Below are 57,391 nucleotides of genomic sequence, written 5' to 3' on the forward strand. Positions count from 1 at the left end.
CGAGTGCGGTTATTCGCCAGATGAACGAAGCTTGGTGAACGATCTCGACGAGACGGTCGTTACCAAAGACAACTACTTCGACAATCCTTATCCTGCGAATTGCGGCGAATGCGAAGGTTGGCATACAGTCGTATCGCGCGGCGGAAAGAATCTTTGCGTCCTCTGCCTGGATGTTACAGACGAGCTTGAATACTGCGGGTTTTGTAGCGAGGCCAGCACCGGCCCGCTCAAAGATAGTTACGCATTCGGGTGTAGCCAGTGCGAAGGAAGCATTGGTTGGCATGCAAATAAGGACGATTAACGGTCGTGGCCCTAAATGTGCTTTGCATGTCGCACGGCGTCATTAGCCAATTCGCGATTTGCGAGGATGTTTTCGACAACTTCGCCAATGCTAGTGTTGATTTCGTTGCGCGTCTTTAGGTCGCCTGTGCCGCCTTGACCTACCTTGCGAGCCTCGACCAGCGCGTAATTGAGGTTGCTTAACCGCTCCCACACATCACGAACGAGGCTTCGATGATCGTCAGGAAGCGAGCCAAAGAACGGGACAAGGTTGCCAGACTTGTACAGCGCGTCTAGCCCGTTCACATACTTAATGTCCTCATGCCCACCCGCCGCTTCGAAAGATCGCAGGAGCCGTGTGTAGTAGGAGATGACGCGCATGAAGCTGTCTGTCTCAACCACTTCGCGCTGTTGTTCCGCAAGAGCGATCTGAGCACGAGCATCTTCGATCTGTTGCCAGACCGCTCCGGCAGCCCACCATGCGGCGTACAATGCTCCGGCAGCAGCGATCAGGCCACCGGCTAAGTTTTCGTGAGCCGCCATCGCACATCCCAACCACTTCAGCGGAAGTTGCAGCGCGCATTTATCAGTGTGGGCACTGCTCCAGTTGTCAGCAATAAACAGTACGCCAACTATCGCGCCGATAAGCAGCGCAAAGAGCGCAATGCCCTCGTAGGGCTTACGAAGTGTTCCTGTTCTCGTCACGTTCATTGTGTCATTTTGGCTAGTACAGCGATTGCTGTCGAGCGGAATGGGGCCTTCTCCGAAGGTCCAGGGGCTTTCACACGCCGATTTGGTCGCGCAGCTAGTCCGCCAGAAGGGCTGCAACTTCAACTGCTCCCAGATGCTTCTTCTCCATTAGCGCCATCGCAAGGCGCTCAACCTTTACACGGTGCGCCGAGACAAGCTCGAATGCGCGCGCATGGCCTTGGTGGACCATCTTCGTTTGCTCAGCGTCTTCCAGGTCCTCCAGCAACTCCACCATCTTACCGTAGTCACCCCAGCCTGCTCCCTCGTGGGTAGGTGCATCGAAGATGTTTTGGGCCTCCAATCCAGCCGCACAGATGGCGAGTTGATCCAGAAGGCCAAGCGAGGCGTCCTCCGAGATATCCGCAGCGCCCTTGGCGTCGTCACCGTCAATGGCAATCTCAACGCGCCCAACAGCCAATCCCAAGGCCCAGGCAAGGACCGCGTGCCCAGCTTCATGGAATGCCGCGCCACGCTGGTCTCTCTCTGATTTCGACTGCTCAGTCTGCAAGGTTCAATTTCCGGAAGAGGGAACCGCACGTCTCTCTAAGTCAAATCTTCAGCTGGTTGTTCGCTTCGAGATAACTGAGGACTTGCTCCAAGGCTCGCATGATGTGCAGCTGGTTGGCACCAAAGGCATAATAGCCGGTCATGGCAACGTCGAGAGATAGCGGTCGATCGGACTTCACCTTGATCTTGCTCCCATCTTCTCCAAGCACGGTGAGTGGGTAGCGAAACTCTCGTCCTTCTCCCTCAAATCTTCCGCCCGGTCCCCAATTTTGCGTGCTCCCGTTGTAGCACTCATTTCCAATAATGCTTTCGAGCTTCCTTAGAAGGCCCAGTCGTTTCTTGTTCATATTGACGCTCAATGCTGGCAACGAGGCGTATGGTCGGCAGAGTGGACTTATGGCTTCCACTGACCATCGTGCTGGCGAGAGGTCAATGCGTCAAAAGTCCTGCGGAAGGACCATTCACTCGTGCGATGGAGGGAGGGACCCTTAGCTTGTTCAGCGCAGCCCAGGGACCCAGAGCTTTCACACGCCGATTTGGTCGAACAACAACGCGAGCTTTAGATGCCCTTTTTGAAGTCGGTTGGACAAAATCCGTGCCAATTCGCCCAGCCGCCAGGGACCCTAGCGGAGCCGGAGAGGCGGCCAGGGCAGCGAAGGCAGCGAGCGAAGCAAGTGCTGCTTCAGAGCACGAGAGGGCTCATGCTCTCGTTAGTGTTCATTGGAAATCAGGCCATCGCTTTCCGACAATGGGCCGCGCTATACCCATTGCACAGCGAGCGAAAACGCTTGGCATAACGCTGAGATGGCCGCCGATGCCGCAGCGAGCATGTTGAGGCGCGCGACCTTCCTCATGGCCCCGTAGAAAGCATCAAGACCGACCAGCGCTCCAAATCCTGAGCCGATTAGCGGAATATTCACGAACGCCGAAGCGCCCCAGAGGAACGCCGCCAGAAATGCGAAAGCGACACTTGCATTGGCCCAGTTGAGCAACGAAACGCTGTGCATTGTGACTTGTCCCTCTCTTTACCGTGCCAGCATCAGCTTGACTGCCGTGGGCGCATAAGCCGTGCCTGAAGCGGTCAGGTGACCAGCCGCTGCAAGCTCCGCAGATATCTCGCGCAGAGACCTCTTGCCACCCTTGGGTCTTGCCCGTGCCAGCTTGCGGGCCATCTTGACTGTCTCAGGCTTCTGCTCGGCAATCGACTTGCGCCCCTCCACCTTGACGCCTGTGCGGCGTTTACGGTCACGAGCACCCTTCAGCTTCGCCACCAGCATGGCCTTCTCGAACTCCGAGATGGCACCCAGGACTTGCCGGATCAGGCGAGCCGTGGGTGTGTCGTCCAGGAACCCCGTATTCGCAAATGCAAATCTCCAGGGGGCCTCGTTCTTCGGGTCACAAATTCACAGCGGCGACTTTCGTAACGCCGATCTAAGAGGCGCTAACTTCCGGAAGTGCGCGCTACACTCCGGGATGAAGTTCGACGGAGCGCTCGTGGACGAGGCCACTTCGTTTGACGAGGCGAGAGGCCCCCGAGAGTTGAGTAGACTGCCTGCATTCGCAGAACACTCATACGAAGCTGGGATGTTTCGCGCCTCCGTGAAGTCTGAAGGTGGCGCTATTTCAGTGACTGCACATCCCGCGGCTATGACGGCCACGCTACGCGCGGCAGGTGGCGCGTTTAGCATAACTTCGTTTGATTCTGGCGCGTTCCAGTCCAAAGCATTCAGCGATCTTGCTGCCGAAGGTTCTGCGCAGAGGATGGTGTCCAATCCTCGGCTATTCGTAGACTTGGCAAATCAAGCAGCTTCCTCGATCCAAAGCCAATTGCGACAACTGCGGGAAAAGATACCCAACGAGCCAGAGGCACTGAACGGCTATGAGCAAGTGCGCGATACCCTTGAAGGTCTCAAGACGGACTTTCTATCGCTCGTTGAGCAAGCCAGAAGCGTTGAACGAGCGGAAAATGTCTCAGAGAAGCTTAGCTTAGCAAAGACAGCCGTGGGTGCCGCTCAGCGTATGTGTGCGGGCTTCGTCGGTTGGCTTAACGAAAATGGTCCTCAAGCCGGAAGAGTTATTGCGGAACTAGGATTAGCGGGCGTTATCACAGGAGCTTTGACTTATTTCACAGGGGTTCCCCCAACGCTCGCATTCAGCGCCACTGTGGCCGCTTTGAAAGGCGAGAGCATATTGGAAGTCATCAAGTTGTTTGCTCCCGGCAACAAAGGCGAAGGCAAAAAAGAGGTTCGATAGGCGCACTGGCGGCGCGACCAATCCACCACAACAGGCATCAGGAGCGGTCGGCCCTGGAGGCGCGCGCAATCCCGGGTAAGCGCTATTCGTCAAGCGTGCGAGGTTACCTGACGTGGGATGAGTTGGAAGCCGACTTGTCACCTCCTAAGGATCAAGAATGCCTCTTCGTGCCGGTCTTCTCGCTGCTATCTCGCTCGCCCATGGGGCTGGGTGCTCTGTAAGCGCGCCATTGAACACCTTAAGGCGCAGGCATTGCGCCACTACCAACTCCAAGTCGCTGATGGGGTCATCGCCATATTGATCGTAGTATCTCGCATACTTTTTGGAATCGTACACATCCGGCGCTCCCCCGTGGATTACTGACCCTCGTAGTTCCATAAGATGCCTAAGGCGGTCCGCATCAACATGCGCCCCTAAGAGGCTGCGAACGCCAGCAAGTACAGACGCCGTCACATGACTTGCCTCACTGAAAATCGCATCCAGTGACATGCACAGGACCGGAAAGCGCTCGGACGGGTCTAGCGGCCAAGAGCGGTAGAAATATTCAAGTGCTCTCATTTGGCGTCGTGCGTTTCGCTCGTTAGAGACAATCTTGATAGCCAGGATGGCAAGCCAGCCTTCGTCGGCTTTTGTCAGCGCAATATCATAAGCGAGCGGGGGGGATATGCGTCTCGCCGCCTGAGTGTGTTGAACTGCCGCTTTGAGCTATCGTGAACCGGCCGCCGAAAACGGCTCTGCCTGTGAACAAGTGCCGTAAAACGGACGGCATAGTGAGAGCTAATGCTCCCAAGATGGCGCACTTCATCTTGTTGGATGCTTTGAAGGCCGGAGAAGTTATTCCGAGCCAAGCGCCCGGTCTCGGAGGTTGGAAGCGCGCGCTGATGGCATTTGCGAGGGGCGGGAAGATGTCACCCTGTAGTGCGGATGGCCGCGCGCCAGCGGGTATCTGATCCTGTAGTGCCGATGTCAGTGGGGCAACAAAAAAGAATGGCTCGGACCTAAAGCTGGCTTCAATGCGCAGAGGAACGATCGGAAACAGCGTCAGTTCGTTGCGTGGACTAAACAAGTCGGAAGCGGTCAATGCTCGAGCGAGCAAGAGTTTCGTCGCTTGGCTAAGTCGGTCGGCATAGCTCCCAGCAAATGGAGCCAATTCCGCTTCTTGAAAGATGTACCAATAGTTTGCGACTACGAAGCTCTGAAGCATACTTCGGATGTCGCCGATAGCGAGGTATTTTAGGTGCGCAGGGCCGCGCGCGCGGACGTGGAGTGCCGTGCGCACTAGCTTTGGACCATCGTAGTAGACGCGTGCGACTATGCCTGTCGTCAGCGGCGGGCTCGGTACTGTGATGAAGAACGATGCCTCGAAGTCGTACTGCTCAGCCGCCCTTGACATTGAAGCTAAGAGCAACTCCACGGCAGTATCGTGAATTGAGGAGGCCATAGGCCGCTATTCCCACTGATACCCCGTGAAACTGTCTGTGTCTGCGATACGTAGTTGCTGCTTCTCGCGGTGCGTTTGCCAACGTCCCTCGTATACAATTTCGATGTCTATGACCGCCTGATGCTTCCAAAATCCAGTGTCACCGACTTGTGTCGTGCCGAACGAGCACGTGGTCTTATCGTTGTTGAGTAGGACGGGAATAACCGCGTTGAAGCAGGCGAGCCATCTTTTCTTGTTGTCCTCTGTGGCATCCGGGCCGAGGGCCGCGGCCAACGAAGTAGGCTCCGCGATCAGTCTGATATTTTTAGCTGGCATCGCACCAGAATTAAGAAGAACCAAATCATAGCAGATAGCTACATTGCCTCCGGAGTGTGTCCTGACGGCCGCTGCAACCGTAGGCCGAGCGCTGCGCCGCCACACGTCGAGCGAAATAAGCAAGGAGCAGGTGGAAATGAGCAGAGCGATGAGCGGTACCATTCTTGATCTGGCCTCTGGAAAGATTTTCGCCAGATTATCATGGCTGCGGCGATAGCAAAGACGGTTTCTCTACCCTGCGTTGATTGCTGTTACCGATTGACTGCAAAAACCTACATTAGGTGAGGTCAACGACTCGTGCGAGCATGCTCATTGAGCCGTGGTGGTTCAGCAGATATCCGCGCGATGGGGGGAGGCGCATGACGCGGTTTGTCGAGATGCTTACACCCGTGATGACCGTTATGCAGTTCCTTGACGATATTCCGCTTAAGACAGGGAAGGCGGCATTCGGCATCCGAGCATCCTTCCACAGAGAAGGCTTCCTATCCTTCAATGCGCGCCTCCACCACATTCGCTTGCGTTTTGGGCAAAAGCCCCACGCTATCGGAGAAGGGAGGCTCCGCACGCCTCTCGATACGGACCCACTGACCAATGCACGCTGCGCGTGGTTTATCTCGCCTGACATGCCGGTCGTCGTTGACGCTTCCTTGCAGCGCGTGCCGCCTTCGGTGAAGCTCACGCGCGGCTCTCGCGTCCAAATATCGTTGGTCGTCCATATGATCGGACCGAACGCGCTTGGATTTCTTCCGCGCGGAGTGCAAATCCTTCATCTTGAGCCACCATCGGATGACCCAGACCTCCCGTTCAAACGCCATTAGGCTGGATACCGCTACGAGCCAGGGGCCGAGTAGCTTGCCGGTGGTAGCAAGGCATGGTAGCAAGGGCGAAGCAGCCAAGCTGATTTGTGCTGATTTTGCTTGGGCTTATTTCGGTGCGCTTTGCCTCCCCTAGGGAACGCCAGAAAACTCAGGTACTTAGGTCGCCATCAAGCCGCTTTGGTTGATTAAGACGCTGGTGAACAGCGGCGAACGCTTGCGGAATTTACTGCCGACGTTAGCAGATCACCCTCGGCGCGATGCCTCACTGTGGCTGGCGCATTCGCGAAAAGATTTCCTCGTCGCCCTTGGTCTCCGGAAATATTCAAACCGCCGCTGACGTGCGCTGTCGTACGCAAGCGCCCTCGGGTGTCCGCATTGACGTTGCTCGTCGCACAATCGACTCTTGTCCCGTCAAGCTTTGTGCGAATATGAGGGCTATGTGAGATACAAGCGACGGGAGAAAACTGGCGGACAACAGTCACAAGTCAGTCTATCCGCTCCGAAAGCCGCAGAACCGAGCTCGATGCCACTCGCAGCGGGTCACCTGCACGATTGAAGATGCATGCGAAGTAACCGGCTTGGGACGCACGAAGCTTTACGAGTTGATAGGAGCTGGGCGTATCGTCACGACAACGATCGGACGTCGGCGACTAGTAGTGGTGCGCTCACTTCTGGCGCTCCTTGACACCAACAGGTCGAACTAATGAATGTGCGACTTAGGGGGCAGCCCACTTTGAACGCGCCTTTCCTCATCATTATGATGACACGAACCGTGCTCACTTGGCCGGTCGAGCTCGGTCACCCACTATCGCATCATCCGCAGGCGCCCCTGCTAGAATTCGGCGGCATGGATATAGGTGCCATGGATCTCATTCGCCTCCTGATGCGCAAGTAACGTTTGATCGCATCCGCTTGCTACTTCCCGCTTTCGTGCAGGAGCGTTGACGCGATGGATCGCAGCCATGAATGGTCAAATCGATCTGCTCTCGGCGCAGCGACCGGCGGATTCGTGAGAATGATTTCGCCCAATGGGTCTGCGTTATCATCGATGAGTTACCGCCTCTGTTCTGAATGCGCGCGGAAGGCACTCGCACATCGCCGCGCGTTCTGCTCCGATCAGCTCAACCACCCATTTCAACAAAGAGGGCGGGACCCGCATCCGGGCAAGCCGGAGCGCGTTGAAGACCGCATCGGCGGTGGCGCCCTTACCCAATGCCGCCAGCACAGCAGGGTGGGTGAGTAAATCAAAAGAATTCCCAACGGTCAGGCGCGGATACCGTTCACCGCAGATTCGCGTTGCCTTCCGCTCGTCGATCAGGGTGATCGCTCCCTTCTCGACGCCATAAGCGATTGTCGCGGCTTCGCCGTCGTCGAGGGTTGCGTCGCCCCGCCCGATCACCAGATCCTCGAAATGGGACTCGGTGAGATCGTCAAGTTTCGCAACGGAGATAAGACCTGGCGCAACAAGCTCGGCGACCAGTTGCCCGTCGTTGCGACCATTGCGGCGGTCTTCGAGGAGTTCTCCCTGCACGACATCCGTAATGATAAAGGGATTCGGAATGGCTCTTAGAATGCGCGGCCCGCAGGCCGTTGCATTCAGATTGATCACGGTACTCGCATCGATCACAACCGGCGCCGTGGGGTCAATCAGGCATGAGAGCCCCATCGGCTTCGCTCCCTTCTATTTCCAGGCCATCAAACATGCGCCGCAGCTCGACACGGTTCAGATGGAGCATGCGCGCGAGTTGGCCTTCGCTGAGCATCCCACGGCGCCAGGCTTCGCCGGCGAGGAGCCCGAGCCGAAGCGTCGTCGGCCTGTCCGCATCCGCTTTATGAAGGTCGGGCCCCGAAAGATCGCCCAGCACCTGGACAGCCTGCTGATCGCTAATGCCGCCGTTCGCCTGAAACCAATCCCACGTTCCAGACTTCGCCAGCTTAAGTTCCTCCAACCGCCTGACGATCGCTTCACGTGACACGCCGAAGAAATGGGCGAGCACGATGACATGCCGCCGGGTCAGCTTTTCCGATCCGACAGTAATTTCCTTGAATTTTTGCATGACCGCGCGGGCGGGAGTCATGAAGGCTCTACCGAACGTGTTGGCGTAACGCTCCTCGCGGGAGTTTTCAGTGACGCCCTCTTCCAGCACCTCCGGCTCACGCCGCGTCGAAACCAGATGACCGAGCTCGTGGGCTGCCGTTTGAGCGCGGCGATCGCGCGGGTGATTGCCGTTAAGGAGGATGCAGGCGCCGAGCGCCTCGTCGTACGCGAATACGCCGGAGATTCCGCCATCGATCCGCCGGATGTAGACGCGCACACCAAGCTCAAGCTCCAGCAGCGTTACAATGTCGGAGATCGGGCTCAGGCCTAGTCCGAGCCGCTGCCGCAATTCGAGCGCGTCCTGCTCCGCCTGCGCTCGAACATCGCCGGGAAGAATGGGGCGTTCCGGCGGATAGTTGTGCAGTGGCTGAACGCCGAGGAGCTGTTCCAGCTCCGCCTCGGCACGAGCTAAATCCTCCAACTGCTTCACAGCGAGCTCGACCGCATCATCCTCCTGTTGGAACAATTTACGGAATTTGGGCGTGAGTTCCGCGTGGATCGCCTCCTGCCGCATCAGCTCGTTGATGGACGTTCGGTAAAGATTCGCGAGTTTGCGGAGCTCGTCGATGCGGACGCGTCGTTGCCCTTGCTCGATCGCAATCAGAGTGGTCCGCGACAGCCCGACGGATTCCGCTGCTTCCGCTTGCTTGAGCTTCACACGGTCGCGCGCTCCGCGGAGGCGCTCTCCGACTTCCACCGGCGGCATGGTATCAAGCAGACTGGTCATTGTCGGCCCACTGAGCAACGAATGACTGTGGTCCCAGAGAACTCATATAAGTCTTCCATTCTTTTTGGTGTTGGGAAAGCAGTCGGTCCAGCTTTGGCCGGATGACCGCTTCCGTCTCTCCAAGCGCGCGTGCCAGCTGAAAGGCGGCGAGACTGAGCGGCCGCTCTGCCGCGCGCGACTGCTTTAGATACGCGAGGTGATCGAGATGCAACGTGCCTGCGATTGCATATTGTTTTTGCGCGCGGGTCCTTTTGTTGAAACCTTCGGCGGCGCCCGCATCAAAAGTTGGCGCAGAGAGATTTTCCCAGACATAGGTATCTGCAGGTTCCGTGAGATCCGCCGCATGAACGCTTAGTCGCCGCAGCATGCAGGCCGCGCAAATGCCGCACTGGCGACGGTGATTGTCGACCGACACATGGCGGTTATCCTGCCAGCATGATCTCGTCTCCCACCACTCGGTATCCTTTCCGTTGCTCAGCGCCATGTACGCCTTGAGGGTTTCACCTTTGGTGAACCACAGGCGCGGGAATACGAAAGCAATGTCAACGCCGAGAAGGGCTTTGAAGAACGCCGTCATGTGTTTCATGAATCGGGGATGGTTGCGATAATCCTCATACGCTTGACCGACCGGAACAAGCGTTGGACCAAGCGCACCTTGTCCGCTCTCCGGCACGATGACCTTGCCCGCTTTGGCAAAATACGCGGCCGATCCGCTCAACACGGCAAATTTGAATCCGCGAGACCGGGCGCTTGATTCGACAAAGTGGGATGCGCCGGGCTTCACTTGGTATGGCAGCGCCATGAAAGGCTGCTTTCGGCCGAACGAATCTTTCGGTTGATCTTTCTTCTTTGATCCGAGCCGAACACGGATCAGCCGGCTGCCGTATTCCTCTGCCATCAACGCGCCAACCGCGCGGGAGTCGAGTCCGTCGCTAAAAGGAATGACCGCCTCGGCACCCGTTTCCAGATAGAAAAGTTCCTGTTCCGGTTCAGCGGCAGGCTTCTTACGCTTTATGAGGGTGACTTTCCATTGATCACCCGTCAGGAGCTCCAGTGCTTCATGCAAGGCGTCAGACACAGCCTTCTGATTCCAGACGTCTGGATCATGCACCGGCAAGCGCAGGTCAAAGGCACGGCCCCATCCCAAGGCTGGGCGACGTTGTATGCGATCACAGAATTCAACGGATGCAGCGAGCAGCATTAGATCGAATACGACCGGCTCCCATTTCGCAAAGAAATACGCCGCAAGATTATGCGTCTTGAAGATGAGGTTGGTATCGATCTCGCAAGAGATCCGGCCTGCGCGGGCGCGTCCGCCGGCTTCGTGCACATCGACCAAGAGTCCGGGCAGTTCATCGTCGTTCATGGCAGCCTCACGCCGTCTTCAAGCCCTTGCTGCTTGACGGATTGGGGTTGGGTAGCAGCGTCCAGACCCGACAGACGACGAGCGAGACCCGCAATCGGTGCACTCGCGACAGCGTCCTCCATCCGGTTTCTGACACGGGTCGCCATCGCTTCGGGGCTCTGCTTGCGCAGGTAATGTTCTTCCACTTGCCGGGGCCCCCGCGCGGCGCGATCGCGTAGGGCATTTTCAACACCGTCGCAAACCGCGTCGATGCCGAGCTTTCCACTCGCCGCAGATTGGATGACGTGATCGACGATCAGGCGCCGCATCGGGTATCCGGCAGAAAGATGCCGCCGCGCGGCTTCCAGTTCCACTGACTTATCTTGTCCGAACATATCGGTCTGCCGGGCGTCGCCCAGGATCGTTCGGATGGCGCGGACGACTTCGCCGCAGCCTTCGTCACGCCACGTCTCTTCCAGTGCAGGGACGACACGTCCGGCAACTTCGTCAGGCTCAAATGCAGCCTTGTGTGCCCACTCAGCAAACTTCTTCCAGGCGGGCGTCATGTTCAAACTTTTATACGGACCATCACTCATGGCGATCCTCCATGTCAAAAAAATATCATAAAAAATCTGACAATGTCAAATGCGGAGTTTAGGCCCGTTATGCACCGCAGATTCTGCGGGGAATAATCTTGCAGATGCGGCGAATAGCTCCCATAATCACCGCAAGAGGTGCGGAGAGTGCCGAAATACATCTACGAACAACCAGACTGGCCCGATTTCCGATGGAGTTCCGAGGCTCTGCCTCAACAACTTGCTGCAGTACGTCATCGGCAGGGACGGCTCATCGGCCGCATGCAGGCGCTTGGCTTTCCTTTGCGGGAAGAGGCGGTCTTAAAAACTCTGACCGAGGACGTTCTTAAATCCAGTGAGATTGAAGGCGAGATTCTAGACAAGGATCAAGTCCGGTCTTCCATCGCCCGGCGCTTGGGCATGGATGTCGGCGCGCTTCCGGCCACCGACCGCGACGTCGACGGCGTCGTCGAGATGATGCTCGACGCCACGCAGCGTTTCAAAGAGCCGCTCACGGACGAGCGGTTATTCGGCTGGCATGGCGCGCTCTTTCCGACCGGACGCAGCGGCTTGAGCAAGATCAAAGTCGGCGCATGGCGGGACGCGGCATCCGGTCCCATGCAGGTTCTCTCCGGTCCATATGGTCGCGAAAAGGTCCATTACGAAGCGCCCGGCGCCGATCGGCTCGATCACGACATGAAGGCCTTTCTCGCCTGGTACAACGCGGACGATAAACTTGATCCCGTTATCAAAGCTGCGCTCGCGCATTTGTGGTTCGTGACCATCCATCCCTTCGATGATGGCAACGGACGCATTGCACGCGCGATTGCCGACATGTCGCTTGCGAGATCAGAAGACAGCCCGCAACGTTTCTACAGCATGTCGGCACAGATACGGCTGGAACGAAACGCCTATTACGACATGCTTGAAGCAACGCAGAAGGGAGACCTCGATGTCACCTCATGGCTTGAATGGTTTCTCGCATGCCTCGATCGGGCGTTTGACGGCGCTGAAGCGGTTCTGGCGAATGTCTTCCACAAAGCAGAGTTCTGGAAGAACTACGCACAGGCGCCGCTCAACAAGCGTCAGCGCGATATTCTCAACCGTCTCCTCGACGGATTCGAGGGCAAGCTGACATCGTCCAAATACGCGAAGATCGAAAAATGCTCGGCCGATACGGCGCTACGCGACATCAGCGAACTGGTCGAACAAGGCATGCTGGTGAAGGACGAGGGGGGTGGCCGCAATACAAGCTACTCGCTCACGGAGATCAAGACTAATGACTGATCCGCGCACAACTGAGCCTTTTGAAGGCTGGGACAGTTTTTGGCATTTCCGGTCTGAATCCTCGCGCCACTCCTGCTCCGAGAAGAGTGAGCGTTTCCTTCGAGCTGTTTCCGATATTCTAATTGACCGGAACGTTTTAATTTGACTACGCCGAGGAATTTTCCTTGCTCATCGCTGAACATAATTCAAGTCGCGTCTCTGCTGATACGGCCCTTAAGGGCCCGGAGTACCTTTGTCCGAAATGCAAGAAGATCGTTATTCTGAAACGCGGGCGAATTGTCATCGCCCATTTCTCGCATAAACCACCGACCAATTGCAGTTGGGCACGCGGTGAAACCAAGGTGCATCTTGAAGCAAAGCAGATCGTATTCGATGGATTGCAGACCCGCGGCGTGACAGCGATGCTGGAATACGTCGTTGACACACTGCCCGGCGACAGACGCGCGGATGTAATGGCATGGTCGACGACAAACGTGCTCGCAATCGAGCTACAACATACATCGATTGGTATTCCAGAAATCGAAGCTCGCGCCAGCGCCTATTCGCGGGCGGGGATCGCGCAGATTTGGTTGCCATTTCTCGCAAGCACCGCCCTCTCAGCTTCGGAGCCAAGCTCGGGCGGGACGCGCTTCATAGAGCGGTACTCACCTCGACCATTTGAAAAATGGGTTCACGGCTTCGGCGGAGGCGATGGCATGTGGATGTATGTTCCGGACGAAAAAGCTTTTCGGCATGCCAAGATGAAGGGCCATCAGACTTATGTGGAATCGAGCAGCTGGTTTGGTGAAGGCGGCGAAGAAATGTCGGCTGGCGGGTTTAACAAATGGTCCAAGCGATACCGAGAGCTTACGCTCTCAAAGCCGTACAAGATTCATGAACTGCTGATATCGATAAAGCAGCGGACTGCCAGAAGCATGGCCGGCTATAATTGGCCTGCGGCGAGCGTCGCGAGCTTCGTGCCTCAATGATTTAATTTCCGTAAGATACATTAATCACTCTGCGAATTATTGCTTAAAGTCAGCTCTTTGACGAATGGTTGTTCCCATCATGAAATTCCAAACGCCGCATCCGGGTGTAGGGTTTGAAATTCCTGACGATTGGTGGCTCATCGCTGGCATGGATGAATTTAAATTATCCGGCGGCGGGTTCTTTCCGCCGAATACTCCGGATTGAGAACTTGTCCCGCTCGATCAGATCGAACCACCGCGACGTAACGCGACCACGCCTTTGTTCAGGAAGTATAAGATGGTGCCGGTCCTGTTTGCATTCATGTCGCCGGAGTGTGCGTTGCCACCTGTCGAACTCAACCCGGTCGAAGGCTCAGGCTGTTATCGATACAAAGTCCATAACGGCTTCCATCGGTACTATGCCTCTGTAGCGCTTCCTTGACCCTCCGACGGGGGTCGTCCCACGCGGACTGGTGGCAAATCGCACTGGCCGGAGCGGTTTGCCCCGCGTGGCGTAGCGTGTCAGCCGCGTTCGCTACTGCCAGCCCTTTGGCGACTGGAAACTGGGATTCAGGCAATACAGCTTTCACCATGCACACCTTACTTTGTGCTCTCCACCGGGTTGCGGCACCCGATTTCGAGACGTTTCCCGACATGCTCTGGTCCCGTTCCTCTTTCGAGGTCTCAGTCGTTTCCGACACCGGTAAGTCGGGCAAGTAAGAGCCAAACCAGTAGGCTCCATTCTTTCGAACACTCCCTTCTTCTTCACGCCACAACGGCGCACGCCATCCGGCTTCGATCCCTAGCGCAAAGACTGCGGAGCTCCTCGCCGGGGGCACTCGGGAAAGGGGCTCGCCTTCGGCGATCGCTATCACTGCCCCTGTCCCGGGTGCCTCTGTTAACCGGTCTCGTCGCTGCACTCGGACCCGCGTGCCCCTTCGGGTCGCTATGCTCACGCTCTCCGGGTGCCATTTCTGTGGGGCGATGCGCCATCGGCGCACGCCGAGTCAGGGCCTGCGGCCCCTACGCAGCCAAGGCCACATCCCATGAAGAAATGGGACGTAAGGTGGGCGTTCCGCAGGTTGTCACATTCTCTCACTCGCGAGCAAGCGGCGGGGCTTCACGCGTCGTCGTTTCCGCGCAAGAGGCTAAGAGTAAGAGAGCTGAATGGGTTTGCCGTGACGGGTTACAGGCTGCGAGAGAGGCTCGCGGCGCCCGTCGCGGAGACCCGCGATGTCCAGACATTATCCTCGGGCGCGTACCGGTGAGGACCGGGCAAACCTTTATGACGAAATCACCAACAAGATCATCGCCGAACTAGAGGCCGGCCGAGTGCCATGGGTGCAGCCCTGGGGCACCGCGGCGAAGGCGTCTTTGGCCATGCCGAAAAGCGCCGCGACCGGCCGTCAATACAGCGGCATCAACATTCTGATCCTCTGGGGTTCTGCCACCGAACGCGCATTCACAGGCCAGAGCTGGCTTACTTTCCGCCAGGCTCTGTCGCTCGGTGGTCACGTCCGCAAGGGCGAGCGCGGGACTACCGTGGTCTATGCCGATCGCTTTGTACCGGTCGACGAAAAGCGGCGCGCGAACGAAACCGGCGACGAAGCACAGGCCATTCCGTTTCTTAAGCGCTTCACAGTGTTTAATACGGATCAGTGCGACGACTTGCCTGCGGAGATCGCAACGACGGCGCCGCCCCCACCGCCAGGCATGATCGAGCCGCAGGTCGAATCCCTTATAAGGGCGACTGGGATCGATTTTCGCATTGGCGGCAACCGCGCGTTCTATGTGCCGGCAGAAGACTATGTGCAGGTGCCGCCACCGCAAGCTTATTTCGAGCCGATCAATTGGCATCGAACGGCCTTGCATGAGCTGGCGCATGCCAGCGGCCATCCGTCACGCCTCAACCGCGATTTGTCGGGCAGTTACGGTACCAAGAAGTATGCTTTTGAGGAGTTGATCGCGGAGATATCAGCGGCGTTCAGCTGCGCTTCGCTCGGTATTGTGCCGACCGTGCGCCATGCCGACTATATCGGCTCCTGGCTCGAGGTGCTGCGCGAGGACAATCGGGCGATTGTGCGAGCTGCCTCACAAGCCAGCAAGATCGCGGATTATCTGCTTGGATTTCTGCCGGAGCCCGCGGTCGACATGACGACCGGGAGAGCCGAGCAGGAGGCAGCCTGAAGATCTCGCCAGTCGCTTCGGAAACGAGAGTGAGAGGGGAGATGCGGTTTTCGCGACGGGTTGGAGGCCGAGAGAGAGGCTCCCGGCCGCCCGTCGTGGAGACTAGACATGACGAAGGCTGTCCAAAAGATCACGCTGTCGCCCTCGCGGGACATTCCGTTCAACAAGCTGGTGCTCAGCCAATCCAACGTCCGGCGCGTGAAAGCGGGCGTCTCGATCGAGCAGCTCGCGGAAAGCATCGCCCAGCGGACGCTCCTGCAAAGTCTCAACGTGCGGGCGGTCGTGGACGCGGAAGGTAATGAGACCGGCATGTTCGAGGTGCCGGCGGGCGGCCGGCGTTATCGCGCGCTGGAACTTCTCGTCAAGCAGAAGCGCATGGCGAAGACGCAGGCCGTTCCGTGCGTGGTGCGCGAGCGGGGCATCGCCGAAGACGACTCGCTTGCGGAGAACGACGAGCGGATAGGGCTTCATCCACTCGATCAGTTCCGAGCCTTCCAGACCTTGAGTGGCTCGGGCATGTCCGAGGAGGAGATCGCGGCCCGGCACTTCGTGGCACCGGCCGTCGTGAAGCAACGCCTCCGGTTAGCCTCAGTGTCGCCAAAGCTGCACGATGTCTATGCCGAAGACGGCATGACGCTCGAGCAGCTCATGGCCTTCTCGGTCACGGCCGATCACACGCGGCAGGAACAGGTCTGGGAGAACGTCAGCCGGTCTGGCTATGACGAGCCCTATCAGATCCGGCGGATGCTCACGGAAAATACCGTGCGGGCGTCCGATCGCCGCGTGCAGTTCATTGGGCTCGATGCTTACGAGCAGGCAGGCGGCGGCGTTTTGCGCGACCTGTTCGAGCATGACGATGGGGGCTGGCTTCAAGACGTGGCTTTGCTCGACCGCCTCGTGACGGAAAAACTCAAGGCCGAAGCCGAGACGATCGCGGCCGAGGGATGGAAATGGATCTTGGTGGGGTCGATTTCCCCTATGGCCACACCAACGGCTTGCGCGAACTCGACGGCAAGCCGGCCGACCTTACCGTCGACGAGCAGGCCGCCATCGACGCTCTCAACGCCGAGCAGGCAAAGCTTGAATCCGAGTATCAGGATGCGGATGAGCTGCCTGAAAAGGTCGACCAGCGTCTCGGCGAAATCGAGGCGGCACTGGCCGCATTCGAAGACCGGCCGGAAACTTACGATCCGGCCGGAATTGCCCGAGCCGGCGTCTTCGTCAGCATTGATTCCGAAGGACGGCTTTGCGCCGATCGAGGCTATGTCCGGCCCGAGGATGATGTGCCTGCGGCCGGTCTCGATGTCCAGCGGGGCACCGATGCCTCGCCGGATGAAGGGCAGGAGGTTGGTGCTTCCGCGCAGCGCACAGCGATCTCGGTCGCCGGCGCATCGACCGAACCGGAAGAGGATGATGAAGATCCGGCAAGGCCATTGCCGGATCGGCTCATCATCGAACTGACGGCGCACCGTACGCTGGCATTGCGGGATGCACTGGCGGAAAATGCTGCGATCGCGTTCCAAGCGGTGCTGCACAACTTCGTGCTGACGGCCTTTTACCGGTTTGGTTCGTCCGGGAGCTGCCTTGAGATCGGGCTGCGCACGCCAACCTTTCCCGCGCAAGCTCCCGGGCTGAGGGAGAGCGTGTCTGCGAAGGCCGTCGAGGCGCGACATGAGTCGTGGAAAGCACGGTTGCCGAAGAGCGAGAACGATCTCTGGGACGCGCTCACGGGCCTCGATGGCGCCGCGCAGGCGTCCCTGTTCGCTCATTGCGCGTCCTTCGCGGTGAACGCCCTCTATGAGACGGCAAACCGCTACAATCAGGGCCGTGTCCCCGCCCACGGAGTTCGCACGCGGCTCGACCAGGCCGATGTCGTGGCGCGCGCCGTCGGGCTCGACATGGTGCAGGCTGGCTGGAGACCGACCGTCGACAACTATCTCGGCCGGGTCACCAAGCCTCGCATTCTGGAGGCGGTGCGGGAAGCCAAGGGCGAGTCTTCCGCGCAACTGATCGACCACCTGAAGAAGGCCGACATGGCCAAGGAGGCCGAGCGCCTTCTCGATGGCTCGGGCTGGTTGCCAGAGCCGCTGCGTCTCGTCGACTCCCGTGCGGCGTCGGTGGAGCAGGAGGGCGAAGCGGGCCCGCTGCCAGAATTCCTGGCCGACGAGGAGGATCCGGATAACGCCAGCCACGACGATCCGCAACAGCTCGACGCGGCTGAATAACGTCGTGGAGCGGGTGGCCCCGGCCGTTCCGCAGTTGCGTGGGGACCGGTGTGCAGCACCGGTCCCCATCTTTTTGGGAACGGTTGAGAGGGAGAGTGGGGCCGGGAAGGGTTTGAATCGCCGCGGTCTTAAGGAGAGCGCCGGGCGGTTCGACCCGTTCCTGCTCTCCGAAAGAAATCCCCCATGACCGAATCTCTCGCCGGCGGCGATGCCGCTGCGCCGCTCTCGATGCGTGCCGCTGCAACTATCACCTCCGCTGCGGTCAGGGCCGCGCGACAGCTTTTGACCGATCTCGAACGCGGCCGCCGTATCGATGCCGCTGCCCTGCGCAGCGCCATGGAGGCTGCCTTCGGCGCCTCGGATGCGGATGGTGCCTGGAATTGGAAGACCGCCTATGACGCCTGCGAGGCGGCCACCGTTCTCTTCCTTCGCAAGTTCGGTCCGGCCATGCGGACCAAGTCCGGTTCGCCGGCCGCGATGCTGCCGATGCTCGCGAAAATCGCGAGCTGTCTGCCGACCCATACACGGCGTTCTGAGGACAGCCAGGCGCTTCAACAATTCTCGACGCCGATCCCGCAGGGACTGGCCGCATGTACCGCAGCCGCGATTACGCCCGCCGACCGCGTTCTGGAGCCTTCTGCTGGGACGGGCTTGCTCGCCATCTTCGCCGAGCTCGCCGGCGGCAGCCTGATATTGAACGAGTTGGCCGAACCCCGTGCGGAGTTGCTCGATCACCTGTTCGCCGACGTTGAGGTCACCCGGCTCGACGCAGCCCAGATCGACGATCATCTCAACGCAGGCGTCGTACCTAGTGTCGTCTTGATGAACCCGCCATTCTCGGCGCTGGCGAATGTTGATCGACGAATGGCGGACGCGGCGCTTCGGCACATTGCTTCGGCCTTGGCGCGCCTTTGCGACGGTGGGCGTCTGGTCGCCATCACCGCTGCAAGCTTCGGGCCGGACAATCCGGCATGGCGAGATGCCTTCGTTCGCCTTCAGGGACGCGGGCGAATTGTTTTCTCTGCCGCGGTCGACGGAGCCATTTACGCGAAACATGGAACACAAATCGACACACGGGTGCTTGTGATCGACAAGCAGCCCGCGGCCGACCCGAACGTCTTGCCGGCCTCGCTCGGCATGGCGGGCGACGTCGCTACCTTGCTCGACTGGGTGACTGAGCATGTGCCTCCGAGGTTGCCTGTTGCCGCCCCTGTCGTGACCGACGTCGCCAGGCGCCCTGCGATGTCACGATCGGTCGAGGCCTCTGCACCACGCCCATCCTCTGCTTCGGGTCGTGCCGCGCCACAAGGCGTAGAACTTCCATACGAGACAGTCGAATGGTCGCCGCCGGAAGGCACCCGACTCACCGATGCGCTTTATGAGGAATACGGATTGCAGTCGATCCGCATTCCGGGCGCCCACGCGCATCCAACCAAACTCGTGCAGTCCGCCGCAATGGCGTCCGTCGCGCCGCCAAGACCATCCTACCGGCCGAACCTTCCGGCCAATCTGGTGACGGATGGCCTCCTGTCGGACGCGCAGCTTGAGAGCGTTATCTACGCCGGTGAAGCGCATTCTGAATTTCTCGCGGGCTCCTGGACGGTCGATGCGACCTTTGACGTCGTGGCATCCGCGCGCGACGATGCGGAAAACGCCGTCAGCTTTCGCCGCGGCTGGTTCTTGGGCGATGGCACTGGTGCGGGCAAGGGGCGGCAAGTCGCTGGCATCCTGCTCGACAACTGGCTCAAGGGTCGTCGCCGGGCAGTCTGGATCAGCAAGTCCGACAAGCTGATCGAGGACGCACAGCGCGACTGGTCCGCGCTCGGCATGGAGCGGCTGATCGTGACGCCGCTGTCGCGCTTCCGTCAGCTCACGCCGATCCGCCTCGCGGAGGGCATCCTATTTACCACCTACGCTACGCTGCGGACCGACGAGCGCGGCGAAAAGCTTTCGCGCGTGCGGCAGATCGTCGAATGGTTGGGCTCGGACTTCGACGGAGTGATCGTCTTCGACGAGAGCCACGCCATGCAAAACGCGGTCGGGGGCAAGGGCGAGCGCGGGGACCAGGCGGCGTCTCAGCAGGGGCGTGCGGGCCTGCGGCTCCAGCACGCCTTGCCGAACGCTCGCGTTATCTATGTGTCGGCAACCGGCGCTACCACGGTGCACAACCTTGCTTATGCACAGCGGCTGGGATTGTGGGGCGGCGATGATTTCCCGTTCGCCACCAGGGCCGAATTCGTCGAGGCGATCGAGCAGGGCGGAGTCGCGGCGATGGAGGTGCTGGCGCGCGACCTCAAGGCGTTCGGTCTCTACGCGGCCCGCTCGCTTTCCTACGAGGGCGTGGAATACGAACTCGTCGAGCACCAACTTTGGCCGGAGCAGGTTCGCATCTACGACGCGTACGCCGTTGCGTTCAGCATCATCCACAACAACCTTGACGCCGCGATGCGCGCCGCCAACATCACCGGAGAGACCGGCACGCTGAACGGCCAAGCCAAATCCGCGGCGCGATCCGCTTTCGAAGGCGCCAAGCAGCGCTTCTTCGGCCATCTCCTGACTTCGATGAAGACCCCGTCGCTGATCCGCTCGATCGAGCGCGATCTCGACGCGGGCCGCGCCGCCGTCATCCAGATCGTTTCGACCGGCGAAGCGCTGATGGAGCGCCGGCTGGCCGAGATTGCGACCGAGGAGTGGGGCGACGTCCGCGTCGACATCACGCCGCGCGAATATGTCCTCGACTATCTCGCCCATTCCTTCCCGGTCCAGCTCTACGAGCCCTTCACCGACCAGGAAGGCACTCTCTGCTCCCGCCCTGTCTATCGTGACGGCCAGCCGGTCGAGAGCCGGGAGGCCGTCGCCCGCCGCGACCGGTTGATCGAGAAGCTTGCCTCGCTCCCTCCGGTCCCCGGCGCGCTGGACCAGGTCGTCCAGCGCTTCGGCACGGACATGGTCGCCGAAGTGACCGGCCGCTCGCGCCGCATCGTTCGCAAGAGCGATCGGCTGGTGGTCGAAAACCGCACCGGTTCAGCCAACCTCGCGGAGACTTCGGCCTTCATGGACGACGTCAAGCGCATCCTCGTGTTCTCCGACGCCGGCGGCACCGGGAGGAGCTACCATGCCGAGCTGTCCGCCCGAAATCGTCGCTTGCGGGTCCATTATCTGCTCGAGCCCGGCTGGAAGGCCGACGCCGCGATCCAGGGTCTCGGCCGCACAAACCGGACCAACCAGGCGCAGCCGCCGCTATTTCGCCCCATCGCGACCGATGTGAAGGCCGAAAAGCGCTTCTTGAGCACAATCGCCCGCCGGCTCGACACGTTGGGCGCCATTACGCGCGGCCAGCGCCAGACCGGAGGGCAGGGCCTGTTCCGACCCGAGGACAACCTCGAAAGCCAGTACGGCCGTGACGCATTGCGTCAACTCTATGTGCTGCTCGCGCGAGGCAAGGTCGACGGCTGCTCGCTCGCGAGGTTCGAGGATGCGACCGGCCTGAAGCTGACCGATACCAATGGGCTCAGGGATGACCTGCCGCCGATCACGACCTTCCTGAACAGGTTATTGGCCCTCACCATCGAGCTACAGAATATCCTGTTCACCGCGTTCGAGCAGCTATTGAGGGCTCGGATCGAGGGGGCGGTCGCCTCTAGCACATATGACGTCGGACTGGAAACGCTCCGCGCCGAGAGCTTTGTCGTCATCGACCGGCGGACGATCTATGCGCATCCAGGCACAAGCGTCGAGACCCGGCTTCTCACGATTACCCAGCGCCTGCGCAACCATCCTGTGGGGCTGGATGAGGCTCTCGCTCGTCTTTCCGATCGTCATGCCGTCCTGCTGATCAATGGGCGCTCGGGACGATCCGCCGTCCAGGTGCCAGCGGCGAGCTTCATGCTCGACGATGGCGAGGTCGAGCGGCGCGTTCGCCTGATCCGGCCGATGGAGCAGCACAGCGTCTCCCTGAACATGATGTCGGAAACCCATTGGATCGAAGCTGATCGTGAACGCTTTGCCGCCGCCTGGCAGGCGGAGCTCGCGGAGGTGCCCGAGTTCACCGACAGCACGATCCATGTCGTTGCGGGCTTGCTGCTGCCGATCTGGAAGCGGCTGCCGAACGAATCGACCCGGGTCTATCGGCTTCAGACCGACGCAGGCGAGCGGATCATCGGTCGCAAGGTCTCGGCGACCTGGGTCGCGAACGTCCTTGCGGCGGACACGCCGGCGTTGACGGCGGACGCCGCCTTTGTCGCGCTGATGGAAGGAGGGACCGTCCTCGATCTTACCGAGGAGCTTCAGCTTCGTCGTGTCCGGGTCATGGGCGCATATCGCATCGAACTGTCGGGATTCAACGACGCGATGCGCGATCGTCTTCGAGCTTACGGCCTTTTTGGGGAGATCATCTCCTGGAAATTGCGCATGTTCGTACCCACGGACGCAAGCGGAGTCGAGATACTCTCAAAGGTGCTCGACCAATATCCGGTGGTGCGCATCAGTGGGCGGGAGGCCGCCTGATGCCCCGCGATGCTTCCGAGCTGTCACGCCGCCTTGCGCGCGAGGCCGAGGCGGTGTGCCGACACTATCTCTCCAATGGCAAGCGGGAGGGCTGGTACTGGCTGGTCGGCGACGTCCACAACACCCCGGGCCGCTCGATGTTCGTGCGGCTCCAGGAATCGCGGAAGGGACCCGCCGGCAAGTGGACCGACGCCGCGACCGGCGAGCATGGCGATCTCCTCGACGTCATTCGCGAAAGCTTGGGCTTGCACGACTTTCGCAAGGTGTCCAAGGAGGCGAGGCGTTTTCTGGGACTGCCTCGTACTGACCCGGAATTCGTCCCGAAACCCGATCGTCTGGCGGCACCAGCCGGATCGCAGGAAGCCGCCCGGCGGCTCTTTGCGATATCCGGCCCGATCGAGGGGACCGTGGTCGAGACCTATCTGCAGCGTCGCGGAATCGCGCATATCCGCCATTGTGACAGCCTGCGCTTTCACCCACGCTGCTACTATCGACCGGACGAGAACTTGCCGACTGAGACCTGGCCCGCAATGATAGCTTGCGTCACGAATCTCGATGGCAGGATCACTGGCGTACACCGCACCTGGCTCGATCCAGAAGGCTTTGATCGGATTCGTCTCGGCAAGGCTCCGATCGAAACGCCACGACGCGCGATGGGTGACCTCCTCGGCAACGCGGTTCACTTCGGCGTGGCAGACGACGTGCTCGCGGCTGGCGAAGGTATCGAGACCATGCTGTCGCTACGCTGCGTGCTACCGACCATGCCGATGGCTGCGGCGCTTTCGGCCAATCACCTCTCAGCCATATTGCTCCCGTCTGGCCTCCGCCGGCTCTACATCGCCCGCGATGCCGATGCCGCCGGGGATGCGGTGCACGCGGTTCTGACCCAACGCGCAGCAGAGGCCGGCATTGAAGCGATCGCGCTGTCGCCCAGGCTGGGCGACTTCAACGAAGATCTGCACGTATTCGGTCTCGAGGTTCTCCGGGCAGCCTTAGGCATTCAGCTCGTACCGGAGGACGTCGCCCGTTTCTTGCATACGTCAACGGTGGCCGCGGAATAAGCCGTCGCCGTTCGATCGATCGTGAAAGGTCGGTCATAGACGAGGCCAATGCCGGAAGAGGGCGCGACCACGGCCTTCTGGAGGGCGATCTGACGGCAAGCGGCCCGGGCCGGCAATGGCTGCGTCCGGCTATTTTCCGCCGCGCGCCGGCGATGAAGACACTTTAGCCACTGACCGGCGCGCTTTGCATCGCGAAGCAAAATAGCCGGCCTCCGCCATCCTCCGCTGCCGCTGCGGCCCTTTCGGGTTCTGTCCCGCTCCGCCCGCCGTCTGAGTGATCGCCACGAAGGCCGCGATGGGCGCGGCCGATCCGGCAAAAGGCCTCTTCCCATGACCGACCATGACGACATCGAACCGCCGCACGCCTCGTCTCCGACCGACCACGTCCTCACCGAATTGCAGCTCTTCGGCTACCGTCCGTTCGACGATCAGCCAGATCCAAGACCGCTTCCCGAGGGCAAGATGATCACCGGTGCGGTTGCGGATGTCTTCGACGCCTTGGTTGCGACCTTGAGCGACACGCGGCTTGAGCCGGACCTTAACGAGCTTCTTTGGTCGACCGTCAACCTCTTTCACCGCGCCGTCGACCGCATCGAACGCCAGCTCGACGACAATGAACAGGCGCAGCACAAGAGCCAGCGCGAGCAGAACGGCTCTGAGGTGCGATCGGTTGAACTCGAGCGCCTGACGGCCGAAGGCATCACGTTCATGGAGCGCCGCAACTGCCTGGAACTCTTCCGCGACCAGGCGGTCGAACGTTTTGAGGCCCATACCGGCTCGTCCTGGCGTCCTCGGTCAGGATCTCTGGTCAACCATCGCACGCTCACGGCAGCGATGATCGACTCCCGCGACTTCATTGCGGCCAAGCGTCGTTCCGAGACCGAGGTCATGTTGCCGCCAGGGCCGAAGATCGCACTGACCGGTGGGCTCGACTTCAATGATCACCACCTCATCTGGGATCGTCTCGACAAGGTTCATGCCAAGCATCCCGACATGGTCCTGCTCCACGGCGGCTCGCCGAAAGGCGCCGAACTGATCGCCTCCAAATGGGCGACCACTCGGAAGGTGCCACAGATTGCCTTCAAGCCGGACTGGACCAAGCACACCAAGGCGGCGCCATTCAAGCGCAACGACGTCATGCTCGAGCTCCTGCCGATCGGTGTGATGCACTTCCCGGGCACGGGAATTCAGGACAACCTCGCCGACAAGGCGAAGCGCCTAGGTATTCCCGTTTGGAAGTTCGGCGGCGCGTGAGCGCCGTCTTGCTCGCTCGAACGCAACCGAGGCGGAGTTGCAAGCGCCGCAACTCCGCCTCGTTTTGACAATATATCAATGGTTGCGCCGTGGTGGTGGTGGAAGGCGCGACCGTTACACCTTTGCACATGGAGCCACCACCATGCTTGCCCTTGGGCTTGTCCTCAACAGCGTGGGCATCGGCTTGTTCTGCTGGCTGGTCTTTGCGCTGGCCGTATATGCCTTGCCGTTTTTCGTCGCACTGAATATCGGATTGATGTCGTTTCATGGCGGCGCCGGCGCCGTCCGCGCGCTGCTCATCGGAATTGCCGGTGGCGCACTGACACTTGCCTTTGGTCAAACCGCCCTCGCTGTTGCTCGATCCGTGGCCTTGCGCGTTGCGATCGCAGCCGCATTTGCTGTTCCAGCCGCCGTCGCCGGCTACAATGTGGTGCTTGCGCTTTCGCAGTTCGGCGAGCCTTCGTCTGCTTGGCGAGAGGTCTTGGCTTGCGTGGGCGCGATTTGCGTCGGCGGCACCGCGTGGATGCGCCTGACCGTGTTTGCGGAGACCCGCTCGTTCGAGCCGGCCAGGCTGATGAAGCAACCGTCTCACCCCGTTCTTACGACCGGCACGCGCGAGGGATGATCCTTCGCCGCCTTCGTCGTCGAACAGGTTCGCGTAGATCGGCATGTTGAACGAGGGGCCGTCGAGCTTGAGCGAGAGGTAATCGCGGCCTACGTCGGCGTGCTTTAGCCAAGCAGCGCCCATTCCCGTCCGGCCCACACGGCCGCGGTGGCGCGGTGATCCGCTTCGCTCTCGATCGTTCCTTCGCCGACGATACCGCCCTTTGTGGCAGATTGTTTCCCTTTCTACGCCTGATCGTTTCGACCTCTTGTGCAGCTCGACCGAGATTCGCCAAGTCTTCCCCCTGAGATTGCGGTTCAGCTCGCGGACGCACGTGGCCTCTTTGATGGCTTGATCTAGCCGAAGACCGGCTTCGCCTCGATCGTCTGAGCCGCAACGCCGTTGATGAGACTTTCTTCCCCTGGGCTTGCGCCCATTCCTCGCGAGGCAAGAAAGTCGCAACAACGGCGTCCTCCGCTGCGCTCCGGCCCCTGGAGCGGGTGCGTCGCCGATCGTCCTCGGCCTTTAGATCGCCATCGAGGCCGCGGTGGTCGCGGGCTCGAAACACAACAGGAGAAGTGACATGGCTAACATCGGTTCTTTCAAGAAGGTGGGCAACGATTTCCAGGGCGAGATCGTCACCCTGAGCCTGCAAGCCAAGGGCGTACGCATCGTCGCCGAGACCAACCGCTCCAACGACAACGCTCCCAGCCACCGCATCTACGTGGGCCGGGCCGAGATCGGCGCAGCCTGGTCGAAGCGCTCCGAAGAGGGCCGCGATTACCTCTCGCTCAAGCTCGACGACCCCTCGTTCAACGCACCGATCTACGCGAACCTGTTCGACGACGAAGGCGGCGAGGGCTACACGCTCCTCTGGTCGCGCCCGCGCAAGAACGGCGAATGAGATCGCTGCACTACACCCCGCCCGGTCCGCCGGGCGGGGCCAGGTTCGGCAGCTATCCTCCGCAGCGTCGATTGGCCCTCGTCTGGCAGGCTCCGCAAAAGCGGAATCCGATGCACGCATCGTGAGGTTGGCAACCTGGCTGGGGCCGTACCCCTTATCGCATTGTCCAAAGCTCCTACGGGCCCCGCGTCTTCGCGGCGGCCCGAGCTTTGGGCGGTGCCGTCTCGGGCATCATCAGCATAGCGCAGAGCCCGGCCGCGGTAGCGAAAAGCATGTACCAAGCGGGCGCCAATGCGTTCCCAGTAACGTGGGTCAGCCAAGCGACGACGAGTTGAGCTGTGCCCCCGAAGATCGCTATCGCAATAGCGTAGATCGTCGCGAAGCCGCCGCCGCGGATGCTCTTGGGCAACCCTTCGGCCATACCGACATAGAAGGCGCTATACGGAATCGTTCCGACGAGGGTGAGCGCGCCGAGACCTGCGAGAAGCGCCATGGGACTGCGACTCTCTACGATCCACAAGAACACCGGATAGGTCATCAGCAGCGCGGCGATCTGCGGCCATATCATGATGGGCCGCCGTCCTGCCCGATCTGCGAGCCAGCCGCCCAGGAGTGCCGCAGCAATGCCTACCGCATTGCTGACGACAGTGGTCGCAAAGGCGAGAGGCGCAGCAACTTGCAGGGTGTTCAGCGCATAAGTCGTCATATATTCCGTGATATAGGTGAAAATCGTGCAGCTGGCCAAAATGACCAATCCCAAGCTCATCATGTGGCGGCTGGCACGCAATTTCCTTGCGGGCTCGACGGCGAGAGCCGGCGCTTCAGGTCGGTGCAGCGTTTCGGGCAGGGCCCTGTGCAACCAAAGTCCGAACGGCAGCGTACAGGCACCGAGCAGAAACGCGATCCGCCATCCGTACGCATCCAGCGACTCGCTTGTCATGGTGAGGGAGAGTACTTCTCCGACCAGCGCGCCGACCGTTGCAGCCATTTGTTGGCTGGCAGGCTGAAACGAGACGGCAAGGCCCCGGCGTCCGGCCGGGGCCGCTTCCATCAGGTAAGCGGTCGTCGGACCGACTTCGCCTCCCAGGGCGAAGCCCTGCACCAAACGCGCGAAAATAACCAATAACGGAGCAGCGATCCCTATCGTGTCATACGAGGGCGTCACAGCCAATACGAGTATCGCGGCGCTCATCATGACAAAACTGGCGGTCATTGCAGGCCGGCGTCCGACTCGATCCGAGTACGAGCCGATCACAATGGCCCCGATGGGTCTGGTCACGAAACCCGCTCCGAAGGTCGCGAGCGACAGCATAAGGCTGGCGAACTGATCCTTCGCCGGGAAGAACGTGTGACCGATCTGGATGGCGAAAAAGCTATACGTCCCGAAATCGTAGAATTCGAGCATATTGCCGATCGTCGCGCCCAACACGGCATGGCTAGTCAAGCCTTCATCTGCCGGAATGAGGGCCGGCTTCGAGCTTTGCCGAGTGAATTGTTTAGCCATGCGCTTGGATCCGTCTCTAATGCGATCCTAAAATATTTCAACAGACTATGTGGCACCTTGCGCTCTGCATGAGCCAGGAGCGGGTTCGCGCGACTCGCTATCTCGAAAAGCTGCATCACTACGGTGCAGCCGTGAGCCTGTACGTGGCCCACTACAATCTTTGCCGCGTCCATGAAAGCCTACGGACAACGCCAGCGATCGCGCTCGGCGTCGCGGGATCGGGTCTGGGCGATGGTAATCTGTGTGGGCGCAGCGCGACCGGATGGCTGCGCTTGGGATAGCCTTGTAGCTCAGAGAATTCCGGCAACACTGTACCGATCCAGCTCGTGAATCGTAGTTCGAATATGCATTAGTGTTGAAATGGCTTGAACCGCACGTAGCGTAAGGTTGTAGAGTTGAAAAAAGCGGCCGCGGGAGAATGGCTCGTTGGCGCAAATGACCAACAGGCAAGTCAGGAGAGGTCCTGCTGATAGCGATTGAGTTGGGACCAATCAACTCGAAGATGAGGATCGTCTCGGTGCAAGGGCCCCGCCGTATTCTCTTGATGTGAGATGTGATGATGTGAAATGGCGGGATGAATGGTGACGGAGTTGGAATAGCGTTTGCTCTGTCGAAGCCGCACTGGAGCCAGGTAACAAGAGGCTGGCAAACACCAGAAACCTCCAACCACTGCTCTCGCGCTGTGGAGGCAACTAATGTCTAGCCTGGTGCCGGATGGCGATGACGACCCTGCGGAGCCGCGCAACGCGCCGGCGGCGCAGCTCAGAACGGATCGTACGTTGCTTAATGCCGCCCTAAACGAGATTGAGCGCACGAGCCACATCAGCGACTTCTCGACCACAGTGGTCCAGCACGGCAAGAAGTTGCAGATAGTAGCGGATCGCGCAATGTTCCTGCAGAAGGCTGCCGCGGATTTCCAGCTTAGATTTGTGGCAAGCTTCGAGGATAACATCCGGGCGGGCAAATCGTGGGGGTACGCCACGACATGCAACGTGGTGAGCCGGGAGGCTGCGGGTCAACCTGGCATCGAAGCCTGTAAAGCAATAGCGGACCGGGTATCGAGGCTTGATGATGATCTGATCGGAAAGGTCCAATGCAAGACCCTTTCGCTGTTGGCGTCATCGTTCGGACGCCACTCCGCGATGGCCGACTGTCGCAATGGAACGATTAGAATCGCCGCGTTTTGTCTGGGCAAGAGCGGAGTAGTTCAGCGGTTGAACAGTCAACATGTGTCATTGCTGGTGAACGCTTTCAGCAAGTGGCCCCAAGAGCCGAGCGTTCGCCAGGCGGCGGTCGCAATCGGGGATGAAGTCGTTCGCCGCGGGGATCGCCGCGCGCGGCTCTCTGAGTTTCTCCGCAAGGACTATCGACGCTGATGAATTGTTTTAGCAAATGGCTCGAAGAGGAGAGCGCTTGCAAGGCCATAGCCGCGATTGTCGGTGAAGTTCGTCAGCGCGCCGGCGCGCCGACATCGGGCTCTCTGAATTTGTTCCGCAAGGACTGGCGATCCTCGTGAACGAGTTCAGCAAATTCCTGGAAATGAGAGACTGTCGTCAAGCCGCAGTCGCGATCGCCGGTGAGGTCTTGAGCCGCGGCGGCCAACTCTCTCGTTTTGTGCCGATAGAACTCGCGAACCTGCTGAATGGTTTCAGCAAATGGCCAGAAGAGGCCCTTTGCCATAAAGTGACGATCGCAATCCTCCGTGAGATTCTTAGCCGTGGGGATCAAATTGTTCGCTTTAATCCGCACGACTTGGCGAAGCTGGTGGACGGCTTCAGCAAGTTGCCAGAAAAGACCGCGTCTCGTCAGGCTATAGGCGCGATTGCGAACGAAATCGTCTGCCGTGTCGCTCGGCTCTCACAGTTTGCCGAGCAGGATCTATCGAACCTGGTGAATGGGTTCAGCAATGGGCTGGCGACATTGCCTGTCGTCAGGCCGCGACCGTGATCGCGGCTGAGCTTGTTCGCTGCGCCGACCGGCACTCTGATCATAAAGCAGGGAGGACTTGCGAATCTCCTGAACGGTTTCAGCAAATGGCCGGAACAGTCTGCGTGTCGGCGGGCCGCAATCGCAATTGGTCCTGAGGTCTTGCGCCGCTGGGATCAAATCGCCAGCTTTATTCCGCAGGACCTGACGAACCTCGTGAACGGCTTTAGCAAATGGCCAGAAAAGGCCACGTCTCGCCACACCACAGTCGCGGTCGCAAATGAGATCCTTGGCCGTGTCACTCAACTTTCTCAGTTTACGGAGCAGGATCTATCGAGCCTAGTGAATGGTTTTAGTAAATGGCCGGAAGAGCCTGCCTGTCGTCAAGCCACAGTCGAAATCGCGAGTGAGGTCGTTCGTTGCGCCGACTATCTCCCTGACTACCCTGCAGGGATTTGCGAATCTGGTGAATGGTTTTAGCAAGTGGCCTCAAGAGACCGCCTGTCGTCAAGCCGGAGTTGCGTTCGCTCGTGAAGTCCTTCGCCGCACCGACCAGGATGGGCGGCTCTCTGATTTCAATCACCAGGACCTGACGAGCCTTGTCGACGGTTTCAGCACATGGCCAGAAGAGGCGGCGTGTCGGGACGCGATAGATCGTATCGCCAGATGGCGACATGGCCAAGGAGTCGAATGACGATAGCGGAAGCCGCCGCAAGGGTTGTGAGGCTAAGCTCGATCAAGGTAAGGCCCGGGAAGAGCAGGGCGCCTCCGAAAGGCTGCAAGAAAATACGTGCCGCCAAGAACGCCTGCGATTTGGAGCGGAAAGGGTATGACCCCTCGGGTAACCGTTGCTTTGGGCTGCGAGCTACCAATCGGACACTATAATCGTCGCCTAAACCTTAAGCCTGGCTTCCCAGTGTGGAATGCCCGAAAGCATGACGTAGCCGGAGCCCCTCGCAAGACTTTTGAGCGCGGGGACGCCCGATCAAATCCGCTACCCCACGCGCAATTGCTTTCAAGCATTGGCCACTGAATCGAACGTTCCAATCTCAAACATCGCCGGCATTGCCGGTGGCGGTGCGTGGCAGCAATGCGATCGCTTTCATCGCAAGTCCGGCTGTCGAAGTCAGCCGAAACGGAAAGTCGAATATTGGCAGGTACCTCTCGTCCGTTTTTTCAGTACGCTCAGACGATGAGCTCAATGTCGAAGATTGTAGCGGTCGGGGCAATTTTCTTAGGAGAAGCCCTTTCAATAATCGCGGAGTTGGTCGCCTCAAAGCAGTTTGAGAAAGCCGACGCGAATCTGACAATGCTCCTGCCGATGTTCCTGCTGATAATGATTGGTGGTATCCTGCTCGTCTACGGATACGCACTCGGCTACATGCATCTCAAGAATATTTGGATAATTGTCGCAATATCCGTGGGAGCTATTTTGGTGGTGGAGCCGATTCTCACGTTCCTGCTCTTTCGAGAAGTACCGACAATCGGCTCGCTGATCGGGCTGGCGTTGGGCGCGCTTGGTACACTTGCTGCGATATTTTTATAGGCGCGATCGTCAGTCGGGTTCATGGCGGGCGCAGATTGAAAGCTACGCAACTTGGTTCTGCTCAATTTCGAACGCAAGCGCAGGAAGTGAGTTCTGATGGATGTTTAGCTCCGAGCTACCTAGGAGTGAGGTACGATCATCGGGTCGCGGGAGCTCTTCAATTGAAGCTTTGATATCCCCTTCATTCGCCCACCTAAACCCAAGAACGATGCGTGAGACGAACACCCGGCATTGATTATGGTATTGCTGGCATTATGGTATCATAATGCCAAACCGGATGGGTAGAGTTGACTTCGTTGATGGTCGCTACCCTATATGGGTTTACTTTGCCGGACATTAAATCACCTTTATTGGAATTCCCTCGCCCGCTCTCGGGCAAAGGATCGCAAAGATGCCGATCGCGACTATAGTTCTGGCCACCGTCAATGCGCCTCACAGCAAGCAGCTGGGCGAGGAGGCACTCGTTTTTTGCCTTAAGAATCCAGCCGCCGCTAAGGAAGTGCCAGGACACATGGCAGCGTTCTTCGGTGAAGTGGAGCCGTCCTTGCAGAAAGACTTCGCACATCAGGTCGGCATCAGCGATGTGGAACTCGTTGCTTCTGCAAAAGCGTTTTCCAGCTATTCCGGTGAGCATTACCCGCTTGCAGCGTGATAGCCGATAAAACCAGTTCGGATTGGACGCGGCTATTTTGGATACCCACCGCATGGACGCTTCGCTCGAGTGCACTGCCATAGGTGCGGTCAATCTCGCTCGGTGAGCCAATTCTTTCTGCGATAATTGCGGCCGCGGCGCAGAGTTTCTGGCGGCGGTCGTTCCGGTCGCGGCAGTCGCCTCAGCTGCTTCTCGCAAGGCAGCGAGTCAGCCCCTGCCAGGTGTCGCTCGCCCGATGGCTGGCATGCTGCTCCGCATCGGTTCGGTGGAACACAGTATCTGGTCCAAAGAGTCGCCGATGACACGCGCGTCATACGCAGCCGAATTGCTGTTTGATGGTGGTTTCGACGCTCGCCCATATGCATCACGTTGGCTGCGGCGCGATGATCGGACGCGCGCCAGGTCCCGCCTTTCACCATTTATCCAAACAGCAGCGCGTACGCCTGAGCACCGCTATGCGGGTGCTCGACGCGTACATTGCCAGTGGCAGCTATTGCATCATCGCCGAAGCGCTGTTCGCCCAGAGGCGCATCCCCGATCGCGCCTGGAAGATGCACGATCTGCGCAATCGAACGATCCGACTGGTACAGAGCGACCTCGCGCTGATGCGGACGATAGCGCAAGCCGCTGCGGCCGAAGCGCATGGGCTAACTAGCTCCTCCGTAGGGGGTATCGGAAAATCGTCCCGGCATCTTCGGCATCCCCATAAGCAGTTCTACTACGCGATCGTGACCGTCGACGCGCGGCGACGCACGCCTGCACTCAAGACGATCACGGAGCTTATCAAATGTCCGACCGGAGCGCGGATCAGCCGCAGCGATACCTGCGCACACCCGAAGCAGCGCGCTTTCTGAGCTTGTCCGGCCGCACGCTGGAGAAACACCGAACGTACGGAACCGGTCCGGAATATCACAAGATCGGCGGGCGCGTAGTCTATTCAGTAGCTGACCTGACAGCATGGGCCAAACTGGGCAAGAAGAAATCGACCTCGGACCCGGGAGCCGGCACCGTACTGCCCGCAAAACGGCATGCGCCTATTCCCTATGCGGGCAAAGAGCGGCGTTAAGCCATGTCCGCAAACAAATTCTCAGCGCACCACCGCCTCTCCGAACGCGAGCAGCTTGATCTGCTTCGTGCAGTTCCTGGTGATTTCGCGCCGCGCAATGCTCAGAATCTCATTGCCTATCCGCGCGCGAAAACGCAGCGGATTGTGCCGATCGATTTCCGTGCCGTTGCAATCTCAATTCATGCCGAAGCCGTGCCGAAACACGGCATGGCGACCATTTGGGATGCGGACGTTCTGATCTGGGCGCCGTGCCAGATCGTCGAATCCGGTGGCGCCGTATCGAATACGTCGCGCCTGATGGCTGCGAGGGCTGACGAGAGTCTAATCTATGTCGGGCGTGGCACCAGGACGCGGGACTATGATCAGCTGAAGGCGGGTCTCGACAGGCTGCAGTCAATGGCAGTGCAGACCTCGATCATCCTCTCGCCGCTCAAGCATTTTGCATGCGACGTACGACAAGTCGTCCAGTGCCTGACATTGGCCAGCTATCAGCTCGAGCTAATGCGCGATCCGAACGATACCGAGCGCCAGAACTTCGCACCAACGCCTCTTGTTCCCTTAGCGGCACGCCTGCGTGGGCGCGGTCTCATTCCACATTCGGAGGGCAATTCTGTGAATCAGCTCGTGCTATCGGGGACCGCAACGCTTGTGCTGTCGGGAACTCGAGTTTCGCGCTATCGGGGACCGAAATCGGACCTAAGCGATTGTTCCTTGGCGTTTGCCGGCCACCACAATTTTATTGATCAGAAGTCCTTCGGGCACCAGATCACAAGCCGCATTGGAGGTGACTGCCAAAGGCAGGCCGCCTGTCCTGCTTGGCCTCAGAAGCCACACACGCTCTTCACCGAACTCCGAGCTTACGGGTCCCAGCCCCAGCCTCAGGGAGCGGCAGCATGAGCGACCTTACCGAAGTGGAAGTGTTGTGGCTCGAGAAGCGTATCGAAAACCGCATTCGGTTTGGTCGCATCGTCGAGGAACGGAAGATCGATCGTCATCGGCGTGTCCTATCATTTGCACCCGGCAGCATTTTTGCTTTCGTTCGCTGGACATCTAATGACTTTGGAACTGTCATTTCGCGGATTGACATCTTGCGCGCAGTTGCACCGGGGCAGCGCTGCTCGACCGTGCCGTATGTGAAGCCCGGCGGAGAGATTTTGCTGCGACTCTCTGGCTGGCCGAAGGTCGAACGAGTGTTGCAGATGACCGATGCCATTGAGGCGCTCGGCATCAATCCCGCCGATGTCGCGCCTGATCATTGGCGTCACGTTCATAACCGCCTGTCCGTCAACGAAAACCCGCGTTCCTACACGAAAGCGCGCCATCAGGCTTGGCTCCATCGTCAGAGAGTGATGCGATGACAGGACGCCTGAAGACGCTGACTACAACGTTTGGGGCCGTTGCTGCGTTGCTCACGACAATCGCAATGGAGCCGCTTCCGCTCTACATCTGGAATGCATCGACGAGCGTGCCAATCGGTCTCTATCGCTTACGACCATCGAAAGCCTTCCATGTCACTGAGCTGGTCGCTGTTCGGCCGCCGGAGCCGCTCGCAACCTTCCTTGACCTCAACGGATATCTGCCCATTGGGGTCCCCATGCTCAAGCGCGTGCTGGCCCTCCCAGGGCAGAGCGTTTGCAGAAGTGGAATCACGATTTCGGTCGATGAAATTGCGGTCGGCGAGGCGAGGGATCGCGACGCACGCGGCCGGCCGCTGCCGAAATGGCAGGGCTGCCACGTCGTCGGCGACGACGAGCTCTTTCTCATGAACTGGCAGTCGGACGACTCCCTTGACGGGCGGTACTTTGGATTTCTTCCGACTTCGGCCGTGATCGGTCGTGCTCTCCCGGTGTGGACATGGGAGGAATGATCGTGCGTGTTCCACGTGTCTATCCCGCAATTCCTCTGTTTAATCGATTGCGGGACCATTCCTCCGTCCCGGCCAATGGTTGCAAGGCTGACGCGCGCAGCGGCAATCCAGGGCGGCCGAATGGCCGGCGCGAAGCAGCTTTACCCTGGACGGTCGTGAACACGACAGCATGCTCAGCTCGGTCGGGCGTGCGTGTTTGGGCTGTCGTGCCACTTCTGCTTATTTTGACTGCGTCGCATAGTGGTGCTTTGGCTGAGAACGGGCCAGCGGCTCGAGCGGTCCATCAAGCAGAGAGCCCGTTCGCCGCTTTTATGGAAGAAGCGTCACGACGCTTTGCAATCCCGGTGGACTGGATCAGGTTTGTGCTGGACAGCGAAAGTTCTGGGCAAGTGCACGCCAGATCGCCGAAAGGTGCGATGGGCCTTATGCAAGTCATGCCCGCGACTTGGGCAGAACTGCGCCTGCGCTATGACCTAGGCAACGATCCGTTCGATCCGCGCGACAACATTCTGGCAGGCACTGCATACCTGCGTGAATTGCTCAGCCGCTATGGCTCGCCTGGCGTGTTTGCCGCGTACAACGCGGGACCAACTCGCTACGAAGAGTTTCTCACAGGCCATTCCCTGCCTGGTGAAACGCGAGCCTACGTGATCAAGCTTGCAAGCTGCCTGGGCATCAAACTGCCTCCGACGTGGATCGCCGACCGACGGTCGTCGGCAGCGGCAATGTTATTCATTGCACGATCCGATCTCATGCATAGGGACGATCCGCCAGCGTTCGTACCTTCGAGCGACACAACGACTGCATTTTCGTCGCGAGATATTTTGCAGATGGGCCCCAGGTCCACTGGGGTGTTTGTCGCCCGATCAGGTTCGGGAGCATCGCGGTGATCAGGCGCAGGTTGGCAAGCGGTGGCGAGCTTCAAGGAACGATTGGCGAAACGGCAAGACCAGTGCGCAAACACGACGTATGTGTCCGAGGCCTGCATATGAGGTCGGATATTGACGATCCTGATGCTCTCGCGCTGGCTATATGCTGGCCATGCGCCTACCGCACGAGCTCCTATTTCGTACGGGGAACAGCTTTGGAAGCTTTCGCGATCACTGCTTCGGCACATTCGATCACGGCACTGAACTCTGCGCTCTTCCACGTATCGACCGAATGGCCGTCATCGAACAGCTCGTCGGAAGCGTCCCGCGCTCGTGCGACCAATTCACGGAGCGCGGCAAGGGCTTCCGAGAGCGGTTTGGCATCCGCTCCGTTTCGGGAAGATTGCGTCACCTCTCTATCTCCATCACATTGCGAGTACGGACCGTCAGGCAGTTTCGCGACAATAGATCACCGTCACTATTGCGCCGGGTCTGATCTTGTGTGCTTCGACAACCTGTGCTCAGGCGGCGGCAGCGTCAGGTTCTGCGCATATTCAGTTCCACGGCAGCAGGTGGTCAATTCGGCTTACGGGATGCCGGAAAGGCGGAGAGCGATCACGACGTATGCGTCCGGGGGCTGCACATGACGTCGGATATTGGTGAGTCCAACGCTCTCGGGCCGGCTATATGCTGGCAATGCGCCGACCGGGCGAACTCCTATTTTGTTTTGGGAGCTTTCGCCTTCGCGATCACCGCTTCGGCACGTTCGATCGCAGCACGGAGCTCTTCGCTTTTCCATGTATCAACCGAATGGCCGTCGTCGAACGACTCATCGGTCGCTTCCTGCGCGCGTGCGACCAGCTCACGAAGCGCTGCAATCGCTTCGGAAAGAAGTTTGGCATCCGCTCCGTTTTCGGAAGATCGCGTCATCTCTTTATCCCTGGCACATGCCGATCATGGACCATCAGGCCATATCGTTACAATAGACGACTATCGCCATTGCGCCCTGTCCAATGGTCGCCCGTTGGCGAGAGCGTGGCCCAACTCAGGCGGCGGCAGGGGCGAGTGCTGCGGCTCTCCAATTCCAAGGCAAGAGGTCATCGAGACGATTAACGGGATGTCCGTTGACCATTCGCTTCAGCACGTCGTGCAGGTACGCATAAGGTTCGACGCCGTTGAGCTTGCAAGTTTCAATCAGCGAACAGAGGATTGCCCATCGTTCCCCGCCGCCATCGCTACCGGCGAAGAGATGGTTCTTGCGGCCGAGCGCTACAGGCCGGATCGCTCGCCCAACGGGATTCGTGTCGAGTTCGATGCGGCCGTCGTGCAGGAAACGGGTCAATCCATCCCAGCGCGACAGCGCATACCGGATCGCTTCGGCGAGATTGCCGCGGCCGGGCAATTGCGGGAGCTGCACCTCGAGCCAAAGGCGAAGGCTGTCAACGATCGGCTTGGCGAGTGCGCGCCGCGCGGCCAGCCGATGCGCCGGCGATTGACCACGCACCTGCGTTTCGACGGCATAGAGGCTAGCAATGCGACGCAGGGCCTCGTGCGCGATGGGCGTGTCCTCGGCTTGCGCGACCTCGTAGAACTTGCGTCTGGTGTGTGCCCAACATGCGGCGAGAGTGATGTTTCCGGCGTCGGTCAGCCGCTCGAATCCCGCGTAACCGTCGACGTGCAGAACGCCTTTGAAGTGCGTCAGATGCGCCCCCGGGCGCTCCGCTTTCCGGTCGGGCGCGAACACATAGACCGCAGCCGGCGGCTCGGGCCCACCCCAACTGCGTTGATCGCGGGCATACACCCACAGCCGTCCGGTCTTGGTGCGGCCTCGGCCCGGATCGAGCACAGGGATTGGCGTGTCGTCGGCAAACAGGCGATCCGACGCGAACATGTGCTTGCACAGCCGATCGTGCAGGGCCTCAAACCACCAGCACGCGCCGCCAACCCATCCGGCGAGTGTCGAGCGCTCCAGTTCGACACCATGGCGAGCAAAGATCTGCGCCTGCCGATAAAGTGGTGTGTGGTCGCAGTATTTGCTGACCAGCACCTGGGCGAGCAGGGCCGGCGTGGCCAAACCGCCGGCGATCGGCCGTTCCGGCGCCGGAGCCTGGGTGATCGTTCCGCAACTGCGACAGGCATATTTCGGGCGGCAGACGCGTACCACCCGCAGCTGTGCTGGCACCCAGTCCAGCATCTCGCTGACGCTCTCACCGATGGCATGCAGCGGGCCGCCACAGCACGCACACGTCTCACTATCGACGTTGAGCACGACCTCTTCACGGGGCAGATGGTCCGGCAGCGGCTTGCGCTTCGGCTGCAGCTTCTGCATCGGCGCGGGCGCCTCAACCGAGGCTTCATCTGCCTCAACAGCCGACAGATCGATGTCCAGATCTTCAAGCCCAAGGGCGAGTTGATCGGCGTCGAGACGCTCGGAACGACGACCAAATTGTGCGCGCTGAAGCTGTTTGATGATCGCCTGGAGCCGCTGGATCTCGCTATTCCGATGCGCGATGACCGAGGCAATGTCGCGCACCAGGCGGTGCAGAAGCGCAGTATCCGACGGCAGATTGTCGAGGTCGAGCTGCATGACCGATTCTACTCGGACACACTGATTCGACGAAGCAACTTCGCTATATTCTATGCGGGTTTTTGCGATTCAGCCCGCGATGGCCGGGCGCCATCGACGCTCCGGTGTACGCCAGTCGATGCCTTCGATCAGCATGGCAAGCTGCGCCGGGGACAGCGTTACCGTCCCGCCGGGATCGCTCATTCTCGGCCAGATGAAGCCGCCCTGGTCGAGCCTCTTGCTGAACAGGCAGAGCCCGTTGCCGTCCCAGAACAGGATCTTCAGCGTGCTCGCCTTCTTGCCTCGGAAGGCAAACAGGTGGCCGGAGAATGGGTCCTTCTTGAGGTGTTCCTGAACGAGTGCGGCGAGGCCATCCAGGCCCTTGCGCATGTCGGTGTATCCCAAAGCCAGATGCACTTTCACGCCGGCCGGCACGATCATCATCGTGCTGTCTCCCCCTCAATGACCTGGCGGCGGACTGCATCAGGATCGCTGCCGATCGGCGCGAACACGCGGCGTCCATCCTCCAATTCGACAACCGTCATGCCGTCCGGCGGCTGCAGCAGATCGTGCAGTACGAGCGTTGCGGATTGCGCTCCGGCGACCTTCACGGCCGCCAACTTCGCCCGCATTCGCTTGCTGAGCCCGAACTGCACCCGCCACCGGAACAACATGCTGGTAACGATGCCGTGGCGCCGGCAAATCTCGGCGGCGGTGGCACCGGGGAGCTCGGACTCGGTCACTATCGCGAGCTTTTCACCGTCACTGAAGCGACGCCGGTTGGCGCGTCCGTCGCTCGGCGGATCGGGGGTTGGTGCATCTGTCAAGCGGCTTCTGACGCGAGACCCCTTAGCAGCGCTGCTAACACTAGTGCTTATTAGTGGGCGGGCACTCGGATGAAGGTGCGTCCGCCAGTCGATTTCGACCTCATTGGCGTCGATCAGATCGCGCCACCGCCTCAGGCTGTGCTGCGATATGCGATGTGCCCGAGCGTACGCTTGCATGCTCAGTCCACACCACCTCATCGCTTCAACGTGCATTGCCCAGAACGCTTGGACTGCTCTGCAGCGCTGGTCCTTCGACACTGGGGTCTGCTGCTTGCGGAGCCGCTCCCGACGTTCCTCGCGACGCAATTCCGCACGTATTTTCAGCGTTTCAGCGTCAATCAGATGCCGCAGCCAACGATCGAATGTGCCGCCAGTGAGACGGTGCTGACGACAATATTTGCGCTTGCTGAGACCGCTTCGCCGCCACGCTTCAACGTGGACCGACCAAAAAGAACGACGCGCTTCGTTCTTGAAATATTCCGTACCCACCGGAGATCCTCCAATGCAGCAAGGAACCCGATATGGAACGACAACGCACTCTCGGAAAGTCGTGCAGGACTCGGACGCTTACATCACGACCGGTCGATGGCGAGATAAAAGGGGCTCGCCGGTCGAACCGCAAGCCATTGACATGACTTGGGTTCCGGCGTGCCGGTCGGTCGGGGCGCGTGCCGCGCCTTGCATTTTGACGAATGCAATCAAAGGCTTTTACGGCACGGCATGCGCTCTTGATTGCTGGGAGGTCCGGTCATGACCGCAGGCGACAGCGATCTGCGTGTTCGGCCAGGGCGCATCCGCAGTACGCGCGCGCCGAAGCAAAAGAGCTTCATCAACCAGGTGTTGCGAGCAGCAAAGAAAGCCGGACATACCTCGGGACAGGCCGCGGCTGGTAGGCGTTCTGTGGCCTATGGGCGCTCGACGTTTGGCCGAGGCCGGCTCGCTTTTAGTCGCTGCCGGTTGTTCAGCCCGACACGGCGCGTCGTGGTGAAAGCGCGCGTTGTTCGTCACAAGGGGCGAGCCTTCCGCTCAGCGCCACTGACCGCCCATCTCTCATATTTGAAACGCGATGGCGTGACTCGAAGCGGCGGGAGGGCCGAGATGTTCGATGCCCGCAGCGACCGTGCTGATGGCGCGGCGTTCGCGGAACGCTGCAAGGACGACCGCCATCATTTCCGTTTCATTGTCTCGCCGGAAGACGCTGGTGATATGACCGATCTCAAGGCCTTCACCCGCGATCTTGCCAAGCAGATGGAGACCGATCTCGGCACGCGGCTCGATTGGGTGGCTATCGATCATTGGAATACGGACAACCCTCATGTCCATCTTCTCGTTCGGGGCGTAGATGAGGAGGGAGTCGATCTCGTGATCTCCCGCGACTACATCAGCCGGGGTCTGCGCTCACGCGCCGAGGAACTTGCCGCCATTGAACTAGGTCCGAAACCGGAACATGAAATCCGCATTTCGCTGGAGAGGGAGGTGACGGCAGAGCGATGGACGCGGCTCGATCAGGAGATCCGGCTGGCAGCCGACGAAACCGGCTATATCGATCTGCGTCCTGAGAATCCCGGCAGCTCCGATCCCGAGATCCGCCGCCTGATGGTCGGCCGCCTTCAGCATCTGGAGAAGACCGGCCTCGCTGCACCCGCGGCACCAGGGGAATGGACGGTCGGGCTTGAGGCTGAGCGCAGTCTGCGCGACCTCGGCATGCGCGGCGACATCATCAAGACCATGCACCGCGCCTTTACCGAGCGTGGGGAACCGCGCAGTATTGCCGACTTCGTCATCGAAAGTGGACAGCCGACGTCCCAGATCATCGGACGGCTGGTCGATCGGGGATTGCATGACGAACTGACTGGCGAGGCCTTCGCCCTGATCGACGGAACGGATGGACGTGCACACTACGTCCGCCTCCGTGGAATCGAGGCCTTCGAATATGCACCACCGACCGGTGGTATCGTCGAAGTCCGGCGCTTCGCTCCTGCCGGCGATCCGCGCCCCACCTTGGTCCTCGCGAGCCGTTCCGATCTCGATCTTGCTGAGCAGGTCGTCGCGAAAGGCGCGACCTGGCTCGACCACCGCTTGGTCGAACGCGAGCCCATGCCGCTCGCCATGGGTGGTTTCGGCCGCGAGACCCGCGACGCCATGGAAGCCCGTACCGAGCATCTGATTCAGGAGGGGCTGGCACGGCGGCAGGGCCAGGGCATCATCTTGCAGCGCGACCTGCTGAATACGCTCCGTCGACGCGAACTGGACGAGCTGGCAGCAAACGTCTCGGCCGACACCGGCCTGCCTCATATAAAGGCTGCCTCCGGAGAGCATGTGGCGGGCGTCTATCGCCAACGCATCACGCTCGCCTCGGGTCGCTTCGCCATGGTCGATAACGGACTTGGCTTTCAGCTCGTGCCCTGGTCTCGCGAACTTGAAAAGAGGTTGGGCAAGGACGTCGCCGGCGTCATGAAGGACGGTGGCGGCATCGAATGGAGTTTTGGTCGGAAGCGCGACCTCGGCCTCTAGCTATCTCAGCATTTTAGTTGCGGAAAGGCGTTCGGGATGTCCGGAACCAAAATCCTTTGGGGACAGGTGATCGTTGTTGGCCTGATCGTTTTGCTCGCCATCTGGGGAGCAACCGAGTGGGCGGCTTGGCGGCTCGCCTACCAACCCGAACTTGGGCGGCCCTGGTTCGAGCTATCAGGCTTCAAAGTTTATTACCCGCCCATCTTTTTCTGGTGGTGGTTCGTCTACGATGCCTATGCACCACAGGTCTTTGTCGAGGGTGCCTTCATCGCAGCCTCGGGGACCTTCATTTCGATCGCCGTGGCGATCGGCATGTCGGTTTGGCGAGCGCGCGAAGCCAAGAACGTCGAGACCTATGGTTCGGCGCGCTGGGCCGAAGTGCGGGAGATGAGAGCGGCCGGACTTCTCGGTCCGGATGGCGTGGTGCTGGGCAAGCTCGACCGCGACTACCTCCGCCATGACGGACCAGAACACGTGTTGTGTTTTGCACCCACACGGTCGGGTAAAGGTGTCGGCCTCGTCGTTCCATCGTTGCTGGCTTGGCCTGGCTCGGCCATCGTCCACGACATCAAGGGCGAGAACTGGCAGCTGACCGCGGGCTTTCGTTCGCGGCATGGCCGCGTCCTCTTATTCGATCCCACCAACCCAAAATCTTCGGCCTATAACCCGCTGCTCGAGGTCCGGCGCGGCGAGTGGGAGGTTCGTGACGTGCAGAACGTCGCTGACGTCCTGGTCGACCCCGAAGGCTCCCTCGATAAGCGGAACCATTGGGAGAAGACCAGCCATTCGCTACTGGTCGGCGCCATCCTCCACGTCCTCTATGCCGAGGCGGACAAGACTTTGGCAGGTGTGGCCGCCTTTCTGTCCGACCCGAAGCGGCCGATTGAGGCGACCTTGAAGGCGATGATGACCACGCTGCACCTCGGTGAGCAGGGGCCTCACCCTGTGGTCGCCTCGACTGCGCGCGAACTCCTCAATAAATCCGAGAACGAACGCTCAGGGGTCCTGTCCACGGCGATGTCGTTCCTCGGGCTCTACCGCGATCCCGTTGTGGCTCGGGTGACCCGTGCTTGCGATTGGCGAATCGCGGATTTGATTGCCGACGCCAGTCCCACGACGCTTTACCTCGTAGTGCCGCCCTCCGATATCTCACGGACCAAACCATTGATCCGTCTGGTGCTGAACCAGATTGGCCGGCGCCTGACCGAGGACCTGCATGCCCGCGACCGGCGGCATCGCATCCTGATGATGCTCGACGAGTTCCCGGCGCTGGGGCGGCTTGATTTCTTCGAGTCCGCACTCGCCTTCATGGCGGGGTATGGCATCAAGAGCTTCTTGATCGCGCAATCGCTCAATCAGATCGAAAAGGCCTACGGGCCCAATAATGCGATCCTCGACAACTGCCACGTGCGCGTCAGCTTCGCGACCAATGACGAGCGGACCGCCAAGCGGGTATCCGACGCGCTGGGCACGGCGACGGAGATGCGTGCGATGAAAAACTATGCCGGTCACAGGTTGAACCCCTGGCTGGGGCACCTCATGGTCTCGCGGCAGGAAACGGCGCGGCCGCTCTTGACGCCTGGCGAGGTCATGCAGCTTCCGCCGATGGACGAGATCGTCATGGTGGCGGGCACGCCACCGATGCGGGCAAAGAAGGTCCGCTACTATGAGGACCGGCGGTTTACCGAGCGTGTCTTGCCGCCGCCCGATCCGGCGGCATCCGGGCGATCATCGCGAACGGACGGATGGTCAACGCTTGGAACGCTGAAGCCGGCGCCGCTTCCAGGGGACAGGGGGCAGGGAGAGGAAGACACGGCGAACAGCGGTCTCCGTCGTGAGCCCGAACTCCCCGATCACGTCGCGATCGTCAAGGAGAAAACCGAACCGACGCCGGCAGAAGAATTTGCCGTCGTTCTTGACGATGATGAGGATGCGATTCGTCAGTCCCGGCTCATACGCCAACAGATGCGCGGTGTTGCGCGTCAGGTCGCCATGGACCCGAATGACGGTATGGAGCTCTGAGGCAGTATGCGCGACCGGATGAACGTATATTTCCCGCCAGAGCTTCTGAAACAGATCTCGGATCTGGCCGACCGCAAGAACCTTTCCAGGTCTTCGATCGTGGAAGCGGCGGTCGCTTCCTTTTTGTCGCCGGACGGCGCGGACAGGCGGGAGGCAGCGTTCACTCGGCGTCTGGACCGGCTGTCACGTCAGATGCAGAGGCTGGAGCGTGACGTCGGTTTGACGGCCGAGACCTTGGCCCTCTTCATTCGCTTCTGGTTGACGGTCACGCCACCGTTACCCAATGACGCGCAGGCGGCCGCGCAGCTTAAGGGCAGGGAACGTTTTGAAGGATTCGTCGAGGCGCTCGGCCGCCGTTTGCAAAAAGGGCAGAGCTTCCTGCGTGAGATTCCAGAAGAGATCGTCCGTCAGGAACCGGTCGGTGAAGCTGACTGAGGCCCTCGCACGTTATCGCACCGGCCCCTCCCTTTTCTACGCCAGCCTACGACCGCAGCAATTTAGCCGAGCTGACAAAAAGCTGGACGCGCTATCGGCTCGAACGAGCTGAGAGCAAAAGGGCCAGCATGCAAATCTCAATAGGATGGCGTCGAACTGCGCGCGTTTTTTTTCCTTTTGCTGCTGGATACTATCTTTCGTACCTGTTTCGATCAATCAACGCTTTGATCGCCGGCCATCTCAGCTCGGATACCGGGCTTGGGACTGCTGACCTCGGGTTGCTGACGTCAGTCCATTTCCTCATTTTCGCGGCGGCTCAGATCCCCATCGGCATATTGTTAGACCGCTTTGGTCCGCGTCGCGTCCAGAGTGCTCTGCTCTTGCTAGCCGCAGTAGGGACCGTACTTTTTGCGGTATCGACCGGTTTCCTGTCACTTCTGATCGCGCGTGCAATGATCGGGCTTGGCGTGGCGGCGTCGCTCGCAGCAGGGCTGAAGTCCATCGTTCTTTGGTTTCCCAGGGAGCGAGTTGCCTTGCTTAACGGCTACATGATCATGCTGGGATCGCTAGGAGCGGTGACCGCTACGGCTCCAGTCGAACACCTACTCGCTTGGATGGGTTGGCGGCAGCTCTTTGAGATCCTGGCGGCCGCGACCGGCGCGACCGCCATCCTCATCTATGTCGTGGTTCCTGAACGAGCCATTGTCCCATCGACGGCGTCAATTCCCATCACCCTTTGCTCCGTTTTCGCCGATGGGCGTTTCTGGCGTATTGCACCGTTGTCGGCGACTTGCATTGGATCGGCCTGGTCTCTCCAGGGATTGTGGGCATCGCCGTGGCTGACAGACGTAGAGGGGCTCGATCGCGCAAATCTCGTCAGAGAGCTCTTCATAATGTCGATCGGACTTTGCGGCGGTGCCTGGCTGTTCGGCACGACGGTCCATCACATCAAACGAAGAGAAATCGGGGCGGAGACGATATTAGCGATGGTTGCAGTGCTGCTTATCGCAGCCGAGCTGGCCTTGATCCTGCGAGCGCCTCTGCCGTCCGCCCTGCCCTGGTCCGTTGTCGCAATTGTCGGAACAGCAACCGTGGTCAGCTTCGCGGTGATAGCGGATTACTTTCCGCTAGAGTTTGCCGGCCGTGCCAACGGCGCCTTGAACGTTCTGCATTTCGGTTGGGCATTTCTTGCACAGTACGCAACGGGCCTTATCCTGGAGCAATGGTTCATGATCGATGGACATAGGCCCATCATCGCCTATCAAGTCGCGTTCGGTCTCAACGTGGCAGTGCAGGTCGCGGCATTGCTCTGGTTCGCGCTTCCTTGGCTCCGATGCTCCGCTTCGTGGATGAGTTCGTTTTCCTTCTTCGTGCCGGCTAACATTTCCGACGCCGTCGAGTCGGTCGGTTTGTATGAGAGTTCCGTCGTACTAATTCCTGCGGATGACGATGGGGAGTGGTGAGCCGCGACTGCTATCCGATCGCGTAGGTCTCAAAATTCAGCGCTGACTTTCTTTTTCTACGCCGGTCTACGATCACCGAAAGCGCTCGTTGCGCCAAGTCCACTGGTGCCCTTGTAATTGTCCCCATCTGAAGGCGCTCAATCTACGGGGCCCTCGTTCGGTGGGGACAGCGGTGGCAGTTAATTCCTTTCAATCGGAAGCGAATTCGCGCGGTGCGAGAATGCTGCGTAGCGCACTTGGCGCGGCGATTGCCGGCTACCTCGAAGATGAGACGATTATCGAGGTCATGCTCAATCCAGATGGGCGGTTGTGGATTGACCGGTTATCAAATGGCCTGATCGACACCGGCGAAACTCTGTCCGCAGCGGATGGCGAGCGCATTGTTCGCCTGGTGGCGCATCATGTGGGGGCCGAGGTGCATGCCGGCGCGCCACGGGTTTCGGCCGAATTGCCTGGCACCGGGGAGCGCTTTGAAGGTCTCTTGCCTCCGGTCGTTGCTGCACCGGCTTTTGCTATCCGCAAGCCCGCTGTCGCCGTGTTTACGCTCGGCGATTATGTCGCCAAGGAGATCATGACTTCGGAGCAGGCCAAGATCCTCAAGAGCGCGGTCGCCGCACGCAAGAACATCCTCGTCGCCGGGGGGACATCGACGGGCAAGACAACGTTGACAAATGCGCTCTTGGCCGAGGTCGCGAAGACTTCCGATCGGGTCGTGCTGATCGAAGATACTCGAGAACTCCAGTGCAAAGCGCCAAATCTCGTAGCTTTGCGAACAAAAGATGGTGTCGCCACACTATCAGATCTCGTTCGGTCCTCGCTGCGACTACGTCCGGATCGTATCCCGATCGGCGAGGTCCGCGGTGCCGAAGCACTCGATCTGCTCAAGGCCTGGGGCACCGGTCATCCCGGCGGCATCGGTACCATCCATGCCGGCACCGCCATCGGCGCACTGCGGCGGCTCGAGCAACTCATCCAGGAAGCCGTCATCACGGTTCCGCGTGCCCTTATCGCCGAGACCATCAACCTCGTTGCTGTGCTTGCGGGGCGCGGTGCTGACCGTCGCCTCGCTGAGCTCGCCCTCGTCAAGGGACTTAGTGCTGCCGGTGACTACAGCCTTTCATCAGCAGGAGACTGACATGCGTCAGCAATTTCGAGTTCTTCAAGATACGGCTTCACTTGCCGCGTTCGGCACGATTCTCTTGGCCACAGCACCGGCATGGGCGGCTGGCTCGAACATGCCGTGGGAGCAGCCGCTCAATCAGATCCTGCAATCGGTAGAAGGCCCCGTCGCCAAGATCATCGCCGTCATCATCATCGTCGTGACCGGACTGACGCTCGCGTTCGGAGATTCGTCGGGTGGTTTCCGCAGACTGATCCAGATCGTGTTCGGTCTGTCGATTGCGTTCGCCGCCTCGAGCTTCTTCCTATCGTTCTTCTCTTTCGGTGGCGGCGTGGTGATTTGATGGATGAACCTGTGGTCGGCTTCGTTGTGCCCGTTCACCGTGCTCTGACCGAACCAATCCTGATGGGCGGAGCACCCCGGGCGGTCGCGATTGTCAACGGTACGCTTGCCGCGGCCCTTGGTCTTGGATTGCGGCTCTGGATCGCGGGCCTCGTCCTCTGGTTCCTCGGCCATATGGCCGCCGTCTGGGCCGCCAAGCGCGATTCAGCCTTTGTCGATGTGGTGCGCCGACATCTGCGCATTCCCGGTCATCTCAACGCCTGAGCCCTTGGTCATGATGAATCTCGCCGAATATCGCCATTCCAATGCCCGGCTCGCCGACTTCCTACCTTGGGCAGCTCTCGTCGACGAGGGAATTATCTTGAACAAGGATGGCTCGTTCCAACGGACAGCAAAGTTCCGTGGGCCTGACCTCGACAGCGCCGTGCCGGCTGAACTCGTCGCCGTCGCCGGCCGTTTGAACAATGCTTTGCGGCGGCTCGGCTCAGGCTGGGCGGTATTCGTTGAAGCGCAGCGCCACTTTGCGGGTGCGTACCCGCCGAACACCTTTCCGGATGTCGCCTCAGCGCTGGTCGATGCCGAACGCAAAGCTCAGTTTGAAGAGGCGGGCGCCCACTATGAGTCCAGCTATTTCCTGACCTTCCTCTATCTACCGCCTGAGGAGGGGGCCGCGAAAGCAGAAAGATTGCTTTATGAGGGCAGCGATCGCGCCGTTGGAGCCGACGCGCGCGAGCTGCTTCGTGGATTTGTCGATCAGACCAATCGCGTGCTGCAGCTCGTTGAAGGGTTCATGCCCGAATGTGCGTGGCTCGATGATCAGGACACGTTGACCTACCTGCACTCAACGATTTCGACCAAGCGTCATCGCGTTCGAGTGCCGGAAATCCCCATGTACATCGATGCGCTGTTGGCCGATCAGCCGCTGACCGGCGGGCTCGAGCCGATGCTGGGGTCGGCCAACGTCCGGGTTCTGACGATCGTCGGCTTTCCGGGCGCGACGACGCCGGGGATTCTGGACGACCTGAATCGCCTCGCATTCTCATATCGCTGGTCGACCCGCGCGATCATGCTCGACAAGACTGATGCCACGAAGCTGCTGACCAAGATTCGCCGCCAATGGTTCGCCAAGAGAAAGTCCATCGGCGCCATTCTCAAGGAGGTCATGACCAACGAGGCGTCAACGCTGCTTGATACCGACGCTCACAACAAGGCGCTGGACGCCGATGCGGCGTTGCAGGAACTCGGTTCGGATCAGATTGGGCAAGCCTTCGTCACAGCGACCATCACCGTGTGGGACGGCAATCCCCATGCTGCCGATGAAAAGCTCCGCTTGGTCGAGAAGGTCATTCAGGGACGCGATTTTACCTGCATGATCGAGACGGTGAACGCCGTGGAAGCCTGGCTCGGCAGTCTACCCGGTCATGTCTACGCCAATGTGCGGCAGCCGCCGATTTCGACCCTCAACCTCGCCCATATGATTCCGATGTCGGCCGTATGGGCGGGCGAGATGAGGGATTTCCACTTCAAGGGGCCGCCCCTCCTGTTCGGCAAGACCGAGGGATCGACCCCGTTCCGATTCTCCCTCCACGTCGGCGATGTCGGCCATACCCTCGTGGTGGGACCGACGGGCGCTGGTAAATCCGTGTTGCTGGCGCTGATGGCGCTCCAGTTCCGCCGCTACCCGGATGCTCAGGTCTTTGCGTTCGATTTTGGCGGCTCGATCCGGGCGGCCGCGCTCGCCATGGGCGGCGACTGGCATGATCTCGGCGGTGCATTGTCCGATGGCGGCGGCCAACTCGTTGCGTTGCAGCCGCTGGCCTGGATCGACGACCCTTCCGAGCGCGGATGGGCCACGGAATGGATCGGCGCGATCCTTGCACGCGAAAAGATCGAGATCACGCCGGAGGTGAAGGATCATCTGTGGTCGGCTCTGACGTCGCTCGCCTCGGCGCCCATGCAGGAGCGCACCCTGACGGGCCTGTCGGTCCTGCTGCAATCGAACTCCCTGAAACGTGCGCTGCAACCCTATTGCCTGGGCGGTCCGTCCGGACACCTGCTTGATGCCGAACACGAGCGCCTCGGCGAGGCCTCGGTCCAGGCGTTTGAAACTGAAGGGTTGATCGGAACGAGTGCGGCCCCGGCCGTGCTGGCTTACTTGTTCCATCGTATTGGGGACCGCCTCGACGGCCGGCCGACCCTCTTGATTGTCGATGAAGGCTGGCTTGCGCTCGACGACGAGGATTTTGCGGGCCAACTCCGCGAATGGTTGAAGACCCTTCGGAAGAAGAACGCATCCGTCATTTTCGCCACCCAGTCGCTTTCGGACATTGACGGCTCGGCGATCGCGCCGGCGATCATCGAAAGCTGTCCGACGCGCCTGTTGCTGCCGAACGAGCGGGCGATCGAGCCGCAGATTACCGCCATCTATCGCCGCTTTGGCCTCAACGACCGGCAGATCGAGCTTCTGAGCCGGGCAACCCCGAAGCGCGACTACTATTGTCAATCGCGTCGCGGCAACCGCATGTTCGAACTTGGCCTTGGTGATGTCGCGCTCGCATTTACCGCCGCCTCTTCCAAGACAGACCAGGCTGCAATCGCGCAGCTTCTCGCCGAACATGGACCTGACGGGTTCGTGCCGGCCTGGCTCCAGCACCGGGGCGCCGCCTGGGCCGCAGACTTGATCCCCAATCTTGCAAATCTGGAGAAATCGCTATGAGGCGTCTTGGCCTATTGGCAGCCGCTAGCACCCTGGTGCTGGTGCTTGGCGTCGCGGTGCCCGCAAGGGCGCTCATCGTCTTTGATCCCAACAACTACGTTCAGAATGTCCTGACCGCCGCGCGGGAGCTCCAGCAGATCAACAACCAGATCACCTCGTTGCAGAACGAGGCGCAGATGTTGATCAACCAGGCAAGGAATCTGGCAAACCTGCCTTATTCATCGCTGCAGCAATTGCAATCCTCGATCCAGCGGACACAGCAATTGCTGAGCCAAGCCCAGCGGATCGCCTACGACGTTCAGCAGATCGATCGCGCGTTCTCGACAAGCTACGCGCCGGTCACCGGAAGCCAGTCCAGCCAATTGCTGATCACAAACGCTCAATCGCGGTGGCAGAATACTTATGCAGCAACGCAAGACGCGCTCCGGGTCCAGGCTGGTATCGTTGGCAACCTCGATACCAATCGCATCCAAACGTCCGCGCTCGTAACCTCAAGCCAAGGCGCGAGCGGCGCCTTGCAGGCAACGCAGGCCGGCAACCAGATTCTCGCGCTGAGCGCGCAGCAGCTCGCCGACCTGACCGCAGTCATGACCGCACAGAGTCGGGCGCAGAGTCTTGAAGCGGCGCAGCGCGCCGCGGCCCAAGACCAGGGCCGAGAGCAGCTCCGACGGTTCTTGATGCCGGGTCAGGGCTATCAATCTCAAGACGTGCGGATGTTCCACCAATGACTGACGTAAACGCATTCAAGGCCTTGTCGCTGCTTACGACAATCGGCGTATTGGTCGTCGCTGCCTGCACGATTCAGCTTCGCGGTGGCGACGATTCTCCGCCACTGCCGGAGAAAGCGCAGACGACAGGTGCAACCAGTTCCGACCTGGTACGCTGCCGCGGTGTCACCTCCGAGGAAACGTCGGGTTACCGGCATTGTAAGCAGGTTTGGGACGAAAACCGGCGTCGTTTCTTTGGCAGGAAGGATGGTGCCGCAGTTCCTGGCCAGGATGATTCGGCCGCGAGCTTAGCGCCCGCCCCAAAGGATCAGAGCCGCTTCGTGCAAGGATATCCGCCCCTGGCAACACCTGAGGCGAGCAAGCCATGACTGGTACAGGGATTATCGACCAGTTCCTGGAAACGTTTACGCGCTATATCGATAACGGCTTCGGGCTGCTGGGTAGCGATGTCGGATATCTCGCGACGACCCTTGCCGCAATCGACATTACGCTCGCCGCATTGTTCTGGAGTTGGGGAACGGACGAAGACATTATCGCGCGCCTCGTCAAGAAGACGCTCTTCGTCGGCGTCTTTGCCTACCTCATCGGCAATTGGAACAGCCTAGCACGCATCGTCTTCGAAAGCTTTGCCGGTCTTGGGCTGAAAGCGTCCGGCTCGAGCTTATCTGCGTCGGATTTCCTGCGACCAGGGAAGATCGCTCAAGTCGGCCTCGACGCCGGCCGACCGCTCCTCGATTCGATCTCGAACCTGATGGGTTACATCAGTTTCTTCGAGAATTTCGTCCAGATCGTCGTTCTCCTGTTCGCCTGGGTCGTGGTGCTGCTCGCCTTCTTCATTCTGGCGGTCCAGCTCTTCGTGACCCTGATCGAGTTCAAACTGACGACGCTGGCGGGCTTCGTACTCATTCCTTTCGGCTTGTTTGGCAAGACCGCGTTCGCGGCGGAGCGGCTGCTGGGCAATGTCATGTCATCTGGAATCAAGGTCCTGGTTCTGGCCGTCATCCTTGGCATTGGTTCTACTCTGTTCTCCCAGTTCACGTCTGGCTTTGCTGGCGGCCAGCCGACCATCGAAGACGCGATGACGCTGGTCCTTGCGGCGCTTTCATTGCTCGGCCTCGGTATCTTCGGTCCGGGAATCGCAAACGGCCTGGTCTCTGGCGGACCGCAACTCGGCGCCGGTGCCGCGGCCGGTACGGGACTTGCCGCTGGCGGTGTCGTTGCTGCGGGTGCAGGCCTCGCCGCCGGCGGTGCTAGTCTCGCTGGCGGCGCGATTGCAGGCGCCGCGCGCGGTGGCGGTGCCGTCTTGAGTGGAGCATCCGCGGCCTATCGAAGTGGCGGCCTTGCTGGCGTCGCGGAGGCGGGCACTTCGGCGGCCATAGGCCCGTTGCGTCGTGCAGCGGCAACGCTCGGCGGCGGTGGCCAAGCGGGCGAGCAAGCTGCAAGCACTTCGGCAGAAGGGAAAGCACAGCCCGATTGGGCGCGGCGCATGAAAAGTGCGCATACCATTCGGCATAGTGCGTCGACAGCCGGCCGCGCGGTCCGCTCTGGCGACCACGCCGGCAGCGGCTCCTCCGTCGACTTGTCTGAAGGAGAGGGCTGACACGCGGCATGCGCCTTACACACACCGCGGGCCGATGCCTCAATCAGGACAGCGCACGACCCGTAACCGATCACTTGATCTCAGGGGGCAGTTATCAATGTTCAAACGACCATCCGTTCACTACGGGCGCATGCCCTCGCCGATCACGCCTTACCAAAAGGCTGCGCAGGTTTGGGACGAACGCATTGGGTCTGCCCGCGTGCAGGCCAAAAACTGGCGCTTGATGGCGTTCGGTTGCTTGATGCTGTCCGTCGGGCTTGGCGGGGGCCTGGTCTGGCATTCCAGCCGAGGATCGATCACGCCTTGGGTGGTTGAAGTCGATCATCTTGGTCAGGCCGAGAGGGTTGCGCCCGCCAACATTGACTATCAGCCGACCGACGCGCAGATCGCCTACCACCTCGCGCGCTTTATCGAGGATGTCAGAGGCCTGCCCTCGGACGGTATTGTTCTGCGCCAGAACTGGCTTCGGGCCTACGATTTTACGACCGATCGTGGGGCGGCAGCGCTCAATGACTATGCGCGCAACAATGACCCCTTTGCCAAGTTGGGCAAGGCGCAGATCTCCGTGGACGTCTCAAGCGTCATTCGCGCGTCTTCCGAAAGCTTTCGGATCGCATGGATCCAACGAACCTACGACAACGGCTCGTTGAGTTCGACCGACCGCTGGACTGCAATTCTCACGATCGTGATCGAGACGCCGCGCGACGCCGAGCGCCTGCGCAAGAATCCGCTTGGCATCTACGTCCACGCCATCAACTGGTCAAAGGAGTTGAGTCAGTGACCAAGACGCCGTCCGCCGCTCATTCGAAGCGTCCTATCCTGCTCAGCAGGCCCAATTCGCCTTGGTCCGAGTTCGTAACCTCGAATCGAGCAATTCTGTTCACGCTCCTGGTTTGTTCATCGGCGCTCGGCGGGTGTGCAACCTACATTCCGCCGCAGATCAGTTATGACGCGGAAGTCCCTCCGTTGCCCGTGTCTCCAGCGCCTCTCGATGACACATCGCGACCGCTTCACGTTCCACCGCTCTGGAAGCCGGCGCTCGGCGGCAAGTCGGGAGGAAAAGAAGAGCCCGAACCTGTGAGCCGGGTTGAGACGGCAAACAGCGCGGCCCGCGTCGAACCGCGCAAGCGGGGGTATTTCAATGCAGCGCAAATCTACGCTTACAGTCCCGGTGCGCTTTATCAGATTTACGCCGCACCGGGGCAGATCACGGATATTGCGCTCGAGGAAGGAGAGCAGTTGACCGGATCCGGACCGATCGCGGCTGGCGACACCGTCCGCTGGGTCGTGGGCGATACTGAGAGTGGGAGTGGCGATACGCGGCGGGTCCATATTCTGGTCAAGCCGACCCGCGCATCGATCGAAACCAATCTTGTCATCAATACCGACCGGCGCACCTACCTGATAGAGCTTCGCTCCCGAGAGCGACCATACATGCCATCCGTCGCCTGGTACTATCCGGAAACCGTGCGCGAACGATCGCGTTCAGTTGCCCTGAGACCCGTTCTTCCGGATCAGGCGCATCGCGTCGCCCGCTACGCGATTGAAGGGGATAGCGCGCCCTGGCGACCGGTCGCTGCATATGACGATGGCCGCAAGGTCTATGTCGAATTCCCGCAGGGGATCGTGCAAGGCGAGATGCCGCCGCTCTTCGTCATCGGACCTGACGGCAAGACCGAACTCGTCAATTATCGCGCCTACGGCAACGTGTTGATTGTCGACCGGCTGTTTGCAGCGGCCGAACTCCGGCTCGGCGGCGAGCATCCGCAGAAGGTCAGAATTGTCAGGACTGACGGGAGGCCGTCGTCATGAATACCTCGAATGGAAACGAACACGAACGAGCCATTCCACCGCAGATACAAGACCAGCAATCCAGCAGCTTTCGGTTGAGGGCAGAGCGTCCGCGTGTGACGCGGCTATCCCGGAAAGTCCTGGCGGGAGGGAGTGCTGTTGCATTGTTCGTTATCGGTGGAGCCGTTTTGTGGTCACTGCAGAATAATCGTCCTCGAAATCAAGCCACCGATGAGCTCTACAGCACCGACCATCACAACGTTGCCGACGGCATTACCACGCTGCCGAAGGACTACACCAGCGTTCCACATCAACCGATACCGCAGCTTGGTCCGCCGCTTCCTGGGGACCTCGGTCGACCGATCCTCGCGGCTCAGGGGCAGTCGCCGACAATCGGCGGTGATCCGGGCCAACAGCGCCGGGACCAGGAGACCGAAGCAGCCCGTATCAGCCATTTGTTTGCTTCGAGCAGCGGGAGAGAAATGCGGCCGACCGCAGGTCCCGCTGCGGCAAGCGACCGCGTCCTGCCACCGAGCTCAACCAGCACCGGCGTGGACGGATCTGCGCAGAACGGTCAAGAGACGAAACTCGCTTTCGTGAACGCATCCGTAGATCGTCGCACAGTGAGCCCTGACCGCATCACTAAGCCAGCTTCGCCGTATCTCTTGCAGGCCGGCACGGTGATTCCCGGTGCACTGATCACGGGAATCAGATCGGACCTTCCAGGTCAGGTCACGGCGCAGGTGACGGAGAATCTCTATGATACTCCCACCGGACGGTTCTTGCTTGTGCCCCAGGGGGCCCGCTTGATCGGCATCTATGACAGCCAGGTCACCTTCGGCCAGTCCCGCGTGCTGCTGGTTTGGACTCGTCTGATCATGCCCAACGGTCGCTCGATCGTACTAGAGCGACAGCCTGGTGCGGACAACGCAGGTTATGCAGGTTTAGAAGACCAAGTCGACAATCATTGGGGCGAGTTGTTTAAGGCAGCCGCCCTATCGACCCTTCTTGCTGTCGGAACAGAGCTTGGCTCGGGCTCCGACACGAACAGCAACGACAGCGCAATTATCCAGGCGTTGCGGCACGGTGCAGGGGATTCGTTGAACCAAACCGGCCAGCAAGTCGTACGGCGCAGTCTCAACATCCAGCCGACATTGACCATCCGTCCAGGTTTTCCGGTTCGGGTGATTGTCAACCGCGATCTTCAGCTCGAACCATACAAAGGATGATGCCGTGCCAAAGCTTAGAATTTCGGGAGTTCCCAGTGACAGGCCAGTCAGAGTAACTGCCGAACTGCCGGCAGCGGTTCATCGCGATCTTCTCGCGTACGCGGAAGCGCTTGCGCATGAGACCGGTCAGGCGATTGATCCACTTAAACTGATTGCGCCGATGCTGGGGCGTTTTATGGCCACTGATCGTGGCTTCACGAAACTGAGACGTCTATCTCAGGCACGCGATATGAGCGTTGGATAGCGTTCGGTTAGCAAGTCAATAAAATCGAGCATCGTCCTCGTTCTCTGCTCCCCAGCAAGCGAACTATTTATTCGATTGGAGCCTGTTCTCATCCGCAGCTCGCGGTAGACAAGTCCGGTGAAACTCGCTCCGGTGTCTAATCATGACCAAGCCGACCTAGAATCCTTGCTGTCGAGCCCTTTGATGGTGTCGCAGTTGATATCATGCCGTTAGAGCCGTCGACGGTCTCCTGGAAGCGAAGGCTCCACGTCAAGAGATACTCAAGCGACGCTTTGTCGCCAATTCGGGGTACCCTTGAAGACCCTCTTGGTGCATATCGCGCGAAGTCGGTAGTCGTATCGGCGAAGGCGCTGGCGCGTGCGGGAAAGGTCGTATCGCGTTGGAGATCGGGAGATGGAGATGGCTGGAGTAGGCGGCGCCATGATCGTGGCCAATGAGGACGTTGCCGAGGTCGAGAAACAGCGCGCCGATCGTTCCTCTCCGAACTTGAAAAGCATACAGTCTCCACCTCGCACGTATCGCAATGTATCGCTCAGGGGAGCGAGAACGCTGGGCGTCCGATTGCGAGCACGGCAGGCGCGATGTCGTTCTCGCCCGAACCCGCCGAGAGCGCGACAAGCTTGCATATTTCCTTCACCTCGTCGCGTTTCCTACAAGCTTATCTGCCAAGCGCGGGTCTTGCGATGATCCGAGGACTCATCAAAGACATTTATGGGGTCATCAGTCGAGCGAGAGCAAATACGAACGAGGGTTCGTCGACTGCCGTGGACCTATAGATAATCGAGCGAAGCCCTCCGGACGGGACCCCGGTTTCACGCCGCGGGCGGAGTCCATCCATTGGTATTGAGACCGAAAATTTTGGTCGGCTCCGCCATCGCCGCGCACCGTATTCCGTTACGCTAGCTCCTGCGAACGATTAGCTCCGCATTTTTGCGTGAGTCTCAATTGGTCCACGAAACCTTCAGAGAAGAAGTGTAAGAAGGCTCGCTATGACCAACGTTGAGGGATCAAGGGATGTATTTCGTTGCGTTTGCCTCGGTTACGGCAGCCGGCGTTTCGCTGTCTTATGGTGAATTGTCGCAAGAGATATTGAGAGGGCAGTTTGCTGCTGTCTGTCTGTTCGTAAACCGCGCGGAGCCGGAGACCTCCGCAGAGAGGCAGCGGTAGCGCTTGGCTCTTCGAGCGTGAAGTCCTCCCTCAAATCGAAAAAGCCATCGAACGAAACTTTCTTACGAATAGCGCTAAAACCGGGGCGTGTACGTTGTTAAACCAAAACGCTAAAATTGTTTACATGGACACGTGCATATATTGGCTCGGCGTTCACCCAACCAGATTCTATCCCGCCAGCATAGGCAGATGATAGAGTTGTGAGATTGAGGGCACTCAAATGGTCGACTCCGAATTGGCTGCCATATTGCGTGCGGTCCTGGATGAGGTTTGTGAAGGCGTATCCCGTCACGAGATCAGCATCCGAACCCACGTCGCGTGTAAACTCCTCGAAGCAGCCACGCGTGGAGAGACATCGGTCGATGCCCTCAGGGAAATCGGCCAAGCGGCGTTGACCGGAGCGCCCACGATGTGGCGGTAGCAAGTGATCCTGATCGACGCGGTCTTCCGAGAAGTGGGTACAATGGCGTGTGGGCAACAAGGTGCTTTTGTACTCTCCGTACAGAGCGTTCGCCTCAAATCAGATCTCAATTCGGCCAGCTGGGCGCTTTCCTCGCCGACATGAGAGGGACCTTGAAACAGTGTGGATCTTAAGGAGTCCTTGTCGGCGCAAATTAGATTCAAGACTTTTTTGGGGGAGGTGGCCTCGGGTGTGATGGACCGTTTAGCGACGCGGCTTGGAAGTGAATGGCGCCGCGGATCATAGGCCGGCCGGACCAGAAAGGATCGACCAGGCGGGACAACCGAATGTTCGAGGAAGGCGTACTTTTGATCGCGCGTACCGCTCTCCTTGACCCGATCTTCCTGAGGCCTTCGGACACTGGAACACTGTGTTCCGGCGCTTGAGCCAATGGAACATCAGGTCGTTTGATAGCGGACAGAGACGCTCGCAGAAAGAACCATGACCCGACAGTGGTCACTTTTGTCTATCGGGGTTCTGCCAGCGATTGAAGGGTGGTCGACTAGATCGTCGTTAGCGGGCTCATATTCACTAGAGCAATCACTCCATTGACAACCGCTCTTGATCACATGGAAGTTGCCGCTGATCACACACACTTCCTTTCCGGACGTCTATCGGGCAACTAGGACTTGATCTGCCTTCACTGATCGTCGT

The 57,391-nt window shown here is 59.9% G+C and carries 54 protein-coding genes and 5 pseudogenes; 42 read left to right on the forward strand and 17 right to left on the reverse strand.

Going from position 1 to position 57,391, the window contains the following annotated elements; all coding sequences use genetic code 11:
- Positions 1 to 301 (forward strand): hypothetical protein (locus AC628_RS42450; RefSeq protein ID WP_210190141.1); only part of this gene is annotated, 301 nt, incomplete at its 5' end.
- 11 nt (positions 302 to 312) lie between these two features.
- Here the strand turns inward: AC628_RS42450 and AC628_RS01215 are convergent.
- From AC628_RS01215 to AC628_RS01230, 5 genes are all read right to left on the reverse strand, one after another.
- Positions 313 to 990, reverse strand: coding sequence for a hypothetical protein (locus AC628_RS01215; RefSeq protein WP_074124952.1), 678 nt, complete (start codon positions 988 to 990; stop codon positions 313 to 315).
- A gap of 94 nt (positions 991 to 1,084) precedes the next feature.
- Positions 1,085 to 1,537, reverse strand: coding sequence for an ATP-dependent metallopeptidase FtsH/Yme1/Tma family protein (locus tag AC628_RS01220; RefSeq protein WP_074124953.1), 453 nt, complete (start codon positions 1,535 to 1,537; stop codon positions 1,085 to 1,087).
- Positions 1,538 to 1,577: 40 nt separating this feature from the next.
- Entirely contained in the window at positions 1,578 to 1,883 is a 306-nt protein-coding gene (locus tag AC628_RS42455; protein WP_143201378.1) for a hypothetical protein, read from the reverse strand.
- Between the two features lie 411 nt (positions 1,884 to 2,294).
- Positions 2,295 to 2,543 carry a hypothetical protein gene (locus tag AC628_RS01225; protein ID WP_074124954.1) on the reverse strand — a complete coding sequence of 83 codons (249 nt, stop codon included), beginning with the start codon at positions 2,541 to 2,543 and terminating at the stop codon, positions 2,295 to 2,297.
- Positions 2,544 to 2,561: 18 nt separating this feature from the next.
- Positions 2,562 to 2,939 (reverse strand): recombinase family protein, encoded by a 378-nt coding sequence (locus tag AC628_RS01230; protein ID WP_349510096.1) that lies wholly within the window; start codon positions 2,937 to 2,939, stop codon positions 2,562 to 2,564.
- On the opposite strand from AC628_RS01230, the pseudogene AC628_RS46065 reads away from it, so the two are divergent.
- Together AC628_RS46065 and AC628_RS01235 are read left to right on the forward strand one after the other, a co-directional pair.
- A pseudogene (locus AC628_RS46065) lies at positions 2,905 to 2,976 on the forward strand (pentapeptide repeat-containing protein); the annotation flags it as partial. The gene AC628_RS01230 and the pseudogene AC628_RS46065 overlap by 35 nt on opposite strands.
- Before the next feature lie 144 nt (positions 2,977 to 3,120).
- A complete protein-coding gene (locus tag AC628_RS01235; protein WP_245320974.1) occupies positions 3,121 to 3,789 on the forward strand; it encodes a hypothetical protein in 669 nt (222 codons plus the stop codon).
- A 1,447-nt stretch (positions 3,790 to 5,236) separates the two neighbouring features.
- Here the strand turns inward: AC628_RS01235 and AC628_RS01245 are convergent.
- Positions 5,237 to 5,707 carry a DUF8453 domain-containing protein gene (locus AC628_RS01245; RefSeq protein WP_143201379.1) on the reverse strand — a complete coding sequence of 157 codons (471 nt, stop codon included), beginning with the start codon at positions 5,705 to 5,707 and terminating at the stop codon, positions 5,237 to 5,239.
- Between the two features lie 197 nt (positions 5,708 to 5,904).
- Between AC628_RS01245 and AC628_RS01250 the strand changes: the two genes are divergently transcribed.
- On the forward strand, positions 5,905 to 6,363 hold the full coding sequence (locus tag AC628_RS01250; protein WP_143201380.1) for a hypothetical protein: 459 nt from the start codon (positions 5,905 to 5,907) through the stop codon (positions 6,361 to 6,363).
- A 551-nt stretch (positions 6,364 to 6,914) separates the two neighbouring features.
- Entirely contained in the window at positions 6,915 to 7,067 is a 153-nt protein-coding gene (locus tag AC628_RS46070; protein WP_074124960.1) for a helix-turn-helix domain-containing protein, read from the forward strand.
- Between the two features lie 338 nt (positions 7,068 to 7,405).
- On the opposite strand, the gene AC628_RS01265 is transcribed toward AC628_RS46070, so the two are convergent.
- The 4 genes from AC628_RS01265 to AC628_RS01280 are packed head-to-tail and all read right to left on the reverse strand — an operon-like array spanning position 7,406 to position 11,129.
- A complete protein-coding gene (locus tag AC628_RS01265; RefSeq protein WP_074124962.1) occupies positions 7,406 to 8,029 on the reverse strand; it encodes a PIN domain-containing protein in 624 nt (207 codons plus the stop codon).
- Positions 8,007 to 9,188: a helix-turn-helix domain-containing protein gene (locus tag AC628_RS01270; RefSeq protein ID WP_074124963.1), complete on the reverse strand. Its 1,182-nt coding sequence runs from the start codon at positions 9,186 to 9,188 to the stop codon at positions 8,007 to 8,009. Before AC628_RS01270 ends, AC628_RS01265 begins: the two co-directional genes overlap by 23 nt.
- A complete protein-coding gene (locus AC628_RS01275; protein WP_074124964.1) occupies positions 9,172 to 10,554 on the reverse strand; it encodes a 7-cyano-7-deazaguanine synthase in 1,383 nt (460 codons plus the stop codon). The genes AC628_RS01270 and AC628_RS01275 overlap by 17 nt, the downstream gene beginning before the upstream one ends.
- The gene (locus tag AC628_RS01280; RefSeq protein ID WP_143201381.1) at positions 10,551 to 11,129 is read right to left on the reverse strand and encodes a hypothetical protein; all 579 of its coding nucleotides are present in this window, start codon (positions 11,127 to 11,129) and stop codon (positions 10,551 to 10,553) included. The genes AC628_RS01275 and AC628_RS01280 overlap by 4 nt, the downstream gene beginning before the upstream one ends.
- A gap of 147 nt (positions 11,130 to 11,276) precedes the next feature.
- On the opposite strand from AC628_RS01280, the gene AC628_RS01285 reads away from it, so the two are divergent.
- The 9 genes and pseudogenes from AC628_RS01285 to AC628_RS45055 all read left to right on the forward strand — a co-directional run bounded on the left by AC628_RS01285 (position 11,277) and on the right by AC628_RS45055 (position 25,200).
- Positions 11,277 to 12,395 carry a Fic family protein gene (locus AC628_RS01285; RefSeq protein WP_074124966.1) on the forward strand — a complete coding sequence of 373 codons (1,119 nt, stop codon included), beginning with the start codon at positions 11,277 to 11,279 and terminating at the stop codon, positions 12,393 to 12,395.
- Between the two features lie 164 nt (positions 12,396 to 12,559).
- Complete coding sequence (locus tag AC628_RS01290; RefSeq protein WP_074124967.1) at positions 12,560 to 13,363, forward strand: competence protein CoiA; 804 nt, start codon at positions 12,560 to 12,562, stop codon at positions 13,361 to 13,363.
- 79 nt (positions 13,364 to 13,442) lie between these two features.
- Positions 13,443 to 13,568, forward strand: coding sequence for a hypothetical protein (locus tag AC628_RS45755; protein WP_283806528.1), 126 nt, complete (start codon positions 13,443 to 13,445; stop codon positions 13,566 to 13,568).
- A gap of 1,007 nt (positions 13,569 to 14,575) precedes the next feature.
- A complete protein-coding gene (locus tag AC628_RS01295; protein WP_074124968.1) occupies positions 14,576 to 15,529 on the forward strand; it encodes an ArdC family protein in 954 nt (317 codons plus the stop codon).
- 108 nt (positions 15,530 to 15,637) lie between these two features.
- Positions 15,638 to 17,754: pseudogene (locus AC628_RS43700) on the forward strand (ParB/RepB/Spo0J family partition protein).
- A gap of 183 nt (positions 17,755 to 17,937) precedes the next feature.
- Entirely contained in the window at positions 17,938 to 22,260 is a 4,323-nt protein-coding gene (locus tag AC628_RS01305; protein ID WP_074124969.1) for a strawberry notch-like NTP hydrolase domain-containing protein, read from the forward strand.
- Positions 22,260 to 23,321, forward strand: coding sequence for a DUF7146 domain-containing protein (locus AC628_RS01310; RefSeq protein WP_074124970.1), 1,062 nt, complete (start codon positions 22,260 to 22,262; stop codon positions 23,319 to 23,321). Before AC628_RS01305 ends, AC628_RS01310 begins: the two co-directional genes overlap by 1 nt.
- A 330-nt stretch (positions 23,322 to 23,651) precedes the next feature.
- Positions 23,652 to 24,575, forward strand: a complete 924-nt coding sequence (locus tag AC628_RS01315; protein ID WP_074124971.1) for a DUF2493 domain-containing protein — start codon at positions 23,652 to 23,654, stop codon at positions 24,573 to 24,575.
- Between the two features lie 142 nt (positions 24,576 to 24,717).
- On the forward strand, positions 24,718 to 25,200 hold the full coding sequence (locus AC628_RS45055; protein ID WP_074124972.1) for a hypothetical protein: 483 nt from the start codon (positions 24,718 to 24,720) through the stop codon (positions 25,198 to 25,200).
- Here the strand turns inward: AC628_RS45055 and AC628_RS45060 are convergent.
- Positions 25,168 to 25,377: pseudogene (locus tag AC628_RS45060) on the reverse strand (DUF736 family protein); the annotation flags it as partial. The gene AC628_RS45055 and the pseudogene AC628_RS45060 overlap by 33 nt on opposite strands.
- Positions 25,378 to 25,762: 385 nt before the next feature.
- On the opposite strand from AC628_RS45060, the gene AC628_RS01330 reads away from it, so the two are divergent.
- On the forward strand, positions 25,763 to 26,083 hold the full coding sequence (locus tag AC628_RS01330) for a DUF736 domain-containing protein (protein WP_018454792.1): 321 nt from the start codon (positions 25,763 to 25,765) through the stop codon (positions 26,081 to 26,083).
- A 175-nt stretch (positions 26,084 to 26,258) separates the two neighbouring features.
- On the opposite strand, the gene AC628_RS01335 is transcribed toward AC628_RS01330, so the two are convergent.
- Positions 26,259 to 27,587, reverse strand: coding sequence for an MFS transporter (locus AC628_RS01335; protein WP_074124973.1), 1,329 nt, complete (start codon positions 27,585 to 27,587; stop codon positions 26,259 to 26,261).
- Between the two features lie 695 nt (positions 27,588 to 28,282).
- Here AC628_RS01335 and AC628_RS01340 point away from each other — a divergent pair.
- From AC628_RS01340 to AC628_RS01390, 11 genes and pseudogenes are all read left to right on the forward strand, one after another.
- A complete protein-coding gene (locus AC628_RS01340) occupies positions 28,283 to 28,963 on the forward strand; it encodes a hypothetical protein (RefSeq protein ID WP_074124974.1) in 681 nt (226 codons plus the stop codon).
- 136 nt (positions 28,964 to 29,099) lie between these two features.
- A complete protein-coding gene (locus AC628_RS42480; protein ID WP_143201382.1) occupies positions 29,100 to 29,534 on the forward strand; it encodes a hypothetical protein in 435 nt (144 codons plus the stop codon).
- Between the two features lie 12 nt (positions 29,535 to 29,546).
- The gene (locus tag AC628_RS42485; RefSeq protein WP_143201383.1) at positions 29,547 to 29,993 is read left to right on the forward strand and encodes a hypothetical protein; all 447 of its coding nucleotides are present in this window, start codon (positions 29,547 to 29,549) and stop codon (positions 29,991 to 29,993) included.
- A 721-nt stretch (positions 29,994 to 30,714) separates the two neighbouring features.
- On the forward strand, positions 30,715 to 31,059 hold the full coding sequence (locus tag AC628_RS01355) for a hypothetical protein (protein ID WP_245320975.1): 345 nt from the start codon (positions 30,715 to 30,717) through the stop codon (positions 31,057 to 31,059).
- A gap of 391 nt (positions 31,060 to 31,450) precedes the next feature.
- Positions 31,451 to 31,711 (forward strand): hypothetical protein, encoded by a 261-nt coding sequence (locus tag AC628_RS01360; protein ID WP_074124977.1) that lies wholly within the window; start codon positions 31,451 to 31,453, stop codon positions 31,709 to 31,711.
- 335 nt (positions 31,712 to 32,046) lie between these two features.
- Positions 32,047 to 32,565: a DUF2285 domain-containing protein gene (locus AC628_RS42490; RefSeq protein WP_074124978.1), complete on the forward strand. Its 519-nt coding sequence runs from the start codon at positions 32,047 to 32,049 to the stop codon at positions 32,563 to 32,565.
- On the forward strand, positions 32,499 to 32,777 hold the full coding sequence (locus AC628_RS45065) for a helix-turn-helix transcriptional regulator (protein ID WP_074124979.1): 279 nt from the start codon (positions 32,499 to 32,501) through the stop codon (positions 32,775 to 32,777). Before AC628_RS42490 ends, AC628_RS45065 begins: the two co-directional genes overlap by 67 nt.
- Before the next feature lie 3 nt (positions 32,778 to 32,780).
- Positions 32,781 to 33,386 (forward strand): annotated as a pseudogene (locus AC628_RS01375) (replication initiator protein A); the annotation flags it as partial.
- Between the two features lie 284 nt (positions 33,387 to 33,670).
- Complete coding sequence (locus AC628_RS01380) at positions 33,671 to 34,135, forward strand: DUF2840 domain-containing protein (protein ID WP_074124981.1); 465 nt, start codon at positions 33,671 to 33,673, stop codon at positions 34,133 to 34,135.
- Positions 34,132 to 34,644 carry a S26 family signal peptidase gene (locus AC628_RS01385; RefSeq protein WP_074124982.1) on the forward strand — a complete coding sequence of 171 codons (513 nt, stop codon included), beginning with the start codon at positions 34,132 to 34,134 and terminating at the stop codon, positions 34,642 to 34,644. The genes AC628_RS01380 and AC628_RS01385 overlap by 4 nt, the downstream gene beginning before the upstream one ends.
- The gene (locus AC628_RS01390; RefSeq protein WP_083632519.1) at positions 34,641 to 35,534 is read left to right on the forward strand and encodes a lytic transglycosylase domain-containing protein; all 894 of its coding nucleotides are present in this window, start codon (positions 34,641 to 34,643) and stop codon (positions 35,532 to 35,534) included. The genes AC628_RS01385 and AC628_RS01390 overlap by 4 nt, the downstream gene beginning before the upstream one ends.
- Before the next feature lie 172 nt (positions 35,535 to 35,706).
- Here AC628_RS01390 and AC628_RS01395 read toward each other — a convergent pair whose 3' ends face one another.
- From AC628_RS01395 to tnpA, 5 genes are all read right to left on the reverse strand, one after another.
- Entirely contained in the window at positions 35,707 to 35,925 is a 219-nt protein-coding gene (locus tag AC628_RS01395) for a hypothetical protein (RefSeq protein WP_074124984.1), read from the reverse strand.
- Positions 35,926 to 36,230: 305 nt separating this feature from the next.
- The gene (locus AC628_RS01400; RefSeq protein WP_074124985.1) at positions 36,231 to 36,443 is read right to left on the reverse strand and encodes a hypothetical protein; all 213 of its coding nucleotides are present in this window, start codon (positions 36,441 to 36,443) and stop codon (positions 36,231 to 36,233) included.
- A 115-nt stretch (positions 36,444 to 36,558) separates the two neighbouring features.
- Positions 36,559 to 38,100, reverse strand: coding sequence for an IS66 family transposase (gene tnpC, locus AC628_RS01405; protein ID WP_074124986.1), 1,542 nt, complete (start codon positions 38,098 to 38,100; stop codon positions 36,559 to 36,561).
- Positions 38,101 to 38,169: 69 nt separating this feature from the next.
- Positions 38,170 to 38,523, reverse strand: coding sequence for an IS66 family insertion sequence element accessory protein TnpB (gene tnpB / locus AC628_RS01410; RefSeq protein WP_074124987.1), 354 nt, complete (start codon positions 38,521 to 38,523; stop codon positions 38,170 to 38,172).
- A complete protein-coding gene (gene tnpA / locus AC628_RS01415) occupies positions 38,520 to 39,395 on the reverse strand; it encodes an IS66 family insertion sequence element accessory protein TnpA (protein WP_074124988.1) in 876 nt (291 codons plus the stop codon). The genes tnpB and tnpA overlap by 4 nt, the downstream gene beginning before the upstream one ends.
- Before the next feature lie 261 nt (positions 39,396 to 39,656).
- On the opposite strand from tnpA, the gene AC628_RS01420 reads away from it, so the two are divergent.
- The 16 genes and pseudogenes from AC628_RS01420 to AC628_RS45075 all read left to right on the forward strand — a co-directional run.
- Positions 39,657 to 41,420, forward strand: a complete 1,764-nt coding sequence (locus tag AC628_RS01420) for a relaxase/mobilization nuclease domain-containing protein (RefSeq protein ID WP_074124989.1) — start codon at positions 39,657 to 39,659, stop codon at positions 41,418 to 41,420.
- Positions 41,421 to 41,456: 36 nt separating this feature from the next.
- Entirely contained in the window at positions 41,457 to 43,442 is a 1,986-nt protein-coding gene (locus AC628_RS01425) for a conjugal transfer protein TraG (RefSeq protein ID WP_074124990.1), read from the forward strand.
- Positions 43,443 to 43,448: 6 nt separating this feature from the next.
- Entirely contained in the window at positions 43,449 to 43,877 is a 429-nt protein-coding gene (locus AC628_RS01430; protein WP_074124991.1) for a CopG family transcriptional regulator, read from the forward strand.
- Between the two features lie 128 nt (positions 43,878 to 44,005).
- A complete protein-coding gene (locus AC628_RS01435; RefSeq protein WP_074124992.1) occupies positions 44,006 to 45,340 on the forward strand; it encodes an MFS transporter in 1,335 nt (444 codons plus the stop codon).
- A 220-nt stretch (positions 45,341 to 45,560) separates the two neighbouring features.
- Positions 45,561 to 46,475 (forward strand): P-type conjugative transfer ATPase TrbB, encoded by a 915-nt coding sequence (trbB, locus tag AC628_RS01440; RefSeq protein ID WP_210190143.1) that lies wholly within the window; start codon positions 45,561 to 45,563, stop codon positions 46,473 to 46,475.
- A gap of 1 nt (position 46,476) precedes the next feature.
- On the forward strand, positions 46,477 to 46,803 hold the full coding sequence (locus AC628_RS01445; protein ID WP_074124994.1) for a TrbC/VirB2 family type IV secretion system protein: 327 nt from the start codon (positions 46,477 to 46,479) through the stop codon (positions 46,801 to 46,803).
- Positions 46,803 to 47,066 carry a VirB3 family type IV secretion system protein gene (locus AC628_RS01450; protein WP_074124995.1) on the forward strand — a complete coding sequence of 88 codons (264 nt, stop codon included), beginning with the start codon at positions 46,803 to 46,805 and terminating at the stop codon, positions 47,064 to 47,066. Before AC628_RS01445 ends, AC628_RS01450 begins: the two co-directional genes overlap by 1 nt.
- 10 nt (positions 47,067 to 47,076) lie before the next feature.
- Positions 47,077 to 49,518, forward strand: a complete 2,442-nt coding sequence (gene trbE / locus AC628_RS01455; protein WP_074124996.1) for a conjugal transfer protein TrbE — start codon at positions 47,077 to 47,079, stop codon at positions 49,516 to 49,518.
- Positions 49,515 to 50,246, forward strand: a complete 732-nt coding sequence (gene trbJ, locus AC628_RS01460; RefSeq protein ID WP_074124997.1) for a P-type conjugative transfer protein TrbJ — start codon at positions 49,515 to 49,517, stop codon at positions 50,244 to 50,246. Before trbE ends, trbJ begins: the two co-directional genes overlap by 4 nt.
- Positions 50,243 to 50,614: a putative entry exclusion protein TrbK-alt gene (gene trbK-alt / locus AC628_RS01465; protein ID WP_074124998.1), complete on the forward strand. Its 372-nt coding sequence runs from the start codon at positions 50,243 to 50,245 to the stop codon at positions 50,612 to 50,614. Before trbJ ends, trbK-alt begins: the two co-directional genes overlap by 4 nt.
- Positions 50,611 to 51,846, forward strand: a complete 1,236-nt coding sequence (trbL, locus tag AC628_RS01470; protein WP_074124999.1) for a P-type conjugative transfer protein TrbL — start codon at positions 50,611 to 50,613, stop codon at positions 51,844 to 51,846. Before trbK-alt ends, trbL begins: the two co-directional genes overlap by 4 nt.
- Before the next feature lie 97 nt (positions 51,847 to 51,943).
- A complete protein-coding gene (gene trbF / locus AC628_RS01475; RefSeq protein WP_074125000.1) occupies positions 51,944 to 52,627 on the forward strand; it encodes a conjugal transfer protein TrbF in 684 nt (227 codons plus the stop codon).
- Positions 52,624 to 53,658, forward strand: coding sequence for a P-type conjugative transfer protein TrbG (gene trbG, locus AC628_RS01480; RefSeq protein ID WP_083632520.1), 1,035 nt, complete (start codon positions 52,624 to 52,626; stop codon positions 53,656 to 53,658). Before trbF ends, trbG begins: the two co-directional genes overlap by 4 nt.
- Positions 53,655 to 54,866 (forward strand): TraB/TrbI/VirB10 family type IV secretion system protein, encoded by a 1,212-nt coding sequence (locus AC628_RS01485; RefSeq protein ID WP_074125001.1) that lies wholly within the window; start codon positions 53,655 to 53,657, stop codon positions 54,864 to 54,866. Before trbG ends, AC628_RS01485 begins: the two co-directional genes overlap by 4 nt.
- Positions 54,867 to 54,870: 4 nt before the next feature.
- Entirely contained in the window at positions 54,871 to 55,110 is a 240-nt protein-coding gene (locus AC628_RS01490) for a DUF2274 domain-containing protein (protein ID WP_074125002.1), read from the forward strand.
- Positions 55,111 to 56,964: 1,854 nt separating this feature from the next.
- Positions 56,965 to 57,140: pseudogene (locus AC628_RS45075) on the forward strand (transposase); the annotation flags it as partial.
- Positions 57,141 to 57,391 lie beyond the last annotated feature (251 nt).

The organism is Bradyrhizobium sp. NAS96.2, from assembly GCF_001908235.1.
Taxonomy (GTDB): Bacteria; Pseudomonadota; Alphaproteobacteria; order Rhizobiales; family Xanthobacteraceae; genus Bradyrhizobium.

Coding starts and splice junctions, on each gene's coding strand:
- AC628_RS01215 (WP_074124952.1), bottom strand. CDS start 990: ATGAACGTGACGAGAACAGGAACACTTCGTAAGCCCTACGAGGGCATT.
- AC628_RS42455 (WP_143201378.1), bottom strand. CDS start 1,883: ATGAACAAGAAACGACTGGGCCTTCTAAGGAAGCTCGAAAGCATTATT.
- AC628_RS01225 (WP_074124954.1), bottom strand. CDS start 2,543: ATGCACAGCGTTTCGTTGCTCAACTGGGCCAATGCAAGTGTCGCTTTC.
- AC628_RS01235 (WP_245320974.1), top strand. CDS start 3,121: ATGTTTCGCGCCTCCGTGAAGTCTGAAGGTGGCGCTATTTCAGTGACT.
- AC628_RS01245 (WP_143201379.1), bottom strand. CDS start 5,707: ATGGTACCGCTCATCGCTCTGCTCATTTCCACCTGCTCCTTGCTTATT.
- AC628_RS01250 (WP_143201380.1), top strand. CDS start 5,905: ATGACGCGGTTTGTCGAGATGCTTACACCCGTGATGACCGTTATGCAG.
- AC628_RS01265 (WP_074124962.1), bottom strand. CDS start 8,029: ATGGGGCTCTCATGCCTGATTGACCCCACGGCGCCGGTTGTGATCGAT.
- AC628_RS01270 (WP_074124963.1), bottom strand. CDS start 9,188: ATGACCAGTCTGCTTGATACCATGCCGCCGGTGGAAGTCGGAGAGCGC.
- AC628_RS01275 (WP_074124964.1), bottom strand. CDS start 10,554: ATGAACGACGATGAACTGCCCGGACTCTTGGTCGATGTGCACGAAGCC.
- AC628_RS01280 (WP_143201381.1), bottom strand. CDS start 11,129: ATGAGTGATGGTCCGTATAAAAGTTTGAACATGACGCCCGCCTGGAAG.
- AC628_RS45755 (WP_283806528.1), top strand. CDS start 13,443: ATGAAATTCCAAACGCCGCATCCGGGTGTAGGGTTTGAAATTCCTGAC.
- AC628_RS01295 (WP_074124968.1), top strand. CDS start 14,576: ATGTCCAGACATTATCCTCGGGCGCGTACCGGTGAGGACCGGGCAAAC.
- AC628_RS01305 (WP_074124969.1), top strand. CDS start 17,938: ATGACCGAATCTCTCGCCGGCGGCGATGCCGCTGCGCCGCTCTCGATG.
- AC628_RS01310 (WP_074124970.1), top strand. CDS start 22,260: ATGCCCCGCGATGCTTCCGAGCTGTCACGCCGCCTTGCGCGCGAGGCC.
- AC628_RS01315 (WP_074124971.1), top strand. CDS start 23,652: ATGACCGACCATGACGACATCGAACCGCCGCACGCCTCGTCTCCGACC.
- AC628_RS45055 (WP_074124972.1), top strand. CDS start 24,718: ATGCTTGCCCTTGGGCTTGTCCTCAACAGCGTGGGCATCGGCTTGTTC.
- AC628_RS01330 (WP_018454792.1), top strand. CDS start 25,763: ATGGCTAACATCGGTTCTTTCAAGAAGGTGGGCAACGATTTCCAGGGC.
- AC628_RS01335 (WP_074124973.1), bottom strand. CDS start 27,587: ATGGCTAAACAATTCACTCGGCAAAGCTCGAAGCCGGCCCTCATTCCG.
- AC628_RS01340 (WP_074124974.1), top strand. CDS start 28,283: ATGTCTAGCCTGGTGCCGGATGGCGATGACGACCCTGCGGAGCCGCGC.
- AC628_RS01355 (WP_245320975.1), top strand. CDS start 30,715: ATGTCGAAGATTGTAGCGGTCGGGGCAATTTTCTTAGGAGAAGCCCTT.
- AC628_RS01360 (WP_074124977.1), top strand. CDS start 31,451: ATGCCGATCGCGACTATAGTTCTGGCCACCGTCAATGCGCCTCACAGC.
- AC628_RS42490 (WP_074124978.1), top strand. CDS start 32,047: ATGGTGGTTTCGACGCTCGCCCATATGCATCACGTTGGCTGCGGCGCG.
- AC628_RS45065 (WP_074124979.1), top strand. CDS start 32,499: ATGTCCGACCGGAGCGCGGATCAGCCGCAGCGATACCTGCGCACACCC.
- AC628_RS01380 (WP_074124981.1), top strand. CDS start 33,671: ATGAGCGACCTTACCGAAGTGGAAGTGTTGTGGCTCGAGAAGCGTATC.
- AC628_RS01385 (WP_074124982.1), top strand. CDS start 34,132: ATGACAGGACGCCTGAAGACGCTGACTACAACGTTTGGGGCCGTTGCT.
- AC628_RS01390 (WP_083632519.1), top strand. CDS start 34,641: ATGATCGTGCGTGTTCCACGTGTCTATCCCGCAATTCCTCTGTTTAAT.
- AC628_RS01400 (WP_074124985.1), bottom strand. CDS start 36,443: ATGACGCGATCTTCCGAAAACGGAGCGGATGCCAAACTTCTTTCCGAA.
- tnpC (WP_074124986.1), bottom strand. CDS start 38,100: ATGCAGCTCGACCTCGACAATCTGCCGTCGGATACTGCGCTTCTGCAC.
- tnpB (WP_074124987.1), bottom strand. CDS start 38,523: ATGATGATCGTGCCGGCCGGCGTGAAAGTGCATCTGGCTTTGGGATAC.
- AC628_RS01420 (WP_074124989.1), top strand. CDS start 39,657: ATGACCGCAGGCGACAGCGATCTGCGTGTTCGGCCAGGGCGCATCCGC.
- AC628_RS01425 (WP_074124990.1), top strand. CDS start 41,457: ATGTCCGGAACCAAAATCCTTTGGGGACAGGTGATCGTTGTTGGCCTG.
- AC628_RS01430 (WP_074124991.1), top strand. CDS start 43,449: ATGCGCGACCGGATGAACGTATATTTCCCGCCAGAGCTTCTGAAACAG.
- AC628_RS01435 (WP_074124992.1), top strand. CDS start 44,006: ATGCAAATCTCAATAGGATGGCGTCGAACTGCGCGCGTTTTTTTTCCT.
- trbB (WP_210190143.1), top strand. CDS start 45,561: ATGCTGCGTAGCGCACTTGGCGCGGCGATTGCCGGCTACCTCGAAGAT.
- AC628_RS01445 (WP_074124994.1), top strand. CDS start 46,477: ATGCGTCAGCAATTTCGAGTTCTTCAAGATACGGCTTCACTTGCCGCG.
- AC628_RS01450 (WP_074124995.1), top strand. CDS start 46,803: ATGGATGAACCTGTGGTCGGCTTCGTTGTGCCCGTTCACCGTGCTCTG.
- trbE (WP_074124996.1), top strand. CDS start 47,077: ATGATGAATCTCGCCGAATATCGCCATTCCAATGCCCGGCTCGCCGAC.
- trbJ (WP_074124997.1), top strand. CDS start 49,515: ATGAGGCGTCTTGGCCTATTGGCAGCCGCTAGCACCCTGGTGCTGGTG.
- trbK-alt (WP_074124998.1), top strand. CDS start 50,243: ATGACTGACGTAAACGCATTCAAGGCCTTGTCGCTGCTTACGACAATC.
- trbL (WP_074124999.1), top strand. CDS start 50,611: ATGACTGGTACAGGGATTATCGACCAGTTCCTGGAAACGTTTACGCGC.
- trbF (WP_074125000.1), top strand. CDS start 51,944: ATGTTCAAACGACCATCCGTTCACTACGGGCGCATGCCCTCGCCGATC.
- AC628_RS01485 (WP_074125001.1), top strand. CDS start 53,655: ATGAATACCTCGAATGGAAACGAACACGAACGAGCCATTCCACCGCAG.